The following is a 56,558-nucleotide window of genomic DNA, read 5'->3' as shown; positions in this document are numbered from 1 at the left end:
TGCCCCGGCTGCTGCCCCTGGTCGGGCGAGGCCGGCTGACCGGCAGGCTGCTGCCCGGTGCCCTGCGGCGCGTACTCGCCGTACGCGGGCCGCGGGCGGTCGTCGGGGGTGGGCGTGGTGTCCTGCTCGTTGCTCATGCTCCCGTTCTATCGCGCCCGCGTCGACGCGGAGGGAATGCACAGTCGGCCCACAGCATTCCTTGGCGTGCTCCCAGTCGCGCCGTCCGCACCACGGCCCCTCCGCACGCTCCGGTCGCGGCGACGCCCCGCCGACCCACGTCTCGTGGGGCAGGATCGGGGGATGACCACCTCCCACGTCCTCGTGCTCGACTTCGACGGGACCGTCTGCCTGGGCGACGGTCCCGTGCTGACCTACGCGCGCCTCCTCGACGAGGCCCTCACGGCGACCGACGAACAGCACCCGCTCCGGTTGGTCGAGGCGGTGCTGGCCCGGTTCGTGGGCAGCCCCGTCGACGACGAGCCGGCCGGGGTCGACGAGGCGATCGCGCATGCCGACGGCTCCCCCGACGGGTACGTCGTCGCCGAACGGGTCTCGCGGGCACTGGGCGTCGACGACGCGGCCCGCTCGGCCGCCTACGCCGGGGCCCGTGCGGCCCTGGCCGACGGCCGTCTCGAGACCACGGCACCCGAGGGACTCGCCGAGCTGCTCGACTCGCTGCCCGACACCGTGCACGTGGTGCTCGTCACGAACTCCCCCGAGCACGGCGTCGTGCAACCGCTCGAGCGGCTGGGGCTCGCCGCCCGCGTCGACGAGATCGTCACCGACGCGCGCAAGCCGACCGGGCTGCCCGCCGTGCGCGACCGGCTCCGGGCTGCCGCGGGCCTCGAGGGCCGGCCCGACCGTCCGCTCAGCGTGGGCGACATCTGGCCGACCGACCTCGAGCCGGCCGCGGCCCCGGGACCGCCGCCCGCCCTCGTCGAGCGGTTCCCCGCCCCGGACGCCCGGCCGCCGCACCGCGCGACGACGCTGCCCGAGCTGTACCCGGCGATCCGCGCCTGGGCGACCCGCGCCTCCTGAGCCGAGGACGACCTCAGACCGTCGCCGGCACCACCGCGAAGCGTGCGCCGGGGTGGTCGGCCGAGAGGTGCGGCCCGGGACGGCCGAGCATCTGCTCGCGCAGAGTGCCCGTCGCGGGCTCGGCCGGCATGCGGCCACGGCGGCGCAGCTCGGGCACGACGAGGTCGGCGAAGTCGGCCAGGTCGGCCGTGCCGAAGATCGGCTCGAGCAGGAAGCCGTCGAGGTCGGTCTCGTCGACCAGGCGCTCGAGCTCGTCCGCGACCTCGACGGGGTCGCCGACCAGCTGGAGCCCGCGGGTTCCCTTGCCGCGCAGGTCGTCGAGGATCTCGCGCACGGTCGGCGCCGGCGAGCCGTCCTTCGGCAGGAAGCGGTCGATGTTGCTCTGCCCCATCTGCCCGACGGGCCCGCCGTCGTCCTGCAGTTGGGTCAGGTCGCGTGACGGGTCGAGCGAGAGCAGGTCGATGCCGGTGTTGCCCGCGTAGAGGACGGCGACGACCTCGTCGGTCTGCAGGTCGTCGAACTCCTTCCTCAGGGCGACGGCCTCGTCGTGGGTCGGGGCGACCGTGACGGTCAGCCCGACCATGATCTTGACCGACTCGGGGTCACGGCCGAGGGCGGCGGCCTTGGCCCGGATGTCGGCGACGTTCGCCGCGGTCTTCGGCACCGTCGTCCCCTGGACGAAGACGCACTCGGCGTTGCGCGCGGCGTAGGCGCGGCCCCGGTCGGACGTGCCGGCCTGGAACAGGACGGGCGTCCGCTGCGGCGAGGGGGCGACCGTGAAGTAGCCCGACGAGCGGAAGTGCTCGCCGGCGAACTCGACCCGGTGGATGCGGTCGCGGTCGGCGAGGACGCCGGCCTCGGCGTCACCGCGGAAGGCGCCGTCCTCCCAGCAGCCCTCCCAGAGCGTCATGGCCAGGTCGACGTACTCGTCGGCCTGGTCGTAGCGGGCGTCGTGGCCGCGCATCTCGTCGTGGCCGAACAGTTCGGCGACGGTGTTCTGCGAGGCGCCCGTGACGATGTTCCAGCCGATGCGGCCGCCCGTCAGGTGGTCGAGCGTGGCGAATCGGCGAGCCGACTGCACGGGGTGGTCGAGGCCGGTCGACGAGGTGACGACGAAACCGAGACGCTCGGTCTCGCGGGCCAGGGTCGGGATCAGCAGGGCGGGGTCCATGCCGGGGAAGTTGATGCCCCCGCGGGCCGCGGTCTCGGGGAGGTCGCCGTCGATCGACGGGTAGCCGAACCCGTCGGCGAAGAACAGGAAGTCGAAGCCCGCACGGTCGAGCAGCTTCGCCATGCCGATCCACAGGTCGAGCCCGTGGTAGCCGAGCGAGTCGCTGCGCGGGTGGGACCAGCTGAGGGTGCCGCCGACCTGGGGGCCGGCGACTTCGAACACACCGAGACGGATCTGCTTCATGCCGTCAGTGAACCGGATGGTTCACCGAGAGTCCAGCCCCGAAACAAGCTCTTAACACGGGTGGCCCGTCAGCGGGCGACGGCGGCGGCGCGGACGCGCGCGACGAGCGCCTCGGTGGCGTCGACGGCCGCGCGGTCGACGGCGGCGCTCGACCCGGCGCTGAGCAACGTGGCCTGGAAGCCGCGCCAGAGCGCGACCGTCTCGTGCGCGAGCGACTCGGCCCGCGCCTCCTCGACGCCCTCGACGCGGTACGCCGCCGCGACCTGGCCCACCCACTCGGTGCCGATGTCGCCGAGCAGCGAGGCGTAGCGCTCGCGGTCGAAGCTCGCGAGGCCGAACACCTCGAAGAACAGCCGGTTGAAGGGCTGGTTGACCGGGTCGGACACCGTCCGCCAGACGGCGAGGAGGCGCTGGTCGAGCGGCAGGTCCGGCCCGGCCAGGTGGTCCACGACCCCGACGATGCCCGGGAACCGCCGTTCGGCGCCGTGCAGCGCCGCCACGACCAGTTCTTCGCGGCTGCCGAAGTAGTACAGCAGCATGCGGTTGTTCGAGCCGACCGCCGTCGCGAGGGCGCGCAGGGTGAGCTGGCCGACCCCGTTCTCGAGCACGTGGTCGACGACGCGCTCGAGCAGTTCGGCCCTCTTCTCGGACGACTCCCGGGTGGCCATGCCCCGAAACTAACGTCCCGCGAGGTCGACGACGACGGCAACACGACCGAAACGACGATGAAACAGTCCGGGTCTAGCTTTTCGACACCTCACCCGAACGAACCTCAGGAGTTCCCCCATGAGCCCTCTCTCCGTTCCTCCCGCGTTCCGCGACTCCTCCCTCGACCGCCGCGGGTTCCTGCGCCTGGGCGGTTCGGCCGCCCTCGTCGTGGGCACGACCGCCCTGCTCGCCGCCTGCACCGACTCGTCGGCCGGCACGGGCGCGGCGTCCGGCGGGGCCGCGTCCGGCGGCTCGTTCGGCACCATCGCCGTGCAGCTCTCGTGGATCAAGAACATCGAGTTCGCGGGTGAGTACTTCGCCACCGAGAAGGGCTACTACACCGACGCGGGCTTCAGCGAGGTCACGCTGCTGGCCGGTGGCGGACAGACCGGAGCCGAGGAGGCGCTGCTCGCCGGACAGGCCAAGGTCGGGTTGTCGTCGGCCTCGCTCACCGGCCCCTCGGTCGCGCAGGGCGCGGCGCTCAAGATCATCGGCACGACGTTCCAGAAGAACCCGTTCTGCCTGCTCTCCCTCGAGGAGGGCAAGCCGATCCGCACCCTGGCCGACCTCAAGGGCAAGAAGATCGGCGTGCAGTCGGGCGGCAACCAGACGATCTTCGAGGGCTTCCTCAAGGCCAACGACATGACGCTCGACGACGTCGAGCTCGTCGCCACGCAGTACGACATCGCCCCGCTCGAGACCAACGCGTACGACGCGCACATGTCGTACATCACGAACGAGCCGATCCTCGCCGAGATGGACGGCTTCACCCCCGTCGTGCTGGGCTTCGCCGACAACGGGCTGCCGTTCGTCGCCGAGACCTTCACCGTCACGCAGGAGACCATCGACAACGAGCGCGACATGCTCAAGGCCTTCCTGGTCGCCGAGATCAAGGGCTGGACCGACGCGGTCAAGGACCCGGAGCAGAGCGCGAAGTACGCCGCCGAGAAGTACGGCAAGGACCAGGACCTCGACGTCGAGGAGCAGACCGCCGAGGCCGAGGCGCAGAACACCCTGATCCTCACCGAGGACGTCAACGCCAACGGCCTGTTCACCATGACCGACGAGCTGGTCGCCGAGAACATCGCCTCGCTGAAGGCCATGGGCACCGACGTGTCGGCCGACGACCTCTTCGACCTCAGCATCATCAAGGAGGTCTACGAAGAGAACCCCGACCTCATCACGACCTTCACGATCCCCACCGCATGACCATGACCGACGGCACCACGACCGCACTCACGACGGCGACGGGCGACCCCGCCGGACGACCCGAACTCGCCACCGGCATCAACATCCAGGGGCTGACCAAGTCGTTCCAGCTCGGCCGGAAGAGCGTGCAGGCCCTGACGCAGATCGACCTGGGCACCAAGAAGGACTCGTTCCTCAGCCTGCTCGGACCCTCGGGCTGCGGCAAATCGACCATCCTGCGCATCCTGGCCGGGCTCGAGACGCCCACGTCGGGCAGCGTCGTCATCAACGGCAAGACCGCGGCCGAGGTGCAACGCGGCCACGAGACGGGCATCGCGTTCCAGGACTCGGCCCTGCTGCCCTGGCGCAGCGTCGAGAACAACATCCGGTTGCCGCTCGAGGTCTCCGGGCTCACTCCCCCGGCCGGCCTGATCGACGACCTGATCGACCTCGTCGGCCTGAAGGGCTTCGAGAAGGCCAAGCCTGCGCAGCTCTCGGGCGGCATGCGGCAGCGCGTCTCGATCGCCCGCTGCCTCGCCGTGCAGCCGACCATCATGCTGCTCGACGAGCCGTTCGGCGCGCTCGACGACATGACCCGGCAGCGCATGAACGTCGAGCTGCTGCGCATCTGGGGTGAGAAGCCCGCCACCACGCTGATGGTGACGCACGGCATCGCCGAGGCCGTGTTCCTGTCCGACGTCGTCGCCGTGATGAGCGCCCGGCCCGGCCGCATCGCCGAGGTGGTCGAGATCGACCTGCCCCGACCGCGCCTGCCCGAGCTGACCCGCACCCCGGAGTTCCACGCGTACGTCGACCGCATCTCGGAGATCCTGTTCGGCTCGCACGGGACGGTGGCCGATGACTGACCTGCACACGTCGCCGCGCGAGACCGCCGAGCGCGAGGTCGAGGCGGAGCTGGGCCAGAGCGTGGCGCTCCAGGCCGAGACCGCCCGGGGGCGTGAGCGACGGTCGGTGCTCGGCTCGATGGCGGCGGCCCCGCCGTGGGTCGGCGCCCTCGTCGGCATCGTGCTGATCGTCGCGATCTGGCAGGTCGTGGCCGTCACCCTCTTCTCGGTGACCGGGTCGGTGCCCCCGCCCGGCCAGGTGCTCGTCCAACTCGTCACGGACCTCAGCGACCTCGTCTACTGGCGCGCCATCGGCGCGACCGGCGGCAGCGCGGCCTGGGGCTTCCTCTGGGGCAACCTGATCGCGTTCGCACTGGCCTTCGCCGTGCTGCTCGTGCCGTGGTTCGAGGGGCTCTCGACCCAGCTCGCCGTCGTCTGCTCGTGCATCCCGCTGACCGCGATCGCGCCGATCGTCACGCTCATGTCGCCCGCCGGCGGCCGGACGACGTCGATCTTCCTGGCCGCGCTCAGCGTGATCTTCACCACCGTGATCGGCACGCTGCTCGGCCTGCGGGCCGCGAGCGAGACCCAGCTCGACGTGATCACGGCCTACGGCGGCTCGCGCTGGACGCAGCTGGTCAAGGTCCGTCTGATCGCCGCCCTGCCCAGCATCCTCGCGGCGCTGAAGCTGGCGGCACCCGCCGCGTTCCTCGGCGCGGTGCTCGGCGAGTACTTCCTCATCGGCGTCGACCAGGGCCTCGGCATCCTGCTGCTCGCGGCGCAGGCCACGGCGGCGTCGGTCAAGCTCTGGGCCCTGGCCCTGATCTCGGGCGGCATCGCGGGGATCGCCTACTTCGTCATCGGGCGGATCAGCCGACTGGTCACGCCCTGGTCGGCCGGCGACAGCCGCGCCGGAGAGGGGTTCTGATGGCCACGACCCTGCCCACGGGCACCGGCACCCGCGTCGCCGCCCCCGCGGACTCGACCAGCGCCTCCTCGACGGCCCGGTTCGTCCTGCGGCGCATCGGCCGCACCGTGCTGACGATCGCGATCTCGGCGATCATCCTCGGCATCCTGTGGAACCTCGCCATCGTCGTGCTGCAGGCCAACGCGTTCATCGCGAAGACCCCGGCCGACGTGTTCCGCTGGTTCTTCGTCGACTCCGAGCTCAGCCAGACCACGGCGGCCGAGAACCGGGTGCACATCGCCGGCCTGCTCGGCGTGACCCTCTGGCACGCCGCGATCGGCTTCGTGTTCGGCGTCGGCGGCTCGCTGGTCGTGGCGATCGTCTTCACGCTGATCAGGCCCGTCGAGTTCATGTTCATGCCGATCGCCATGCTGCTGCGCACCGTGCCGCTGCTCGCGATGGCCCCCGTCATCTACCTCGTGCTGGGCAACGGGATCGTCACCGCCGGTTTCATCGGCGGCGTGGTCGTGTTCTTCCCGTTGCTGGTCAACCTGAGCCTCGGCTTCCGCTCGGTCAGCGCGCAGTCGGTCGACCTCATCCGGGTCTACGGCGGCAGCCGGTGGACGATCATGCGCAAGGTCGCGTTCCCCACGGCCCTGCCGTACTTCTTCGCCTCGATGCGCATCGCCGTGCCGGGAGCCATCACCGGCGCGATGCTCTACGAGTGGCTCTTCACCTACGAGGGCCTCGGCGCGGCCATCACGGCCGCCAAGTCGCAGTCGCAGTACGGCGAGATCTGGGCGATCGTCGTACTCATCACGCTCGTCTCGATCGTGCTCTACACGATCACGACGTTCGTCGAGACGGCGGTGCTCGCGAAGTGGGGCCCCAACGCCGGCAAGGCGACCGCGTCGTGACCGGCCCCAGCGTGACCTGCCGCAGCGTGACCCGCCGCGTGCTGGTCGACACCGACACGGGCATCGACGACGCCCTGGCCCTGCTCTGGCTCGCCGCGCAGCCCGACGTCGAGATCGTGGGCATCACGGCCGTCTACGGCAACTGCGTCGTCGACGACGCCCTGCGCAACGTCGGACACGTGCTCGGGCTCGTCGGACTCGACGAGGTGCCGGTCGCCCGCGGTGCCGAGGGCCCCCTGGACGCGGAGGCGCACATCGCCCACTACGTGCACGGTCACGACGGTCTCGGTGACGTCGTCGCCGACCGGCCGCTCCCCCGCGTGCTCCTCGACACCCCGGCGGCGGAGCGACTCGTCGAGGTCGCCCGGGCGTCCCCGGGCGAGATCGACCTGCTCACGCTGGGGCCGCTCACGAACGTGGCCCTGGCGCTGAGGGCCGAACCGCGCCTCCTGACGCTGTTCCGGTCGGTGACGATCATGGGTGGCAGCGGGCCCTTCCCGGCCCTCGGCCGCACCGACATGGTCGACGCGAACGTGCAGAACGACGGCGTGGCCGCCCGCGAGGTCTTCGCCGCCCCGGCGACCTCGCGCCTCATGGTCGGCGTGAACGCGACCTCCCAGGTCATCACCGACGAGTCGCACGTCGCGGCGCTGCGCGACTCGGGCACGCCGACCGGCACCTTCGCCGCCGAGGTCCTGGCGACCTACCTCGACTTCTACCGGAACGCCTGGGGCCGCCGGGTCAGCCCCGTGCACGACGGCCTCGCCGCGGCGCTGATGGTGCACCCCGAGTGGATCGCCGACAGCGTCACCGGCCCCGTCGGCATCACCCACGACGGCTTCGCGACGCGGGGCCGGGTGATGCGCACAGCCGACGGCGACGAGGTCGACTGGCACCCGGACGGCCCCGTACCGACCGGCGAGCCGTCGACGCACGACCCGGCCACCGACACGACGGCGGTCACCGCCGTCCACACCGACCTCTTCCTGCCGTCGTTCGTCGACGCCCTGATCCACGGAGCCCGCTCGTGACCACCCCCCCCCCCGCCGACGCCCCCCGCGCCTCCTCGGCGTCCGCCCCCTCGCCCGCCGACGCCGTCGTGCGCGACCTGCGCGCTCTCCCCAAGGGACACCTGCACCTGCACATGGAGGCGGCGATCCGACCGGACTCGCTGGCCGACATGGCGGCAGCGTCGGGCGTCATCGTGCCGATGCCGACCAGCTTCGGCGACTTCAGCGAGTTCAGCGCGACGTACCAGGGCATGCTCGTGGTCCTCGCCGAGAGCGAGAACCTCTTCCGCCTGATCGACGAGGCGATCGAGGACTGCGCCGACGAGGGCGTCGCCTACGTCGAGTTCGGGGCGAGCCCGCAGTTCTACGTCGCCACCTTCGGGTCGCTCGACGCCTCGCTGCGGGCGATGCTCGCGGCCTGCGCCGAGAGCGGTGAGCGGTGGGGCGTCGAGGTCGGCCTGATGATCACGGTCGACCGCACCGAGAGCGTCGAGGCCGCGAACGAGCTGGCCCACCTGGCCGCCGCGTACGCCGACCGCGGCGTCGTGTCGCTCGGCCTCGCCAACGACGAGCGCGGCAACCCGGCGGCCCGCTACGAGGAGGCGTTCCGCATCGCCAAGCACGCGGGCCTGCTCTCGACGCCGCACGCGGGTGAGCTCGCCGGGCCGGACCAGATCGAGGAGGCACTGGACGTCCTGGGTGCCGACCGCGTCCTGCACGGCGTGACGGCCGTGCAGAGCGAGCCGTTGATGGCACGCCTGGCCGCCGAGGGCGTCTGCCTCGACGTGTGCCTCACCTCGAACGTGCTGCTCTCGGTCATCCCGACGATCGAGGACCACCCGCTGAAGCGCCTCGTCGAGGCCGGCGTGCGGTGCTCGATCAACGCCGACGACCCGATCCTGTTCGGGCCCGGCGTGCTCGCCGAGTACGCGCTGGCCCGCCCGACCCTCGGCCTGTCCGCCGAGCAGCTCGCCGCGCGCGCGCTGAGCCCGGTCGCGTGCCCGGGGGCGTCGGCGGAGCCGAAGGCGCGGCCCGCGGCCGAGACCGCGGCGTGGCTGGCGGGGTGCCGCCCCCCGCCTCCGCCTCCGCCTCGGCGGCGCCGACCCGGCGGCTCGTCGTCGAGAACGCCCACGTCGCGACGGTCGACGACCACGACACCGAGCACGCCGGCGGGCACGTCGTCGTCGACGGGTCACGCATCGTCGCGGTCGGGCCCGGGCCCGCCCCCGCGTGGTGCACGGCCGGGCTCGCCGCACCCGGGTCGGTCCTCGGTTCGGCAGCGCCGGCTGCAGCGCCGATCCCGGTCGAGCGCGTCGACGGCCGGGGTCACCTGCTGACCCCCGGCCTGGTGAACACGCACCACCACCTCTACCAGTGGCTGACCCGCGGCATCGCGCAGGACTCGATCCTGTTCGCCTGGCTCGTCGCGCTCTCCCCGCCCGGGGCGCGCCTCGACGGGCCGCTCGTCGAGGCCGGGGCCGCCGCCGCGATCGCCGTGCTGGCGCGGTCGGGCTGCACGACCGTCGGCGACCACCACTACGTCTTCCCGGCCGGTGCCGGCGACCTCCTGGGCGGCATCGTCCGGGCGGCCGCCACGGTCGGCGTCCGCCTGCACGCCACGCGCGGCTCGATGGACCTCGGTCGGTCGCAGGGCGGCCTGCCCCCGGACTTCGCCGTCGAGACGACGGACGCCGCGCTGCGTGCCAGTCAGGAGGCGGTGGCCCGGTTCCACGATCCGTCCGGTGACGCGCGGGCCCAGATCGCGATCGCGCCCTGCTCGCCGTTCTCGGTCCCCCCCGACCTGCTGCGCGAGGCCGCCGTGCTCGGACGACAGCTCGGCGTCCGGCTGCACACCCACGGCTCGGAGACCGTCGAGGAGGACGCCTTCTGCCTCGAGCGCCTCGGCCGCACGCCCACCCAGTACCTCGAGGACCTCGGCTGGCTCGGCGACGACGTCTGGATGGCCCACTGCGTCCACCTCGACGACCACGCGATCGGACGGTTCGCCGCGACGGGGACGGGTGTGGCGCACTGCCCCTCGTCGAACGGTCGTCTCGCCGCGGGCATCGCCCCGATCGCCTCCCTGCTGCGCGCGGGGGCCCCCGTGGGGCTCGGGGTCGACGGTGCCGCGTCGAACGAGTCCGGGCAGCTCGGCACCGAGTTCCGGCAGGCGGTGCTGTTCGGGCGCCTGCGCTCGGGCGCGGACGCGTTCTCGGTCCGGCAGGGCCTTCGCCTGGCGACGATGGGCGGCGCCCGCGTGCTCGGTCGGGACGCCGACCTCGGCTCGATCGAGGTCGGCAAGCTCGCCGTCCCCGCCCTCGGGCGCGTCGGCGGGGTGGCGTTCGCGGGCATCGCCGATCCGGTGGCCGCCCGCGGGCGGGCCGGGAGGCCGCCGCGGGCCCGCCTCTGGGTCGGGGGCGACCCGGTCGTGAGGGACGGCGAGCTCGTGCACGCGGACCAGGGTCTGCTCGCCGAGGGCGCGGCCCGGGCGTCGGCGGACCTGCGCGCCCGCGTCTGACGCGACCCGCGCCTCCTGGGCCGCTGCGTCTCCTGCGCCCGTCGGCGCGGGGCCAGGCCGGGGCATGCGCCCGTCGGCGTCAGCGCACGGCGGGGCCGACCCGCCCCGCCCGCCACGCCGTAAACACTCCGCCACGACATCTCGTGGCGGAGTGTTTACTTCGTGGCGGCGTCGGCACCGTCGCCCTCGAAGAGACGGCCCGACAACGACGAAAGCCCCTCGCGAGGAGGGGCTTTCGGTGGTTCTGGTGGATCTGAGGGGACTCGAACCCCTGACCCCCTGCATGCCATGCAGGTGCGCTACCAGCTGCGCCACAGACCCAGAACTGTCGCTCTTGTGAGGTTTTCACCCCGTCGGAAGCAACTCGTCTACATTACTACACTTTTCGGGGCCGCAAGTTCACCCCCTCCCGGGTCGACCGGTATGCGTCCTGGCTTGACCGACGTGCATCCCCCCGGCGCTGGTCGCCCCGCCACACGACGTCGTGGTGGCGCGTGGACGGACTCGGACCGGTCACGACGCCAGGATGTGGTCACGGCACCAGGCGAAAACCTGGCGCAGTGTCCGTCTCCTGGCGTGGTGCCCACCACCTGGCGGATGCCCCGGGCGATGCCAGATGCCGCTCACCTCGAGAGGTGAGCGGCATGTCGTGACGTCTCGCCGACGCGGCGAAACGGAGGAGGCGCGGGCCGACTAAGCCTCGGCCGGTGCGTCGACGGCGACCTCAGTCGGCGTCGTGGCTGACTCGGTCAGCACGTCGAGCGGGATCGTCGGGCAGTCGCTCCAGAGGCGCTCGAGCGCGTAGTACTGACGGTCCTCGTCGTGGAAGACGTGCGCGACGACGTCACCGAAGTCGAGCAGGACCCAACGGCCCTCGGCACGACCCTCGCGGCGGAGCGTCTTGACGCCGGCCTCGAGCATCTTGTCCTCGATCTCGCCGGCGATGGCGACCACGTTGCGTTCGCTGCGGCCCGTGGCCAGCAGGAACACGTCGGTCAGGGGCAGGGGGCCGGACACGTCGAGGGCGACGAGGTCGTCGGCCTGCTTGTCGGCGGCCGCGCGTGCGGCGATCTGCAGCAGCTCGATGGCACGAGGGGTGGCTGTCACGTGTTCCTTAGGGGGTGGGTGGTGATGCGGGCCGACCGGGGTCGGTTCGGGTGGGTCGGGCCTCAGCCCAGCACCCCGGTGGCGAAGCCACCGATGATCAAGCCGATGATACCGAGGCCCACGACGCCGCCCGAGATGCCGAGGATCAGCGGCAGGTGGTTGCCCTTGGGCTGCGACGCGGCCAGCACGACGGCCCGGGTGGACGTGTGTGTGCTGATGGCCCGGCTGGCACGCACGGGTTCGGCGTCGCTCGACGCCTGCTCGGCATCGCCCTGCTCGAGGATGCGGTCCATGTCGGAGTTGTCGATCCGGGCCTGCGAACCGGTCGACGCCAGGCTGCGCGGCAGGTCGATCGAGCCGGTGATGATGATCTCGCCGGTCGCGTTGAGGGCCCCGGTCACGTCGGCGACCTGCGCGTCGGTGAGGATCAGGGCGTTCTGCTGACCCGTGCTGGTGCCGAGCTGACGGCCGGGGACGGACTGCGCGTCGGGTTCGTCGGACTGGGTCGACCAGTGACCGAGCGGCACGACCGGCGCCGCGTCGGACGGCTCGTCCCGCTGCTCGGGCGCCGAAGCGGCACCGGACGGGCGCGGCGTCGTCGACGCCCCGGAGCGGGACGGGGCAGGAGGCGCGCTCGGCGAGCCCTGTCCGCTGCGGCCCTGCTCGTCGGACAACGCGAACGGGAAGACCGTGGGCGTCGACGTCGGCGTGGGGGTCGAGGACACCGGAGGGACCGTGGGGGCCGCACCCGTGCGGCGGGGCCCGGGGGCGGCGGCCGACGAGTCGTCGTCATCGTCCGACGCAGCGGACGGCACGGGCGCCGAGGCCGGGCGGACCGCTGCCGGAGCCGGAACGGCCGCGCCGGGCGAGGAGACCGGACGGTCGGCGGCGGGAGCGATCTCGTCGACCGTGTTGAGCGCGTCGGCCAGCGGACGACGGGGTTCGGGGGCCGGGGCCTGCAGAGGCACGGGAGAGGCGTCGCGGGTCTGGCTGGCGTCGCGCAGGGCACGCATCTGTCGGCGGGTCAGACCGGTGCCGGGGTCGACGACCGAACCCGGTGCGGGGGGCGGGACGTCGCGCAGCGCAGCGGACGAGGGCACCGGCGTCGGCAGCGCCACGTCGCCCGTCGAGCCTGCGGCAGCGCGCGGGGCGGGCGTGGAGGTCGAAGCGGGCACCACGGGCACAGCGCCGGTGATGGCTTGACCGCCCTCGCGGGCTCGCTCGAGGTCGCGGATCTGTCGCCGGGTGAGGGGCGGCTGACCGTCGGACGTGCTCATGAAACGCTCCGATACAGATGGTGCTTGGAGATGTACTGGACGACGCCGTCGGGGACCAAGTACCACACCGGAAAGTCTCGACCCACCCGGGCGCGGCAATCGGTCGATGAGATGGCCAGTGCGGGGACTTCGAGCAAGCTTACGTCGCTCTCGGGCAAACCGCTAACGCTGAGGTCGTGCCCCGGACGCGAGACGGCGACGAAGTGGGCGAGGTCCCAGAGCTCTTGGACGTCTTTCCAGTCGAGGATCTGGGCCACGGCGTCGGCACCGGTGATGAAGAAGAGCTCGGCCGTCGGACGCAGGCGACGGATGTCGCGCAGGGTGTCGATCGTGTAGGTCGGCCCCTCGCGGTCGACGTCCACGCGACTGACCGTGAAGGTCGGGTTCGACGCCGTGGCGATGACCGTCATCAGGTAGCGGTGCTCGGCCTCGCTGACCTCGGGTTTCATCCACGGTTGGCCGGTCGGCACGAAGACGACCTCGTCGAGGTGGAACGACTGCGCGACCTCGCTGGCCGCGACCAGGTGTCCGTGGTGGATCGGGTCGAAGGTGCCGCCCATGATGCCGACGCGGGGTCGCCTGACGCCCTCGCCGTCGGGCACGGTGGCGCCCGTCACGACCATCTCGGTGGCCTCGGCGGTCAGTGCTTCTCGGGGTGACCGAACTCGTCGATCGGACCGTCGTGGTGGTCGAGCTTGTTCGCTTTGCGCAGCGAACGGTTGGCGACGTCGCGGTAGCTGAAGACCACGTAGCCGAGGACGAGGAACGCGATGGCGAAGACGCCGGCGATGACCGGGGCCGGAGCGATCAGCGGTGCGAGTTCTTCGTGGGCTTCGGCGAGCAGCAGCGAGGCGTCGAGCATGGGTTCTCCCGTTCAGGCGGTGACGATCGTCGGTCAGTCTACCCGCGCACCTGGCCCTGGCCCCGCACGACCCATTTGGTGCTCGTGAGTTCGGCGAGCCCCATCGGTCCTCGGGCGTGGAGCTTCTGGGTCGAGATGCCGACCTCGGCCCCGAAGCCGAACTCTCCGCCGTCGGTGAAGCGGGTCGAGGCGTTGACCATGACGACCGCGCTGTCGACCTCGGCGAGGAACCGCTCGGCGGTCGCCAGGTCGGCGGTCACGATCGACTCGGTGTGGTGGGTCGACCACCGGGCGATGTGGGCCATGGCCTCGTCGACGTCGTCCACGACCCGGACCGCGAGGTCGAGGCCCATGTACTCGGACGCCCAGTCGTCGTCGGTCGCCGGAACCCCGTCGGGGAAGACCTCGAGCGTCCGCTCGTCGCCGTGGATCGTCACCCCGGAGGCGCGCAGGGCACCCAGCACCGGGGGCAGCAGGCGGTCCGCCGCCTCGCGGTGGACGAGCAGCGTCTCGAGCGCGTTGCACACGCTCGGCCGCTGCACCTTGGCGTTCTGCACGATGTCGACGGCCCAGCCCTCGTCGGCGCTGGCGTCGAGGAAGACGTGGACGACCCCGGCGCCGGTCTCGATGACCGGCACCGTCGACTCGCGGACGACGGTGTCGATCAGCTCAGCACTGCCCCGGGGGATCAGCACGTCGACCAGCCCGCGGGCCCGCATCAGCTCGGCGGCCCCGTCGCGGCCGAACTCGTCGATGGTGACGACGGCGTCGGCGGGCAGTCCCACCTCGGCCAGGGCTTCGCGCATGACCTCGACCAGCACGCGGTTGGACTGCTGCGCCGCACTGCCGCCGCGCAGGACGGCCGCGTTGCCGCTCTTCAGGGCGAGCGCCGCGATGTCGACCGTCACGTTGGGCCGGGCCTCGTAGATCGCGCCCACCACGCCGAACGGCACGCGGACCTGGTCGAGGCGCAGCCCGTTCGGCAGCACCTTGCCCCGCACCGACTCACCGACCGGGTCGACGAGCGAGGCCACCAGCTCGGTGGCCGACGCGAGCCCGGCCAGTCGACCGGAGTCGAGCCGCAGGCGGTCCTGGAGCGGCGCACCGACGCCGTTCTCGCGCGCGTTCGCCAGGTCGAGCTCGTTGGCCGCGACGATGCGGTCGACGTTCGCGACCAGGGCGGCGGCGGCGGCCCGCAGCCCCGCGTCCTTGCGGTCGGCCGTCGCGGTGGCGAGCACGCGCGAGGCGGCCTTGGCGGCGGTCAGCTTGTCGGTGCGCGACGGGGCCGGGGCATCGATGAGCGACATGCACGAAGCCTATGCGCCGCTCCCCCGTCCCGCGCGGCCGCCGACGGTCGCCGCCGGTCGCCCCGCCGCCACCCGGGCGGGGGGGGCCGGGCGGGGGGCTCGCCGTGGGCCCCGGCGCCCCCCGCCGCGGGTCCCGACCCCGCGGCTCCCGCCGCCTCGAAGAAGGTGCCGACCTGCTCGCCCGCGAGGGCCCGGGCGACGTTGCCGGTGCTCGTCACGAGGACGGGTGTGCCGGCCTCGGCCGCGAACCGGGCGGCCGCGACCTTCGTGCCCGCGCCTCCGGTCCCGACGCCGGCCGCGCCGGCCTCGCCGAAGGTGACCCCGGCGAGCTCGTCCCCGAACGGCACGTCGACGATCGCGACGGCGCCGGGTTCGTGCGGCGGCCGGGTGTACAGGGCGTCGACGTCGCTGAGCAGCACGAGCGCGTCTGCACCGATCAGCTGCGACACCAGCGCCGCGAGCCGATCGTTGTCACCGAAGCGGATCTCGTGGGTGGCGACGGTGTCGTTCTCGTTGACGATCGGTAGGATACGCAGCTCCAGCAGGCGCTCCATGGCGCGCTGGGCGTTGCTGCGGTGCGTCGGGTTCTGCATGTCGCCGGCGGTCAACAGCACCTGCCCGGCCACGATGCCGTAGCGGCGCAGACTCTGCTGGTACCGGTAGATGAGGACGTTCTGCCCCACGGCGGCGGCCGCCTGCTGGGTCGCGAGGTCGGTCGGACGGGAGTCGACCCGCAGGTGCGGCAGGCCTGTGGCGATGGCCCCGGACGAGACGAGCACGACCTGGGCACCTCGACCGTACGTCGCGGCGAGGGCGTCGACCAGCGGCTCGATCTGGCCCGCGTTCTCACCGCTGATCGACGACGAGCCGACCTTGACCACGATGCGACGGGCCGTGCCGAGGCCGGCGCGGTCGACGACGCCCCCGGTCACGCCCGCTCGTCGCCGTCGACGTCGTCGCCCTCTTTCACGAGGAACCCCTCGTCGTCGGTCCACAGGCCGGCGGCACGTTCACGCTGCAGCTCGGCGCGGGCCTCGGCCTTGGCGTCCATGCGCTCGAAGTACTCTTCGCGACGCTGGTTGCGGGTCGGGCGGTCGTTCTGGATCAGGCGCGGGTCGGTGCCGCGGGCGCTCGTCATCAGCTCGGCCGTCGAGGTGAGGGTGGGCTCCCAGTCGAAGACGATGCCGCCCTCGGGGCCGATGACGACCGTCGAACCGGCCTGCGCCCCGGCCTTGAACAGGGCGTCCTCGACGCCGATGGCGTTGAGCCGGTCGGCGAGATAGCCCACCGCCTCTTCGTTGTTGAAGTCGGTCTGCACGACCCAGCGCTCGGGCTTCTGGCCCAGGATGCGGTACACGTTGCCGTAGGTGCCGCCCTCGACCCTGATGACGAAGGGCTTCTCGTTGACGGCGCGGGGACGCATGACGATGCGAGGAGGCGCGGGGCGCGCCGCGATCTCGGCCCGGCTGGCCTCGACGACCTCGGCCAGGGCGAAGGACAGGTTGCGCAAGCCCTCGTGGCTCACGGCGGAGATCTCGAAGACGCGGTAGCCGCGGGCCTCGAGCTCGGGCGTGACGAAGTCCGCCAACTCGCGACCGTCGGGCACGTCGACCTTGTTGAGCGCGATCAGCTGCGGGCGGTCGAGCAGCGGTTTCTGGCCGTCGGGGACGGGATAGGCCTCGAGTTCGCGCAGGATGACGTCGAGGTCGGTCAGCGGGTCGCGGCCCGGGTCGAGGGTCGCGCAGTCGAGGACGTGCAGCAGCGCCGAGCAGCGCTCGACGTGGCGCAGGAACTCGAGCCCGAGCCCCTTGCCCTCGCTGGCACCCTCGATCAGCCCGGGGACGTCGGCGACCGTGTAGCGCGTGTCACCCGACTCGACGACGCCGAGGTTGGGGTGCAGCGTCGTGAAGGGGTAGTCGGCGATCTTCGGCTTCGCGGCCGACAGGGCGGCGACGAGGCTCGACTTGCCGGCCGACGGGTAGCCCACCAGGGCGATGTCGGCGACGACCTTCAGTTCGAGCAGCACGTCCCCGGCCCAGCCGGGGGTGCCCAGCAGGGCGAAGCCGGGGGCCTTGCGCTTGGTCGACGAGAGGGCCGCGTTGCCCAGCCCGCCGATGCCGCCCTCGGCGGCGACGTAGCGCATGCCGGGCTCGACCATGTCGATCAGCTCGGTGCCGTCGGCGGACTTGACGACCGTGCCCACGGGGACGACGAGCTCGAGGGTCTCGCCGTTCGTGCCGGCGCGGTGGTCACCCATGCCGAAGCCGCCGTTGTCGCTGGACCGGTGCGGGGCCCGGTGGAACCCGAGCAGCGTCGTGACGCCGCTGTCGCTGACGATGACGACGTCGCCGCCGTGACCGCCGTTGCCCCCGTCGGGGCCTGCCAGCGGTTTGAACTTCTCGCGCTTGACGGACACGCAGCCGTTGCCGCCGTTGCCGGCGCGGAGGTGGAGGGTCACTTGGTCGACGAATGTGGCCATGAGGTGCTTGATCTCTTTGTCTGTGCGTGCCGGTGCGAGCTGCCCGGGTCAAACACGTCTGGGGCGAGCAGGATGCTCGCCCCAGACGGTGCGACCCGCGAAGGGCCGCCGATGCGGGTCGTGTGCCGACGCCGCGTGGTGGTGCTAGACCGTCGCCGTCGTGGAGGCGACGATGTGGACGACCTTTCGGCCGCCCTTGGCGCCGAACTCGACCGAACCGGGAGCGAGGGCGAAGAGGGTGTCGTCGCCGCCGCGGCCGACGTTGACGCCGGGGTGGAAGTGGGTGCCGCGCTGGCGGACGATGATCTCGCCGGCGAGGACGACCTGGCCGCCGAAGCGCTTCACGCCGAGGCGCTGTGCGTTCGAGTCACGACCGTTGCGGGTGGACGATGCGCCCTTTTTGTGTGCCATGTGTTCTCAGCCCCTGGTTCAGTTGATCGAGGTGATCTTGACGCGGGTCAGGTCGGCACGGAAGCCCATGCGACGCTTGTAACCGGTCTTGTTCTTGTAGTTCTGGATGACGATCTTCGGACCGCGCAGGTCGTTCAGCACCTCGGCGGTCACGGTGATGTTAGCCAGGGCGTCGGCGGCCGAGGTGACCGTGTCACCGTCGACGTGCAGCACGGCGGGAAGGGTGATGGCGTCGCCTTCGGCGGCCTTGAGGCGGTCGAGGGTGACGATCGTGCCGACCTCGACCTTCTCCTGCCGACCACCGGCGCGCACGACTGCGTAGACCATGTCTGTTCCTTAAGAGTTGGGGGTGTCCGGCACGACGCGGCCTCGAGCCTGCGCGCACCAACCGCCCATCGTACAGGGGGCCGCTGGGGCCGTCAACGCGTCCTCCGGCCGGACCCGCGCCTCCTCCGCTCGGGGACTCGCGCGCCCGTGCGCGGGTCGACGACTAGCATCCAGGGCGTGATCCTGATCGACGAGGCCGTGTGGCCCGCCCACGACACCCTGTGGGCACACCTGGTGAGCGACGCCTCTTACGACGAGTTGCACGCCTTCGCCGCCCGTCACGGGATTCCCCGCCGCGGGTTCGACCACGACCACTACGACGTGCCCGAGTCCCGCCGGGCCGAGTTGATCGCCGGGGGCGCCGTCGCCGTGACGGGCCTCGACCTCGCCCGCCGTCTCGAGCGCAGCGGGCTGCGGGTGTCCCAGCGGGTCAAGCGCGGTCTCACGGCCTGAGTCCCCGTCCACCCGGGCGACCGCGCCCCTGCGCGGTCACCACGTCGTGTCGAAGCCCTCGTAGCTGGCCACGACCGCGCCCGAGGCGATGTCGACGATGGTGGTCGTGACGCCGTCGGCGACGGGGTCGATCGTGTACGAGTAGTCCGTCGGTGTCGTCGCGTCCCCGACCGACTGGACCGCCAGGTACTGCCCGTTCGGAGAGACGTCGAAGCCCTCGATCACACCGGACGCGCTCGGGGGCTGCCAGAGCGTCCGCGACGTGGTGCCGTCGTCGGCGACGACGAGCGTGCGGTACGTGAGCCCGTCGTCGGACGGCACCGACACCTGCTGCACGACGTGGTCGGAGTCGAGGGCCACCAGGGGTCCTGCGAACGGGAGGACCCCGTCGACCGGCGCGGGCGCGCGCGGGCGCTCGTCCCCCGTGGCGAGGTCGACGACCATGGACGCGATGGCCGACGCGGCGATCAGCGTCGTGCCGTCGAGCGAGACGCCCTGCAACAGCGAGTACGTGCCGACCGGGCGGACCGGGTCGACTCCCGAGAGGTCGATCACGCTCACCGAGTCGTCGACGGCCTGGACGACGACGTCGTCCTCGCCCGGGACGAAGGCCCAGTCGGTCGGTTCGACTGGCTGCCCGGACAGGCCGAGGACCGGGGTCACCGCCCGCTCCCCCTGCAGCGGCAGCGTGTAGAGGGTCTCGACGTCCGAACCCGTCGGACGGAACGAGAACGCCAGCGTCGTCGTGGCGCGATCGGCCGCGAAACGCGTGATCAGGCCCGGCTGGCCGGGCACGGGAAGGGTCTCGACCGCGGCCCCGTCGAGCGACACGAGGCTGAGGCTGCTCTGCGTCCCGTCGTCCGTGACGACGGCCATCGCGGAGTCGAACACCTCGTAGGCCTGGATGCGCGGTGCCGACCAGACGGTCGTGCGATCGGAGCCCCGCAGCCCGGCTCGTTCTATGCGGTCGTCGGCCCCACCCGTGCCTCGCACGAGCCGGTACAGCGTCGCCGGGGGCGTGCTGAACCGCGCCTCCAGGGTCGAGGTCTGTCGCTGGTAGACGCTCGAGACCCCGCCGATGCGGACGTGGTAGTCGGTGGCGTAGGCGAGCCGGTCGGTGAAGGTCACCGCGACCACGTCGCCCGACGTCTGCACCGTGAACGCGGTCGCGGGCGTCACGACCACCTGCGAGGGGTCGACGTGGGCGAGCGCCTGGTTGGCGAACACCCGCAGTTGTTGGCCCGGGCGTTCGACGACAGCCGTCGTGTCGACCTGCGTCTCGCCCGCCTTCGGACCCTGGAAGTAGGTCAGCCCGACGAACGCGGAACAGACGACCGCGAGCACGGCGACGACGGCGATCCAGCGCGTGCGCCAGCGGGAGGCGGCCTCACGGGCGTCCTGCTCGGTGAGGAACACGGGGTCGGAGGCGAACGGGTCGGGCGTGGCCCCTCCCGTCGCGCCCTTGCCCCGCCCGCCCTCAGTAGAGGTACGGGTCACTGGGCTGTCCCACGGTCGTGACCTCGTCGGGCACGAGGGCGACGGGGTCCTGGCTCGAGCTGCTGCGGTTGGTGTCGAAGCCACCCGTGACCTCGACCCAGTCGTCGGCGGCGACCTGGTCCTGCCACCCGGGCAGGTAGCCCGGCACGCCGACGGGCTGGGCGTCGACCGCGCAGCACGTGATGACGAAGCGCGAGACGTAGAACACGTCGTCGGGGGCGGTGTCGGACGGCGTGACGAAGCCGACGACGTCGGCGGTCTTGCCCTCGTAGAAGGCGAGGTCGGTCGTCTGCCTCAGCAGGCCGGCCCAGTCGAGGACGCTGAACGACCGGTAGGCGTCCGAGGAGGCGCCGGTCGCGTCGGCCACGGTCGTGCGGTCGAGCGACGCGGTCGACGAGTTCACGTCGCGCTGGCCGGCCGTGGCGCTGGTGAGGGTGGCCGGGGGCAGGGCGACGACAGCGATCGCGATGGCGGCGGTGACGGCGACGCCCGCCGAGAAGGCGAGGCGGCGGGCACCCGTGGCGACCGGCCGGCATCGGCGCGGGCGGAGGCCGTCCTCGACCGCGGGCGCCTCGGCCGCGTCGAGACGCCCGTCGTGGTCGTGGCCGGGACCGTGGTCGTGGTCGTGGTCGTGGTGCGAGTCGTCGCCACGGACGGGCGAGAACGCCAGCGTGGCCAGTGACAACGCCATGCCGATGAGGATCATCACGACCGTGAAGACGTCGTACCGCGGGTGGATGTACAGCACGAGCTGGCCGGTCGCGGCGAGCCAGAGGGTCGCGACGCCGACGACGAGCGTCAGCAGCACCCCCTGCCACCGGTCGAGCAGTCGGCGCCAGGGGCGGGGAGCAGGGCTAGGCGACATAGTTGACCACCAGTCCGATCGCGGCGCTGGTCAGGGCCACCACGAGGGTGACCTGCCCGAGCACCTTGGGTGTGTAGGTCGTCCGCAGCAGGGCCAGCATCTTGACGTCGATGATGGGGCCGAAGACGAGGAAGGCGGCGATGCCGCCGGGCATGAAGGTCGAGGCGAACGGCAGCACGAAGAACGCGTCGACGTTCGAGCAGATCGAGATGACGAAGGCCAGCACCATCATCGCCAGCACCGACCAGACCGGGTTGCTGCCGAGCGTCACGAGCACCGACCGCGGCACGATCGTCTGGATCGCGCCGGCGATGGCCGCCCCGATGAAGAGCGCCGGCATCATCGTCGACATCTCGCGGCGGAACAGGTCGACGCTCTTCGCCGTGCGACCCCGCCCGTGCGCGTGGCCGTCGTCGACCCGGCACTCGGCCGCGAACGAGGAGGTGAGCAGGCTCTGCTGGTTGGGGTGCTTGCTGAACAGCCAGCCGATCAGGTTCGCGATGACGAACCCGCCGATCAACCGGGCCACGAGGATGCCGTTGTCCCACCCGAACGCCTGGTGCGTGGTGATGATCGTGATCGGGTTGAGGATCGGCGCCGCGAGCAGGAAGGTCATGGACTCCGAGACCGTGAAGCCCTTGAGCACGAGCCCGCGCGCCAACGGCACGTTGCCGCACTCGCAGACCGGCAGGAACATGCCGAGGAACGAGATGACCGCCCGACGGGGCAACCCCCTCTTCGGCAGCCAGGACGAGAAGAACGCCTGCGGCAGCCACTCTTGCACGATGATCGACAGGACGATGCCGAGCAGGACGAACGGCATGGACTCGACGATGACGCTGATGGTCAGCGTGACGAAGTCCTGCAGCGCGTTGGGCAGCAGACCGGGGCCGAGCAGGGGGGAGGCAACGCGGACCGCCACGAGCACGGCGAGCACGAGCCCACCGGCCACGAGCAGGGGGACGCGAGACGGCGCCCGGCGCGCACGACGACCCGTGCCGTGCCCGGCGTGCTCGGTGCGCTCCTGGACGGGTGCGCTCACCGGTCGTCCTCGCCCGGACCGGCGGGGGGCGCGAAGCGCGACCAGTCGTCCGGTGCGGGGGCCGGGTGCGCCGGGACGACGGGACGCTCGGGCGGGACCACGGGGGCCGACGGCCCCGCCGCGACGACGGTCGGGACACGGGTGAGCCGATCGTCCGCCACGGCAGGAGGCGCGGTGTCGTCGTCGGCGTCGGTCGCGTCGTCGTCCGCCTCGGCCTCGACGACCCGGGGCGCGGGCTCGACCGCCCAGACCTCGTCACCGTCGCCGCCGCCCAGCCACAGTCGGGCGAGCACGGCGCCGGCGACGAGCAGGGCCGTGTCGACGATGCCGGCCGACAGCGGGATGGTCGTCAGGTAGAGGGCGAGGTTCACCCAGGTGCCGCCGTCGATCGAGAGCACGATGCCCGGGACGATTCCGAGGACCGCCAGCGCGATCGTCCCGACGCCGCCCGCGACGACCGCGTGGCGGACCACCGTCCGGAGGTCGGACCGCGGCGTCAGCGGCCGGACGGCGACGAGCACGACGAACGAGGCGACGTAGAACGGGAACGGGTAGAGCACGAAGCTGCCGAGGAACTGCCCGACCGGTGTCGCGACGAACCCGCTGGGGAACGCCGTCACCGAGAAGCCGACCGCCGACCCGACGAGTGCGACGAGCCCGAGGGCGAAGCGGGCCACCAGGACGACGACGAGGGCCGTGCCCGCCACGAGCAGACGTTCGCGCCCCTCGGGCCCCGAGGCCGAGACGGACGCAGCCCGGAACCTCGACCTGACGGTCGGGGTTCCGGGCTGGGTCAGAGGCACGAAGTCACCCTAGACGACTCACAGATCGTCGGAGCTGACCCCCACGCCCAGGATGAACGGACCGGACTCGCCGGACGTCGTCGGCTCGGCCGGAGCCGCCGCGGTCGTGCCCTGGCTGGAGGCGCGGCGCGAGCGCGAACGCCCCTGTCCGGGCTGCTTCGGCTCGGGCAACGCACCCAGCACCGAGTCGAGCAGCTGCTCGGCGTCCTGGCTGCTGATGCGACGCGGCTCGCGGCGCGTGGGCGCCACGGGGATGTCGAGGATGGCGACCGTGGCGTCCGGGGGCGAGACCGGGGCCGACGGGCGGCGACGCTCCGTGGCCTTCGCGACCGGCGCCTCCGTGGGTTCGTCGACGGGGGCGGCCTCGGCGGCGACCGGGGCCGACCGCTCGGCCGGGGCCGCCGCGGGTACCTCGATGACGCCGGCGCTCGAGTCGGTGGTCGTCGAGTCGGTGGTCGTCGACTCAGCGGGTGCCGACTCGGCGCGTGCCGACTCGTCGGTGGCCTCGCCCGCCTCGCGGGCGGCTCGGGACGAACCCCGGCGACCCTTGCGTCCCGAACGACCGCGTCGGCCGTCGTCCGCGCTGTCACCGGCGGCCTCGGCTGCCGGCCCGGCCTTCGCGGCACCCGCCGCGGCGGCGTCGGTGGCCGCCTCGACGGCCGCCGCGGCCCGGCTGGCTGCGTCGTCGTCCTTGATCCCGCCTTCTTCGGCGTGGGCGTTGGTGCTGGCGGCGATGCGCGAGAGGGCGTTCTTCCCGTCGTCGGTGATGGCGTGGGCGCCGGTCGGGGGGTTCGAGCCGCCGTTCGGCGACGCGGGGCCGCCGCGACCGGACTGCGGCCCGGTGCCGGCGCCCGCACCCGTGTTGTGGCCGTTGCCGCCCGACTTGCCGGAGCCACCGGCCTGGCCGCCCCGTCGGCGATCGCCCTGCTGGCCGCCCTTGCGGGGCTGTTGCTCCTGGACGCGCGCGGCGCTGCCGGCCTCGGAGAACGACTCCGCCAGGCCGAGGCCCAGCTTCTTGCGCGTCATCTGGACGAGCCCGAGCGACGTGACCTCGGCGACCTGGTGCTTGGTGCGGTCGCGGCTGAGGCACTCGACCAGGCGACGCAGCACGAGGTCGCGGTTGGACTCGAGCACCATGTCGATGAAGTCGACGACGATGATGCCGCCGATGTCGCGCAGGCGCAGCTGACGGACGATCTCTTCGGCGGCTTCGAGGTTGTTCTTGGTGACCGTCTCTTCGAGGTTGCCGCCCGAGCCGACGAACTTGCCGGTGTTGACGTCGACGACGGTCATCGCCTCGGTGCGGTCGATGACGAGCGAACCGCCCGAGGGCAGCCAGACCTTGCGGTCGAGCGCCTTCTCGATCTGCTCGTTGAGGCGGTACTCGTCGAAGGCGTCCTTGTCGCCCTCGTACCGCTTGACGCGGTCCATGAGGTCGGGGGCCACGGCCGACAGGTAGGACTGCAGCGTCTCGAACGCCTCGTCGCCGTCGATGACCATCTCGTGGAAGTCCTCGTTGAAGACGTCGCGCACGATCTTGATCAGCAGGTCGGGCTCGGAGTGCAGCTGGTTCGGGGCGTTGCCCGCCGCGACCTTCTTCTCGATGTCGGCCCACTGGTTCGTGAGGCGCTTGACGTCGAGGGTCAGCTGCTCTTCGGTCGCGCCCTCGGCCGCCGTGCGCACGATGACGCCCGTGTTCTCGGGCAGGGCCTCTTTGAGGATCTTCTTGAGACGCGCACGCTCGGTGTCGGGCAGCTTGCGGCTGATGCCGTTCATCGAGCCGTTGGGCACGTAGACGAGGTAGCGGCCCGGCAGCGAGATCTGGCTCGTGAGACGAGCGCCCTTGTGGCCGACGGGGTCCTTCGTGACCTGGACGAGCACGCGGTCGCCGGGCTTCAGGGCCAGCTCGATGCGACGGGGCTGGTTGCCCGTCGACAGGGAGTCCCAGTCGACCTCGCCCGAGTAGAGGACGGCGTTGCGCCCACGTCCGATGTCGACGAAGGCGGCTTCCATGCTGGGCAGCACGTTCTGCACGCGACCGAGGTAGACGTTCCCGATGAGCGAGACGTTCTGCGCCTTGGCGACGTAGTGCTCGGCCAGGGTGCCGTCTTCCATCACGCCGATCTCGATGCGGTCGCCCGACGAGCGGACGATCATCTTGCGGTCGACGCTCTCGCGACGGGCGAGGAACTCGGCCTCGGTGATGACGGTGCGGCGGCGCCCGGCGTCGCGTCCGTCGCGGCGACGCTGCTTCTTCGCCTCGAGACGCGTCGAGCCCTTGATGCGCTGCGGCTCGGTGATGAGCTCCGCCTGGCGGGGGGCACGGTCGCGGTCGCGACCACGGGTCTCGGAGTCGCGCTCTTCGCGGTCCTGCGAGCGGCCCCGCTGACGGCGGCGCGAGGCGGGCTGCTGCTCGCGGTCGTCGCGCTCGTCACGGTCGTCGTCGCCTTCGCGGTCGTCGTCCCACGAGTCGTCGCGGTCGTACCGGTCGTCGCGGTCGTCGCGCTGTCGTCGCCCGGGGCGTGCCGGCAGGACGGTGATCTCGGGTGCGTGGAAGATCAGCGACGTGGTCGTCAGGTTCGCCGGGATCGGCGAGGCCGATGCCCCGTCGGTCGACGCGTCGTCGGCCTGGGCCGGCTGCGTCGCCGCGGCGACGAACGCCTCGGCGACGGCGTCGGTGGTGATCTGCTCGGAGGTCGGGGCCTGGGCCGCGACCTGCTCGTCGGTGGTCTCGGTCTCGTGGGTCACGGGTGATGCCTCCTGGGCGTCGTCTGTCGTCCGGACGGGTGAAGGGAGTGCTGGCTGCTGCGCGGCCGGGGTCGGCGCCGAGGCGGCGTCGACCGCCGCCTGGCGAGCCCTGAGGCCTGCGAACAATCCCCTTCTCTTCTTCGGACGTCCGTCGTTGTCTGTGTTGTCGTTCACCACTTGCGGTGCGCTCCTCGCCCCGCCGAGGCCATGCCGTCGGCAGGAATTCTCGTGTCGTGGTCGGACGGTGACGTCGCACCTGCCCCTGACCACCGCGCCCTCTCACGGCGCGCCTTGTCGGACACGTCACGTTCGGTCACCCGGGGTGTCGACCGACCTGCGGTCGTCGCCCTCGATGTCGTTCGTCGACGTGCTGTTCTTCGTGTCGCCTTGCTGGTTCGGAACTGGCCATCCGACGATGAGCGCCTGCGCTCTGGCCCGGTTTCGGGTCGGCCTGGTCGAGAACGCGATCTCTCGCGCCACGACGACGGCCGGCAGTGCCCGGTAAGCCTGGATCTCGGGACCTGGGCCCCACGACTGGCTCGATTATCGCACGCCCACGCCGGTGCGGGGTCAAAGCGGGCGCCCCGACGGCCCGTGCGATACTGCTGGGCGTGACCGTCGAGACGCCTCGGGCCGTGACCCTGCCCACCGGCCGCACCCCGTTCGTGGCCGCCGCGCTGCTGATCGTCGCCGGCCTCGGCGGCCTGGTGGGGGCCTTCGCCCTCACCCTCGACAAGTTCCGGCTGCTCGAGAACCCGGGCGCGGCGCTCGGCTGCGACGTCAACCCGTTCGTGGGCTGCTCGCCGGTCATCAACAGCTGGCAAGCCTCGCTCTTCGGGTTCCCCAACCCGATCCTCGGCCTGATCGGCTTCGCCGCCCCCGTGGCGGTGGGCCTCGGCCTCCTCGCCGGCGCCCGCTTCGCCCGCTGGTTCTGGCTCGCGTTCAACCTCGGGCTGCTGCTCGCCTGGGTCTTCGTCACCTGGCTCTTCACGCAGACGGTGTTCGTCATCGGCGCGCTCTGCCCGTGGTGCATGCTCGTCTGGCTCTTCACCATCCCGCTGTTCTGGGTGTTCACGGTGTGGGGCGCGGCTCGGGGCGTCACCGTCCCCGAGGGGCCGCTCCAGCGGGCGGCGGCACGGTTCCTCCCCTACTCGTGGGTGCTGCCGGTGCTCAACTACATCGTCGTCGCCACGACCATCGTCGTCGTGTTCCCGCTGCTGCTGCCGACGCTGTTCGGGTGACCCGCGCCTCCTCTCGTCCCCGGCGCGGTCGCGCCGACACCGTGCGTCGCACTCAGGGTGCTCCCAGCAGAATCCAGGACGGCCTCGCCAGTCTGGTCCGACGACCCCCGAGCCACGACGAGGACTGATGACGCCACCCACCGACTCCCCCGCCAGCAAGAAGGAACGCCGAGAGGCGGCCCGCGAGAAGGCCCGCATCACCCGTGAGGCCGAGGCCCGACGGCGCCGACGCAACAAGTGGCTCCTGCAGGGCGGCCTGGTCGTCGGCGTGGTGGCCGTCCTCGCGATCGTCGCCCTCGTCATCACACAGTCGATCAAGCCCGCCGGTCCCGGCCCCGCGAACATGGCGAGCGACGGCCTCGTGCTCGAAGGCTCGAACGGGGCGGTCACCGCCGTCCCGAGCGGCGCCCTCGCGGCCGACGCGACACCGACCCCGGCCCCGAGCGCCTCCGGTGACGTGCCGTCGATCGTGGTCTACCTCGACTACATGTGCCCGTTCTGCGGCCAGTTCGACACGACGAACGCCCAGCAGCTCGACGAGGCCGTGTCGAGCGGAGCCGCGACGCTGGCGATCCACCCCATCGGGTTCCTCGACAACGCCTCGCAGGGCAGCCGGTACTCGACCCGGGCCGCCAACGCCTTCGCCTGCGTCGCCAACTACGAGCCCGACAAGGCGCTCGACGTCAACACGGCCCTGTTCGCGCAGCAGCCCGAGGAGAACACCCGGGGCCTGACGAACGACGAGCTCGTCACCCTGGTGCAGGGCGCCGGGGCGACCGACGACCAGATCCCCTCGTGCATCAAGGGCGGTGACTTCGAGGACTGGGTCGCCTCGGCCACCCAGCGGGCGCTGAACGACCCGATCCCGAACTCGTCGCTCGACAAGCTCGCGAGCACCCCGCTCGTCCTGGTCAACGGCCAGCAGTACCAGGGCTCGCTGACCGATGCCAGCACCTTCGCCCAGTTCGTCGCCGAGGTGCAGAACGGCGCCTCGACCGACGACACCAGCACGGGTGAGACCGAGGGCTCGACGGCGACGCCGACCCCCTGACGACGCGAGCCGTCGACACGACCGAGCCCGCGCCTCCTGAGTCGATCAGGAGGCGCGGGCTCGGTGGTCTCCGGCGTCACGCCGGCGGGTGGCTCAGAACCAGAGGGCCAGCTCGCGCGCGGCGCTCTCGGGGCTGTCGCTGCCGTGCACCAGGTTCTGCTGTACCTTCAGGCCCCAGTCGCGGCCGAGGTCGCCCCGGATCGTGCCGGGAGCCGCGGTCGTGGGGTCGGTCGTGCCGGCCAGCGAGCGGAAGCCCGTGATGACGGCGTTGCCCGCGATCCGCAGCGCGACCGTCGGGCCGCTCTGCATGAACTCGACGAGGGGCTCGTAGAAGGGTTTGCCCACGTGCTCCTCGTAGTGCTTCGCGAGCAGGTCGCGGTCGGCCTGCACGAGGCGGACGTCGACGAGCGAGTACCCCTTGGCCTCGATGCGGCGCAGGATCTCGCCGGTCAGGCCACGGGCGACGCCGTCGGGCTTGACGAGGACGAGGGTTTCTTCGAGATCGGACATTGCTCCTCTTTCGGTGGGTGGCGGGTGGCTCGCGGGCGGACGCCCGGCGAACGGGTCGGTGGGTGCCGGCTCAGGCCCCGTCGCCGGGGGCGTCGCGCAGCCGGGCGGCGTTCATGCGGTCGAGCTGCGTGCCCTTGACGAGGCAGTAGGTCCAGATCGCGACGAACAGGGCGGCCACGACGAACATGACCGGGTCGAGGAACCCGCAGGCCACCAGGCCGAGCTGGACGAGCCAGCCGAGGCCGACCCCCCAGCGCCAGCGCAGGGTCTGCGAGATGAGCAGCGTCAGCACGATCGCGCCGAGGCCACCGCCCCAGGCGACGCCGGCCGGCAGCAGCTGCCGACCGAACACCACGAGGGTGACGAAGAACAGGGTCATGGCCTCGAGCACGAGGACGATCGAGAGCAGGCTCTCGGCCGCCCCGCGACGTCGGCGCGGGTGACGCGATCGCCCACCCGGGCCGGGGCCGGCTGCGGCGGGGGGCGGCGCGGTCGTCACGAGAGCCCCTCGGGCTGCTGCGAGAGGGCGATGACGTCGCCGACCAGCGTGATCGAGCCCGTCACGACGACGCCGCCGGGCTCGTCGCCCTCGACCTCGTCGGCCAGGTCGCGCGCCGTGCGCAGCGCCGCCACGAGGTCGGTCTCGACGACGACGCGGTCCGCACCCACGACGCCCACCGCGATGGCGGCGAGCTCGTCGGCGTCGATCGCCCGGTCGGACTGCGAACTGGTCACGACGAACTGGGTGACCGTGGGCGCCAAGGCTCGGACGATGCCGGCGGCGTCCTTGTCGGCGAGCACGCGGAGCACCGCGACGACCCCGCCGAACTGGAAGTAGTCGTCGAGCGCCTTGGCCAGGGCGCGGGCGCCGTGCGGGTTGTGCGCGGCGTCGACCAGGATCGTCGGCTCGTTGGCCACGATCTGCAGGCGACCGGGCGAGGTCGCGCTCGCGAGGCCCTCGGCCAGGACCTCGTGGTCGAGCGGCTGCGACCCGCCGCCGAGGAAGGACTCGACGGCCGCGACCGCGACGGCCGCGTTCTGGGCCTGGTGGTCACCGAACTGCGGCAGCAAGAGGTCGTCGTAGCGGCCGGCGAGCCCGCGGATGGTGACGACCTGGCCGCCGACCGCGACGGTGGTCGACTCGACGCCGAAGGCGCCTCCCTCGACCGCGAGCGAGCCTTCGCTCAGCTCGACGGCTCGTTCCAGCTCGGCCAGGGCCTCGGGGGTCTGCGACGCCGAGACGACGGCCGCGGTGGGCTTGACGATGCCGGCCTTGGTGCGGGCGATCTCGGCCACGGTCGAGCCGAGTCGATTCTGGTGGTCGAGCGCGATCGGGGTGAAGACGGCGACCTGGCCGTCGGCCACGTTCGTGCTGTCCCACTCGCCTCCCATGCCGACCTCGAGCACGACCACGTCGGCGGGGGCGTCGGCGAAGCAGGCGAAGGCGAGCACCGTCAGGGCCTCGAAGAAGGTCAGGGCGGGTTCGCCCGAGCCCTCGAGGTCGGTGTCGACCATGGTCAGGTAGGGCTGGATGTCGTCCCAGTTGGCGACCAGGCGCTCGTCGCTGATCGGTTCGCCGTCGACGACGATGCGCTCGTTGAGGCGGACGAGGTGCGGGCTCGTCATCAAGCCGGTGCGCAGGCCGTGCGCCCGCAGGATGCTCTCGATCATGCGGCTGGTCGACGTCTTGCCGTTGGTGCCCGTGAGGTGGATCACCGGGTACGCCCGTTGCGGGTCGCCGAGCAGCTCGACGGCGCGCCGGGTCGGTTCGAGCCGGGGCTGCGGGGCCTGTTCGCCGATGCGCGCCGTCAGCTCGTCGGAGACGCGCTGCGCCCCGACCGCGAACTCGCCCCCGCGGTCGTCCGCGGGTTCGCCGGCACGGCCGTTCTTCTCGGGGGTCATGCGCGTCGTACCTCCACGACGACGGCCGAGCCGGGGCCCGATCCGACGACGGTCTTCTCGGGCCTCTCGGCGACGCCCTCGTGGACGTCGACGATCAGCTCGGTGGTCAGGGTCTCGCGAGAGATCAGTTCGCGGTGTGCCTCGACGGCGGCGGCCGCGACGGCGTCGGTCGTGAGCGTCGTCGTGACGCGGTCGGACACGTCGAGGTCGGCGACCTTGCGGGCCTGCTGGACGGCGCGGACGAGGTCACGAGCCAGGCCCTCGGCCTCGAGCTCGGGCGTGGTCGCGGTGTCGAGCAGCACGAAGCCGCCGTCGCCGACGAAGGCGAGGGCGCTCGACGCGTCCGCGACCGCCAGCTCGAGGGTGAACTCACCCGGCACCAGCTCGACACCGCCGACGACGACGTTCTCGCCCGCGGGCTGCCAGTCGCCCTTCTTCGCCGCGGGGATGACCTGCTGCACCTGCTTGCCGATGCGGGGGCCGGCGACCCGGGCGTTGACGGTGAGCTTCCGGGTGACGCCGTACTCGCCGAGGCTCTCCTCGGTCAGGCGGGTCACGACGACCTGCTTGACGTTGAGTTCGTCGCGGAGGATGTCGGCGAACGCCTCGAGGCCGGCCGGATCGGGCGTGACGACCGTCAGGCGGGCCAGCGGCAGCCGGACGCGCAGCCCCTGGGCCTTGCGCAGGGCCAGACCGCTCGAGGCGACGGCGCGGACGGCGTCCATCGCGGCCACGAGGGCGTCGTCGGCCGGGAACGCCGAGGCGTCGGGCCAGTCGGTCAGGTGCACCGAGCGGTCCCCGGTGAGGCCCTTGTAGACCTCGTCGGCGACGAGCGGGGCCAGCGGGGCCGCGACCCGGGTGAGGGTCACGAGCACCGTGAAGAGGGTGTCGAACGCGTCGACGTCGTCGCCCGACCAGAACCGGTCGCGCGAGCGCCGGACGTACCAGTTGGTCAGCACGTCGGCGAAATCGCGCAGCGTCGCGGTGGCCCGCGGCGTGTCGAGGGCGTCGAGCGCGGCCTCGACGTCGGAGACCAGGAGGCGCGTCTTCGCCAGCAGGTAGCGGTCGAGGACGTCGCTCGAGTCGGTTCGCCACTGCGCGTCGTAACCGGGGGCGGCGTGGCGACCCGCGCCTCCGGACGCGGCGTTGGCGTAGAGCGAGAAGAAGTACCAGGTGCTCCAGAGCGGCAGCAGGAACTGTCGGACACCCTCGCGGATGCCCTCTTCGGTGACGACGAGGTTGCCGCCGCGGATCACCGAGCTCGACATGAGGAACCAGCGCATGGCGTCGGCCCCGTCGCGGTCGAACACCTCGCTGACGTCCGGGTAGTTGCGCAGGCTCTTCGACATCTTCTGGCCGTCGGAGCCGAGCACGATGCCGTGGCTGATGACGTTCGAGAAGGCCGGGCGGTCGAACAGCGCGGTGGACAGCGTGTGCAGCGTGTAGAACCAGCCGCGGGTCTGACCGATGTACTCGACGATGAAGTCGGCGGGGCTGTGCTCGTCGAACCACTGCTGGTTCTCGAACGGGTAGTGCACCTGGGCGAACGGCATCGAGCCGCTGTCGAACCAGACGTCGAGGACGTCCTCGATGCGGCGCATGGTGCTCTGCCCGGTCGGGTCGTCGGGGTTCGGGCGGGTGAGCTCGTCGATGAAGGGGCGGTGCAGGTCGGGCTCGCCGTCGGCGTTCGTCGGGAGTCGACCGAAGTCGGCCTCCATCTCGGCCAGCGAGCCGTAGACGTCGACGCGCGGGTAGGCGGGGTCGTCGCTCTTCCACACCGGGATCGGTGAACCCCAGTAGCGGTTGCGCGAGATCGACCAGTCGCGGGCGTTGCCGACCCACTTGCCGAACTGGCCGTCCTTGACGTTGTCGGGCACCCAGGTGATCTGCTGGTTCAGCTCGCCCATGCGGTCGCGGAACTCGGTGACGCGGACGAACCAGCTCGACACCGCCTTGTAGATCAGGGGGTTGCGGCAGCGCCAGCAGTGCGGGTAGCTGTGCTCGTAGCTGGCGAGGCGCAGCAGGCGGCCGTCGGCGCGGAGGCGCTGCACCAACGGCTTGTTGGCCTCGAAGACCTGCAGGCCGGCGACGCCCAGCTCGTCGAACATCGGCAGGAAGCGCCCCCCGTCGTCGACCGAGACGATGACGGGGATGCCGGCGGCGGCGCAGACCAGCTGGTCGTCCTCGCCGTAGGCCGGGGCCTGGTGCACGATGCCGGTGCCCTCGCCGGTGGCGACGTAGTCCGCGGCCAGGATGCGCCAGGCGTTCTCGGTGCCCCACTCCTCGGTGTCGGCGTAGACGTCCCAGATGCGGTCGTACTCGACGCCCTCGAGCTCGGCGCCGGTGAAGGTCGCGGTGACGGCGGACTGGGCGGCCTCGGCGGACTCGTAGCCCAGGTCACGCGCGTAGGCGCCGAGCGTGTCGGCGGCGAGCAGGAACACGCTGCCGGTCAGCAGCTCTTGGTCGCCGCTGCGCTCGCCCGGCAGCAGGGCGTGGGGCACGGCCACGTAGTCGATGGCCGGCCCCACGGCGAGCGCCATGTTGGTCGGGAGGGTCCACGGGGTGGTCGTCCAGGCCAGCGCCTCGACGCCGGTCAGGCCGAGCGCCTCGGCCTTGGCGCCCACGAGCGGGAAGGCGACGGTGACCGTCTGGTCCTGGCGGTTCTTGTAGACGTCGTCGTCCATGCGCAGCTCGTGGTTCGACAGGGGCGTCTGGTCGTGCCAGCAGTACGGCAGCACACGGAAGCCCTCGTACGCGAGGCCCTTGTCGTGCAGCTGCTTGAAGGCCCAGACGACGCTCTCCATGTAGTCGACGTCGAGGGTCTTGTAGTCGCGGTCGAAGTCGACCCAGCGCGCCTGACGGGTGACGTACTGCTGCCACTCGTCGGTGTACTGCAGCACCGACTTGCGGGCGGCGGCGTTGAACACGTCGATGCCCATGTCGTCGATCTCGTGCTTCTCGGTCAGACCGAGCTGGCGCATCGCCTCGAGCTCGGCGGGCAGCCCGTGGGTGTCCCAACCGAAGCGTCGGTGCACCTGCTTGCCGCGCATGGTCTGGTACCGCGGGAACACGTCTTTGGCGTAGCCCGTCAGGAGGTGTCCGTAGTGCGGCAGGCCGTTGGCGAACGGCGGGCCGTCGTAGAAGACCCACTCGTCGCAGCCCTCGCGCGCCCGGATCGACTCGGCGAAGGTGTCGTCGCGCTTCCAGAAGGCGAGGACGCCGGTCTCGATCTCGGGGAATCGCGGCGAGGCGGGGACGCCGGTGGCGTCGGAACCCTTGGGGTAGGTCATCGGTTCTCCAGGTCGTGCGGTGGGTCGCCCCCGCTGCACTGGCCGAGGGACCTTCTGACCACGAGGACGCCGTCCGGGTGCCTGACCCGGGTGACGCGGTACCACCCCGCTTGCCGCCGTCGTCGCCCTCTCGGACGGCGACCGCGACCGCTCTGCTGCGGCTGTGACGGGCCTGCCCCGCCCGGTTCTACCGACGACCACCGGGCCGTGGCCCGCCGGTCGCTTTCTTCCGGGTGCTCCCCGGTGATGGCCGGATCGATGCGTGGTCGATCCTACCGTCAGAGCCGGGGAGGCGCGAGGCCGTCCCGAGGAGCAGGATCGAGGCCATGTCCTCCACCCCGTCCGGATCGCCGGCCAAGCCCGAGAGCACGGTCACCGTGATCGTGGCGTTCCTCGCCAACCTGCTGATCGCCGTCGCGAAGACGGTCGCCGCGTTCCTGACGGGGTCGGCCTCGATGGTCGCCGAGTCGGCGCACTCGTGGGCGGACACGGGCAACGAGGTCTTCCTCTTCATCGCCGACAAGCGCGGCATCAAGCGCCGGGACGACGCGCACCCTCTCGGTTACGGCAAGGAGACGTACGTCTGGTCGATGTTCGCCGCCTTCGGCCTGTTCACCGTGGGCGCCGTCGTGTCGATCCAGCACGGCATCTCGCAGTTGACCGCCGACGAGGAGGCGGAGAACTACCTGATCAACTACGTCGTCCTCGCGATCGCATTCGCGCTCGAGGGAACGTCGTTCCTGCAGGCCTTCCGCCAGGCCAGGGGTTCGGCCCGCGAGCGGGGCGCGCCGACCCTGCGCTTCGTCCTGCGCAGCTCGAACTCGACCCTGCGGGCCGTCTTCGCCGAGGACGCGGCCGCGCTGGTCGGACTCCTCATCGCGTTCCTCGGGATCTTCCTGCACCAGATCACCGGGTCGGCGGTGTTCGACGCGATCGGGTCGATCGCCGTCGGCGTGCTGCTCGGCGTGGTGGCTCTCGTGCTGGTCGACCGCAACCGGCGGTTCCTCGTCGGCGAGAGCCCGTCGGACGAACTCGAGTCGACCGTCCTCGAGCGCCTCCTGGCCCGCCCCGAGATCGCTCGCGTGACGTATCTGCACACCGAGTTCGTGGGCCCCGGCCGGCTCTACCTGGTCGCAGCGGTCGACATGACCGGCAACGACCGTGAAGAGCACGTCGCGGTGGCACTCCGCAGGGTCGAGCGAGAGCTCGAGGACCACGACGCGGTCGAAGAAGCCGTGCTCACCCTCTCCACGCCGGACGAGCCGAGCCTGACGCCCCGGAGGGCATCCGACCCGGCTCGTCGCTGACGGCCGCGCGGCGGCTCAGCCCCGGGAGGCGCGGCGCCGGGCGACGAAGACGGTCGCCACCCCGAGACCCACGAGCACCATGCCGGTGAGACCCGCCCACGGCGCCGTCTCGGACGGGCCGGTGAAGGCGAGGTCGGAGCGGTGCGCGGCGGCGACGACGCGGGTGCTGCCCACCACCGCCGGTCGCACGGTGACCGGCACGGCAGCGGGTTCGGTCGGAGCAGCCGTGACCACGGGCGCGGCCAGCGTGAACTCGACGGTCACCGGTGCCGACAGGCGACTCAGTGAGGGCTGCGCCTCGCCCCCGAGGGCGGGGTCCCCGACTCCGACGTATTGCTGCACCGTGGCCCGCCACGAGCCGTAGGGCAGGCCGTCGGCGATGGCCCAGGTACCGTCGGATCGAACGACCGGGGCGTCGTAGTCGCTTCCCCATCCGGTCTGCGCCGACAGCGCTTCGTACGAGTAGTGGAGCCACGAGCCCGCCACCGCGGTGCCCTCGAGGACGAACGAGCCGCCACCCGGCCACGTCGTGGACGGCGTCCGGAGGACCTCACCCTGACGAGGGGAGCTGATGGCGACGGCGGGCGAGGTCGGGACCTCCACCCGGAACGACCGGATCTCGGACCCGATCACGACACCGCGCTCGTCCTGCACGACCACGGTCACCGACTGGTCGGCCGGCGCGTCGTCGTCGAGGTGGACGTACCGCGAGACACGCGGACCCTGCGCCTCGAACTCGCCACCGAGCGATTCTCCGGCCGAGTCGAACAGCTCGTACGAGACGGGCGCCTCGGTCGTGTCGATGACGAGCTCGTAGCCGAGGGCCGGGTACACGGCACCTTGCTGCGGACTCGCGACGTAGAAGGCCGCGGCCCGGGCGACGACGCCGGCGGTGGCGGGAGGGACGACCGTGGTCGCGTCGATCGTCTCGGGCAGCTCGTCGTCCGTCGGATCGAGACCGACCACCGGCTCGACCGTGGGCTCCACGGCAGGCTCCACGAGCTGATCGGCGCCGGGGACGGGCTGCTCGGCGGGTCCGACGATGCCCGGGGGCTCCTCCACCGCCTCGACCACCGGCGCGGTGACCGACGGGGTGACCGCCGCCTCCTGCTCGATCGGAAGCGACTCCGCAGAGGCCGCCTGTCCGCTCAGTGCGATGCCCCCCAGGGCGATGACGATGGCCGTCGACAGCGCGGTGGCGGTCGACACGGTCTTCTTCATGAGTGGTGTCCTCTTCCGTGAGTCAGGGTGGACCGGTCGCCCTGGCCCACCCCGGGGCGACCGGTCGTCGTCCCGGTGACCCGGTCCGACGAGCACGACGTTAGCCAGGACTGACGACGATTCCTCACGCCGTGACCAGGCCGTGACCAGATGTCATCCGCGAGTGTGAGACCGCCTCACTCCTCCGGCGTCGCGCGGGCTCACCCTCTCGTTCGGGGGATGATTTGTGACGCATCCCGTGGTCGCTTCCAGCCACTTCATGACGCTCTCGGCTACCGTGATGCAGTGCAAGCAGTCATCAAGCTCATCAGAGAGCACCCCTCCGCGGCGCGGTTCCTCGTCGTCGGGGGCATCGGCTTCGTGATCACCATGGTGATCAACTACGGGCTCAAGCTGTTCGTCATCCCCCAGCACCCCGTCACCGCCCTCGCGCTGGGCATCATCGTCGCGACGGTCTTCTCGTACTGGATGAACAAGAAGTGGTCGTTCGACGACCGGAGCGAGCGTCACACCGCCCACGAGATGCTGCTGTTCGTGATCGTCAGCCTCGTCGGCGTCGCCATCAACTCGGCCCCCGCCTACCTGTCCCGATACGGCCTCGGCCTCGAGGTGCCGAACGTGTCGCTGGCCACACAAGAGATCGCCGACTTCGTCAGCGGCCCGATCATAGGCACCATGCTCGCCATGGTCTTCCGCTACTGGGCCATGAACAAGTGGGTCTTCCCGAAGCGCGCCGAGCTCGTCGACGTTCTCTCGCCCACGTCCCCCTCGACGTCGCCGACACCCACCGTCTAGGCCGAGCGCGCCTCCCGGGCGTCGAGCCCGTCCGCGACGGGCCCGACGGCCGCCGCGACGACCGGCCCGAGGGGGCCCCGCGACACCCCGGCACGAGCCCAGGTGGCGATCGCAGCCGCCGCGGCGGCGATCAGGGCCGATCCGACGACCTGGGACGAGAGATCCGACCGATCGCGGTCCGAGCGCTCGGCGACGTACGACGCGACGACCCCCTGCTGGCGCACGAACCGGACGGCGGCCGACGCGACGAGGTCGTCGCCGAGGGCCATAGCCTCGGACTGGGTCAGTGCCCAGGGCACGCGCTCGGGGTCGTGGCCCTCGGCGAGCGCGACGAGCGCCGCCTCGACGGCCCGGACCGGCGAGAGCCCCGAGGAGGCGCGCAGCAGGTCCCCGAGATCCGCGAGGCTCCGGTCGAGGTCGAGCCAGAAGAGGTCGGACTTGGCCTCGAAGTAGTTGAAGAACGTGCCGCGGCTGACGCCGGTCCGGCGGGCGATGTCGTCGACGGTCGTCCCGGCGTATCCGTTCTCGAGGAACAGCTCGGCGGCCGCGTCGGCCAGCATCTCGGCGGACGAGCGGCGAGGTCGGCCGACCGGCCGCCGGGTGCGGGTCGGGCCTGGTCCATCTGACATGGCCACCATCATGCCGCTAGACTCGACGGCGCACTTGTTGCACCCGGTCCACGAATGTCGTCCTCTCCTCGGCGTCGTCGGATCACACCCGACGTCCCGTCACTCCCCACGCCCGGAGCCCCATGCGCAGCCGCCTGCCCGTCCTGATCGCCGCCACCGCCGTCGCGAGCCTCGTGCTCGCCGGCTGCACGAGCGGGGGCGACCCCGACGCCTCGTCCACCCCGGTCTCCGGGGGCACGCTCACCTACGCCTCGGGCGACGCCGAACCGACCTGCCTCGACCCCCACGTGGGCGGCAACTACCCGCAGGCGCTCGTGTCGACGCAGTACCTCGAGTCGCTCGTCTCGAAGGACGCGAACGGTGACATCGTGCCGTGGCTGGCCGACTCCTGGCAAGAGGCCTCCGACGGCCTCAGCTGGACCTTCACGCTGAAGGACGGCGTGACCTTCACCGACGGCACGCCGTTCGACGCCGCCGCCGTGGCGGCCAACGTCGCCCACCTCCAAGACCCCACGACGCTGTCGTCGACCGGGTACCTCGCCCTCGGCAAGGTCACGGGCGTCGAGGCGGTCGACGCCCGCACGGCACGCTTCGACCTGAGCGAGCCCGACAGCGCCCTCCTCGAGTCCCTCTCGCAGCCCTGGCTCGCGATGGAGTCGCCCGAGGCCCTGACCCGCAGCCAAGAGGTCAACTGCGAGTCGCCGGTCGGCACCGGCCCGTTCGTGGTCGACTCGTGGACCAAACAGCAGCAGGTCGTCCTCACCCGCAACGACGACTACGCCTCGCCCCCGGCCGACGCCGGGCACCAGGGGCCCGCGTACCTCGACGAGATCGTCTGGCGGTTCATCCCCGACTCGGCGTCCCGCTACGCCGCGCTGCAGGCCGGCCAGGTCGACGTGATCGACAACGCGCAGCCCGACACCCTCGTCGCCGCGGCGAAGGACGACTCGCTCGACGAGATCGACGCCCCGCGCCCGGGCGCCTCCAACCGCATCGAGCTCAACGCCGGCAAGGCGCCCTTCGACGACCCGAGCGTCCGCGAGGCGTTCATCCGCGGGGTCGACGTCGACTCGGGCATCGACTCGTTGTTCTTCGGCACGGCGACGCGGTCCTACAGCCCGTTGTCGAGCGTCGAGCCGCTGGCGTTCTCCGACGAGTCGCTCTTCGACGTCGACACCGACGCGGCGAACGACCTGCTCGACCGGGCCGGGTGGACCACCCGCGACGCGGACGGGTACCGGACGAAGGACGGCGTGCGCCTCGCCGCGACGTTCCCGGTGAGCACGAACCAGTCGATCCCGGCCGAGCAGTCGCTGTTCGAGCAGGTCCAGGCCGGCGCGAAGGACCTCGGCTTCGACGTCACCCTCGAGCCCCTCGACCTCTCGAGCTGGTACGGCGCCCTCGCCGCGAACGAGTACGACCTGGTGAGCGCGCCGTACACGAAGGTCGGCCCCGACGTGTTGCGCATCCTCTACGACAGCGACGGCATCACCCCGGCCCCGAGCGGCTACTTCGCCAACCTGTCGCAGACGAGCGAACCGGCCCTCGACGACCTCCTGACCCGCGCCTCCGAGACGAGCGACGCCGACGAGCGCGCCGACCTCTACCAGCAGGCGCAGCAGATGATCCTCGAGGGGTGGCACGTCCTGCCGCTGTACGACCAGCAGAACCACTACCTGGTGCGCTCGGCCGTCCAGGGCGTCCGTGCCCTGCCGACGGTCCAGGCTCCGACGATGTACGACGCCTACAAGGCGAGCTGACCGGGTGCGTCCGGGGCGGTGGCGACGTGCGGGTCGGTGGCTCGTCGGCCGCCTGCTCGGTGCGGTCTTCGTGCTCTGGGCCGTCGCGACGATCATCTTCTTCGCCATCCGGCTCGTCCCCGGCGACCCGGCCGAGGCGATCCTCGGCGGTCCGGGGTCGCAGGCGTCGGCCGAGGCGCTCGACACGGTCCGCCGGCAGTACGGCCTCGACCAACCACTGCTCATGCAGTACCTCGCCCAGCTCGGACGGCTCGCCACGGGCGACCTCGGTACCTCGTACTCGCTGCGCACCGACGTCAGCCGGTTGCTGCTCGACCAGTTGCCGGGCACGATCGGCCTGGCCCTGCTGGCCCTGGTCGTGGCCTGGCTGCTGGCGATCGCGACCGCCTGGTGGGCGAGCCTCAGCGGTCGGATCGCCTCGGCGGTGTCGTCCGGGCTCGAGGTCGTCGCCTCGGCCGTGCCGCACTTCTGGCTGGCCAGCCTGCTCATCCTGGTCTTCAGCAGCGAGCTCGGGCTGCTTCCCCCGGTGAGCACGGGCACCCCCGCGGGGCTCGTCCTGCCGGTCGTCACGCTCGCGGTCCCCGTCGCGGGGTTCCTCGGCCAGGTGACCCGCGACTCGCTCCTCGACGCCGCGGCCACACCGTTCGCCCTCTCGGCCCGAGCCCGGGGTGAGGGCCCGTCGGGCCTGTTCGTCCGACACCTGCTCCGACACGCGGCCCTGCCCGGGCTCGCCCTGTCGGGCTGGGCGTTCGGTTCGTTGCTCAGCGGGGCCGTCGTCGTCGAGTCGGTCTTCGCCCGCCCGGGCCTCGGCCGCACCCTGCTCGGGGCGGTCACGTTGCGCGACATCCCGCTCGGGACCGGCGTCGCCCTCGTCTCGGCCCTCGCCTACGTCGTCGTGGTGGCCCTCGGCGACCTGGCCGAGCGCGCCGTCGACCCGAGAGGACGCGCGGCATGACCGTGCTGCCGGACCGGCCCGGGGGCGCCGCCCCGGCCCGCGCCTCCTCGCCCCGGGTCGCCCGGCGGCGCCTGCCGCTCGGCCCGGCGGAACTCGTCGCGGCCGCTCTGCTGCTGCTCGTGGTCGCGATGGCGGTCGCACCGCACCTGCTGGCCCCCGCCGACCCGCTCGCCGGGTCGCCGACCGACGCGTTCACCGGCCCGTCGCCCGCGCACCCGTTCGGCACGGCCGAGTCCGGGCGAGGCGTGTGGACCCGCGTCGTCCACGGGGCCGGTGCCTCGCTGACGATCGGGCTCGTCGCCACGCTGATCGGCACGGGGCTGGGTGTGGCGCTCGGCGTCCTGGCGGGCCTCGGCGGGCCCCGCCCCGTCGGCCGGGCGCCCGCCGCGGGCGTGCGCCGCGTGCTCGAGGGCCTCTTCGCCCTGCCCGGCCTGCTGCTGGCGCTCGTCGTCATCGCGTTCCCCGGGCCCGGGGCCGTGCCGGCGACGATCGCCGTCGGCCTCGCGCCCGCCCCCGGGTACGCCCGCATCGTCCGCAGCCAGGGGGCGTCCGTCCGCCGGTCGCCGATGGTCGGGGCCGCGACCGTGCTCGGGCGCCGTCCCGGCGTCGTGCTGCTGCGCCACGTGCTGCCGAACGCCCTCGCCCCCGTCGTCGTACTCGCCACGCTGGGCCTCGGCCAGGCCGTGGTCTGGGCCTCGTCGCTGAGCTACCTGGGACTCGGGTCGCCACCCCCGGCGCCCGAGTGGGGTGCGATGCTCTCGGCCGGGCGCACGTACCTCGCGGTCGCCTGGTGGATGACCGTCTTCCCGGGGCTGGCCGTCGTGGTGACGGCCGCGTCGGCCACGGTGCTGGGGCGCGGTCTGGCGCGACGGGGACGAGGAGGACGGCGATGACCACGGAACCGCCGCCGACCGGCGCCGCTCTCGGCGACCCCCACCGCGCCTCCTCGGACGACCTCGTCGTCGACCGTCTGCACGTCGCGTTCGACGGGGTGACCGCCGTCGACGACGTGTCCTTCTCGCTGCGGCCCGGCGAGTGCGTGGCCCTGGTCGGCGAGTCCGGCTCGGGCAAGAGCGTGACCGCCCGGGCCGTGCTCGGGCTGACCGGCGGCACCGTGACGGCCGGCGCCCTGCGACTCGGGGACGACGACCTGCTCACGCTGACCGAGCGCCGCTGGCGCCGGCTGCGTGGCCCGCGCATCGGGCTCGTGTTGCAGGACGCCCTGGTCTCGCTCGACCCCCTGCGACCCGTCGGCCGCGAGATCGACGACGCCCTGCGCCTGCACACGCGACTCTCGCCGACCGCCCGTCGGGCCCGGGTGCTCGAGGTCCTCACCGAGGTCGGCATGCCCGACCCCGAGGTGCGCCGCGGCCTGCGGTCGGGCGAGCTCTCGGGCGGGCTGCGGCAGCGGGCGCTCATCGCCGCGGCCCTCGCCCTGCGGCCCGGTGTGATCGTCGCCGACGAGCCCACCACGGCCCTGGACGCCGAGGTGCAGCGCCTGGTCGTCGACCGGCTCGCCGCCCTGCGCGACGCGGGGACGGCCGTCCTCGCCATCAGCCACGACCTCGGGGTCGTGCGCCGCCTGGCCGACCGCGTCGTCGTGATGCGCGACGGGCGCGTCGTCGAGCAGGGCCCCACGGCGACCGTGCTCGACTCGCCGCAGGCCGACTACACGCGCATGCTCCTCGCCGCCCTGCCGGGTGGGGCCCCGCGGGGCCGGCGCCTGTCCGCCCCGGTGACGCCCGACGGCCCGGACGCAGGAGGCGCGCCCGCGTCGACGACGCCGGTCGCCTCCGACGCACCCCCACCAGGAGGCGCGCGCGGCTCGTCGACACCGGTCGCGTCGACGACTCCCCCCGCCGGCCCCGTCCTCGTGGCGACGGGCCTGCGCCGTGTCTTCGCGGGGCGCCGGGGGCCGGACCGGGTCGCCGTGGACGACGTCTCGCTCTCGCTGCGGGCCGGCGACACGCTCGGCCTCGTCGGAGCGTCGGGCTCGGGCAAGACGACGACGGCTCGTCTGCTGCTCGGCCTCGACGACCCCGACGCCGGCACGGCCGAACTGCCCGGCACGCCCTGGGCCCCGGCCCGCGAGCGGGCCCGCCGTCCCCGCCGCGGCGAGCTCGGGGCGATCTACCAGGACCCGGCGAGTTCGTTCGATCCGCGCTTCACGGTGGGCCGACTGCTGGCCGACGCGCTGACTTCCGGACGCAGCACGCGCCTCCGGCCGGTCGCGACCGAGGTCGTCGCCCTGCTGGCGCGCGTCGGTCTCGCCGCCGACGCGGCCGCGCGACGCCCCGACACGCTGTCGGGAGGCCAGCGTCAGCGCGTCGCCATCGCCCGGGCCCTCGCCCCGCGGCCCCGCGTGATCGTCTGCGACGAGCCGGTCTCGGCGCTCGACGTCTCGGTGCAGGCCCAGGTGCTCGACCTGCTCGACGAGCTGCAGCGGCAGGACGGGCTCGCCTACGTCTTCATCTCGCACGACCTGGACGTCGTCGAGCACATGTCCGCCCGGGTCGCCGTGATGCACGAGGGCCGGATCGTCGAGCAGGGCCGCACGGCGGACGTGTTCGGCGCCCCGCAGCCCGCCCCCCCCCGCGCTCTGCTCGCCGCTCGCCCCGAGCCCCGCCCGACCGGCCCGGCCCGGCCCGGCCAGATGACACGACGTGCCGCTCACCGCCGAGGGTGAACGGCACGTCGTGATGTCTCGAACGCGGCGGGTGAGATCAGGGACGGGCGCGGCGGGCGGCGTCGGCCTCGGCGGCCTTCGGGTCGACCACGTCGATCAGCCCGGACTGCGCCCACTCGAGCGCCCAGTCCGACTTCGCGACCTCGCTCGACTCGTCGGCGTAGGCCTCAACCAACTCACGCGCCTCGTCGTCGGTCGCGACCGACGGGCCCGAGCCGAGCAGCGGCTCGTTGGCCGTCTCCTTCGTGAACCACACGGCGACGAGGCCGATCACGGCCGCGGCCATCAGGTAGAAGGCGGGGATGTCGTGGGCCCAGGAGAAGCCCTCCCCCTCGGCCCAGACGACCAGCGCCTCGGTGGCCAGGGGCGTGGTGCCGCCGAACAGCGAGACCGACACGTTGAACGCGATGGCCAGGGCGCCGTAGCGGATGATCGTCGGGAACAACGCGGGCAGCGTCGACGGCATGGTCGACGTAAAGGTGACGAGGACCAGGCCGAGGACCAGCAGGCCGACGAACACGAGGGGCGTGCTCTCGGACTGCACGAGCTTGAGGGCCGGCCACGACAGCACCAGGAATCCGATGCAGCCGGCGAACAGAACCGGGCGCCGCCCGAACCGGTCGCTCAGTCGCCCGCTGAACGTGATGACGATCATCATCAGGACCATCACGACGATCACGAGCAGCAGCCCCGAGGTCGCGCTGCGGCCGAGCGTGTTGGTGAGGTAGGTCGGCATGTACGACAGCAGCATGTAGTCGGTCACGTTGAACACCAGCACCAGGCCGATGCAGACGATCAGCGCACGCCAGTTCTCGGCGAAGAGCTTCACGAACGGCACCTTGACGTGCTCGCGCCCGGCGGCTTCCTCCTGCTGCTTCTGGAACGCCGGGGTCTCCTCGAGCTTGAGGCGCAGGTAGAGCCCGATCAGGCCGAGCGGCCCGGCGATCAGGAACGGGATGCGCCAGCCCCAGGCGAGCAGCGCCTCCTCGCTCATGCCGAGCTGCAGGCCGGTGACCAGCGAGGCACCCAGCACGTAGCCGGCGAGCGTGCCGAACTCGAGCCACGAGCCCATGAAGCCGCGGCGCTTGTCGGGCGAGTACTCGGCGATGAACGTGGCCGCGCCTCCGTACTCGCCACCGGTGGAGAATCCCTGCAGGAGGCGCGCCAGCAGCAGCAGGACGGGCGCCCAGAGGCCGATGGTCGCGTACGACGGGATCAGGCCGATGGCGAGCGTCCCGGCCGCCATGAGGATCATCGTCAGGGCGAGCACCTTCTGGCGGCCGATGCGGTCACCGAGCGGGCCGAAGAACGCGCCGCCGATCGGGCGCACGATGAAGGCGGCGGTGAAGGTGCCGAAGGTGAAGAGGATGTTCAACGCGTCGTTGCCCGGCGGGAAGAACACCTGGGCGATCGTCGTCGTGATGTAGGCGTAGACGCCGAAGTCGAACCACTCCATGGCGTTGCCGAGGGCGGCGGCACTGACCGCGCGCTTGAGCAGCCCCTCTTCGACGACGGTCACGTCGTCGGTGGTGAGCTTCCGGCGGGCGGGTTTCTTGCTGTCGTTCTTCTTGGCTGACATCGGATGAGGCCTCCAGGTCGTCGGGCGGTGGCAGTCGACCCCAGCGTCGGCAAAACCCCGCGAGCCTAGCAGAACCGCCATGTCAGTACCAGTGCAGCGTGCGCAGGCGTGCAGTGACCGCAGCCCTGCAGGAGGCGCGGTGGCGGCTCCCGAGGAGCCCTCGCGAGGGTGCGTACACTGGTCGGAGTCCCACAACCAGGCACCTCCCCACCGACACGGTGCCGTCCACAGAACCGGAGAAGACCATGACGTCAGCGATGCCCGAGAAGCCCGCCCTCGAAGGACTCGAGGCCCGTTGGGGTCAGGTCTGGGAGGCCGACGGCACCTACCGCTTCGACCGCACCGACGCGACCCGCGCCTCCGTGTTCTCGGTCGACACCCCGCCGCCGACCGCCTCGGGCAGCCTCCACATCGGCCACGTGTTCAGCTACACGCACACCGACGTCAAGGCCCGCTTCGAGCGCATGCGCGGCAAGCGCGTGTTCTACCCGATGGGCTGGGACGACAACGGCCTGCCGACCGAGCGTCGCGTGCAGAACTTCTACGGCGTGCGCTGCGACCCGTCGCTGCCCTACGACGCCGACTTCACCCCGCCCTTCGAGGGTGGCGACAACAAGTCGTCGAAGGCCGCCGACCAGGTGCCGATCTCGCGTCGCAACTTCATCGAGCTGTGCGAGCGCCTCACGGTGGAGGACGAGAAGCAGTTCGAGGACGTCTGGCGGAAGCTCGGCCTCTCGGTCGACTGGACCCAGAGCTACCGCACCATCGACGACGACTCGCAGGCCATCGCGCAGAAGGCCTTCCTCCGCAACCTGGCCCGCGGCGAGGCCTACCAGGCCGACGCGCCCACGCTCTGGGACGTCACGTTCCGCACGGCCGTGGCCCAGGCCGAGCTCGAGGACAAAGAGATGCCCGGGGCGTACCACAAGCTCGCCTTCCACCGCACCGACGGCCAGGGCGACGTGCTGATCGACACCACGCGGCCCGAGCTGCTGCCGGCCTGCGTGGCCCTCGTCGCCCACCCCGACGACGAGCGCTACCAGGCGTTGTTCGGCACGACCGTCCGCTCGCCGCTGTTCGACGTCGAGGTGCCCGTGGTGGCGCACCACCTCGCCCAGCCCGACAAGGGCTCCGGCATCGCCATGGTCTGCACCTTCGGTGACACCAACGACGTGGTCTGGTGGCGCGAGCTGCAGCTGCCGAACCGCGCCGTGATCGGCTTCGACGGTCGTTTCGTCAGCGAGGCCCCCGAGGCGATCACGTCCGAGGCGGGGCGCGCCTCCTATGCCCAGCTGGCCGGCAAGACGGTGTTCAGCGCCAAGCAGTCCGTGGTCGAGCAGTTGACCGCGTCGGGCGAGCTCGTGGGTGAGATCCGCAAGATCTCGCACCCCGTGAAGTTCTTCGAGAAGGGCGACAAGCCGCTCGAGATCGTCTCGACCCGCCAGTGGTACATCGTCAACGGTGCCCGCGACGAGCAGCTCAAGGGTTCGCTGCTCGAGCGCGGCGGCGAGGTGGCCTTCCACCCCGACTTCATGCGCGTCCGCTACGACAACTGGGTCAACGGCCTCAACGGCGACTGGCTGATCTCGCGCCAGCGGTTCTTCGGCGTGCCGATCCCGGTCTGGTACCCGCTCGACGGCGACGGCAACCCGGTCTTCGACCAGGTGATCGTGCCCACCGAGGCACAGCTGCCCATCGACCCGGCGTCCCAGGCGGCACCCGGCTACGACGAGTCGCAGCGCGGCGTGCCCGGCGGCTTCGTCGGCGAGGTCGACGTGATGGACACGTGGGCGACCTCGTCGCTCACCCCGCAGCTGGCCGGCGGGTGGGAGCGCGATCCCGAGCTGTTCGACCTCGTGTTCCCGTACGACGTGCGCCCCCAGGGTCAGGACATCATCCGCACCTGGCTGTTCTCGACGATGCTCCGGTCACAGCTCGAGTCGGGCACCGTGCCGTGGAAGAACGCGTCGATCTCGGGCTTCATCGTCGACCCCGACCGCAAGAAGATGTCGAAGTCGAAGGGCAACGTGGTCACCCCGGCCGCCATGCTCGACGACCACGGTTCGGACTCGGTGCGCTACTGGGCGGCGTCGAGCCGACTGGGCACCGACGCGGCGTTCGACCCGCAGAACCCCAAGCAGATCAAGATCGGCCGCCGTCTGGCGATCAAGGTGCTCAACGCGGCGAAGTTCGTCTACTCGTTCGAGCTGCCCTCGGGCGAGTTCGAGATCACGCAGCCGCTCGACCGCGACCTGCTCGCGTCGTTCGCCGCCGTGATCGAGACCGCGACCGAGGCGCTCGAGGGCTACGACCACGCCCGCGCGCTCGAGACGACCGAGAAGTTCTTCTGGACGTTCTGCGACGACTACCTCGAGCTCGTGAAGGAGCGCGCCTACGGTGCCACCACGCCGGCCGAGCAGGCCTCGGCCGTGCTCGCGCTGCGGACGGTGCTCGAGGGTCTGCTGCGTCTGCTGGCGCCCTACCTGCCATTCGCGACCGAAGAGGTCTGGTCGTGGACGCACGACGACTCGGTGCACCGGGCCGCGTGGCCGACCGTCGACGAGCTCGGCCTCACCGAGGGCGAGACCTCGTCCGGTCTCGTGGGGCTCGTCGGGCAGGCACTGATCTTCGTCCGGCGGGCGAAGTCCGACGCCAAGGCCTCGCAGAAGACCCCGGTGGCCTCGGCCGTCATCACGGGCCCCTCGGCCCAGCTCGAGCTCGTGAAGCTCGCGGCAGGTGACCTCGCGGCGGTCGGCAAGATCGCCGAGCTGTCGTTCGCCCAGGGCGACGAGCTGGCGGTCGGTGACATCGTCTTCGCCGAGGTGCCGGCCGACGCCGGTGTCGGCGCCGCTCCGGCCCCGACGGCGGGTGCCTGATGCAGCTCGGCACGCGGTGGAGCGTGGGAGGCGCGGCCCCGGCCGAGCTGCCCGCTCCCGTCCTCGGGGCGGTCGCCCAGGTCGAGCGTGAGCTCGCCGACCAGCGAGTCGACGCGACCTCGTGGCGCTGGACGCTGACCTGGCTCGAGCGCCGTCCCGTCGTCGAGCTCGACGACGGCACGGTCATCCGGGTCGACGCCGTCACCGGCGAGGCCCGCATCCACGAGCCCGTCGACGCCGAGGGCGACGACGACTAGCGCCACGTCGGCCGAGATGTGACGACGTGCCGCTCACCTCTGGGGGTGAGCGGCATGTCGTGTCTTCTCGATCACTCGCCGACCGCTGGTCGCCGGCTGCTGGTCGCGGTCAGGCGCGGGCGAGCAGCTCGCCGTGCGGCATGATCAACCAGCCGTCGGGGGCGTCGCGCCAGGTTCGCCAGGCGTCGGCGATCGCGTGCAGCTCGTCGTGCGTGGCCGCACCCTTCTCGATCGCGTCGGCGTAGAACGCCGACTCCGTCGCCCGGGCCGCCCAGCTGTCACCCCACCAGGTGCGGTCCTCGTCCGAGGCGAAGCACCACACGGAGGCGCTGCTCGCCACGTCGACGAAGCCCGCCTCGAGCGCCCAGCCCTTGAGGCGCCTCCCGGCGTCGGGTTCGCCGCCGTTGCCGCGGTGCACGGCCTGGTAGACGTCCATCCACCGGTCGAGACCGGGGTTCTCGGGAGCCCAGACACAGCCGTGGTAGTCGACGTCATGGACGGCCACGACTCCCCCGGGGCGGGTCACCCGACGCATCTCGCGCAGGGCGGCCACCGGTTCGCCCACGTGCTGCAGCACCTGGTGTGCGTGGACGACGTCGAACGCGTCGTCGTCGAACGGCAGGGCGAACAGGTCGGCGGTCTCGAACTGCACGTTGTGCAGGCCGGCCTCGACCGCGAGCGACGTCGCCTGCTCGACGATGCCGGCCGCGGCGTCGATGCCGATCACCCGACCGGGCGCGATTCGTCCGGCGATGTCGACGGTGATGGTCCCCGGCCCCGACCCGACGTCGAGGACGCTGACCCCGGGCACGAGGTGCGGCTCGAGGTACGCGGCCGAGTTCTCGACCGTCCGCCACGAGTGGCTGCGCAGCACGCTCTCGTGGTGGCCGTGGGTGTACCGGGCGGGCGTCTCGGGGCGTTCGCTCATGCGGCGACCCTAGCGCGCCTCCTAGTGTGGGCTGATGACGAACCCGTTCCTCTCCCCCAGCACGCTGCCGTACTCGCTGCCGCCGTTCGCGAGCATCACCGACGACGACTACGGCCCCGCGTTCGAGGCCGGCTTCGCCGAGCAGTTGGCCGAGGTCGAGGTCATCGCGGCCGCCCCTGCCGAGCCGACCTTCGAGAACACGGTCGCCGCCCTCGAACGCAGCGGCGCCATGCGCACCCGCGTCGAGCACGTCTTCTTCAACAAGACCTCGTCGGACTCGACCGAGGCCACCGACGCCCTCGAACTCGAACTGGCCCCGCGGCTCGCGGCACACGCCGACGCCATCCGCCTCGACCCACGTCTCTTCGCCCGTCTCCGCAGCGTGCACGAGCGTCGGGACGCCCTCGACCTCACCGCCGAGCAGCGCTACCTCGTCGAGCGGCCCGTCGCCGAGGCCCCCCGCCCGGGGGCCGCCCCCCGCGACGCAGCCAAGGACCGCCTGCGCGACCCCAACGGACGGCTCTCGACCCTGACGACGCGGTTCGAGAAGAACCTGTTGGCCGACACGAACGAGCTCGCCGTCGTGGTCGACGACGTCGCCGAACTCGACGGACTCGACCCGGGGGCGATCGCCGCCACCGCCGAGGCAGCCCGAGAGCGTGGACTCGAGGGTCGCTACGTCATCACCCTCGTGTTGTTCAGCGGCCACCCCTACCTGGCGAGCCTGACCGACGAGGCGCTGCGCGAACGCATCATGCAGGCGTCGCTCTCGCGCGGACGCCGCGGAGGCGACCCCGACACCCGCGAGCTCGTGCTCGAGATCGCCCGCCTGCGGGCCGAGCGGGCCGAGCTGCTCGGGTTCCGGTCGCACGCCGCCTACGTCACGGCGGGCGAGACCGCGGGCACCCCCGAGGCGGTGGCCGACCCGCCCGGGCGGCTCGCGCCCCCCGCCGCCCGCCACGCGCGCGCCGACCCGGCCGGGCGCGGGCGCGTCGCCGGGCGGCCGGTCCGGGCCTCGGACTGGGCCCTGTACGCCGAACGGGTGCGCACCGAGAAGCACGACGTCGACACGGCCGCCATGCGCCCGTACTTCGAGGCCGAGCGCGTTCTGCACGACGGCGTCTTCTTCGCCGCGGGGCTGCTCTACGGCCTGCGGTTCGCCGAGCGCCCCGACCTGGTCGCGTACCACCCCGAGGCGCGGGTCTTCGAGGTGACCGACGCCGACGGCGCCGAGGTCGGCCTCTACGTGCTCGACCTGTACACGCGCGACAGCAAGCGCGGAGGCGCCTGGATGAACCCGCTCGTCTCGCAGTCCTCCCTGACCGGACTGCCGACGGTGGTGGTCAACAACCTCAACGTGCCGAAACCGCCGGCCGGCCAGCCGACCCTGCTGACGCTCGACGAGGTGACGACGTTCTTCCACGAGTTCGGGCACGCCCTGCACGGTCTCGTCGCCCGGGTGACCTACCCGACCTTCTCGGGCACGAACGTCTTCCGCGACTTCGTCGAGTTCCCCAGCCAGGTGAACGAGATGTGGATGCTCTGGCCCGAGGTGCTCGCGAACTACGCCGTGCACCACGAGACCGGCGAACGCCTCCCCCAGCCGCTGGTCGACGCGCTCATCGCCTCGCAGGGGTTCGACCAGGGCTTCGAGACGAGCGAGTACCTCGCCGCGGCGCTGCTCGACCAGGCGTGGCACGCGTTGTCGTCGGCCGAGGCGGCGGCGGTCACCGACGTCGAGGCGTTCGAGCAGGAGGCGCTGGCGGCGGCGGGCCTCGACCCCGCGTCGGTCCCCACCCGCTACTCGAGCACGTACTTCGCCCACACCTTCTCGGGCGGATACGACGCCGGCTACTACTCGTACATCTGGAGCGAGGTGCTCGACGCCGACACGGTCGAGTGGTTCGAGCAGAACGGCGGACTCACCCGCGAGAACGGTGACCGGTTCCGCTCACGGCTGCTGGGCGTCGGCGGCTCGAAGGACCCGCTCGAGGCCTACCGCGACTTCCGCGGTCGGGACGCCCGGGTCGAGCCCCTGCTCGCGCGTCGCGGCCTCGCCTGACACCGCGTCGGCCGACGCGGCCTCGCCTCACGCGAGAACGCCCCCGCCGAACCGGCGGGGGCGTTCTGACGTCGCTGCTAGGCGGACTTCTCGGTGCGCTGTTCGACGAGGCGCGGCACGATCGTGGGCGCGGCGTTCTCGAGCACCGAGGCCCGTGTGATGACGACTCGCCCGACGGTGTCGTCCGACGGGACGTCGAACATGATCGGACCGAGGACCTCTTCGAGGATGGCACGGAGCCCGCGAGCGCCGGTCTGACGCAGGACGGCCAGGTCGGCGATGGCTTCCAGGGCGCCGCGGTCGAACTCGAGCTCGACCCCGTCGATCTCGAACATGCGCTGGTACTGCCGCACGAGCGCGTTCTTCGGCTCGGTGAGGATCTGCATCAAGGCGGGCTGGTCGAGCTGCGTGACCGTGGTGACCACGGGCAGACGACCGATGAACTCGGGGATGAGGCCGAACTTGTGCAGATCTTCGGGAAGGACCTCGCTGAAGAGGGCTGCCTCGTCTTCTTTGCTGTGCAACGGGGCACCGAAACCGATGCCGCGCTTGCCGGCGCGGTTCGAGATGATGTCCTCGAGCCCGGCGAAGGCCCCGGCGACGATGAAGAGCACGTTGGTCGTGTCGACCTGGATGAACTCTTGGTGGGGGTGCTTGCGACCACCCTGCGGCGGCACCGAGGCGACGGTGCCCTCGAGGATCTTGAGCAGCGCCTGTTGCACGCCCTCGCCCGAGACGTCGCGCGTGATCGACGGGTTCTCGGCCTTGCGGGCGATCTTGTCGATCTCGTCGATGTAGATGATGCCGGTCTCGGCCCGCTTGACGTCGTAGTCGGCGGCCTGGATCAGCTTGAGCAGGATGTTCTCGACGTCTTCGCCGACGTAACCGGCCTCGGTGAGGGCCGTGGCGTCGGCGACGGCGAACGGCACGTTGAGCCGTTTGGCGAGGGTCTGGGCCAGATAGGTCTTGCCGCAGCCGGTCGGGCCGATCAGCAGGATGTTCGACTTCGAGATCTCGACCTCGTCGGCGAGCGACTCGGCGGCCGTGAGGGTCGAGGCGGCACGGATGCGCTTGTAGTGGTTGTAGACGGCCACCGAGAGGGCACGCTTCGCCGCGTCCTGCCCGATCACGTACTCTTCGAGGAACGAGTAGATCTCGCGGGGTTTGGGCAGGTCGAACTCGCTCGCGGGTTCGTCACCGGCCTCGGCGAGGCGCTCTTCGATGATCTCGTTGCAGAGCTCGACGCACTCGTCGCAGATGTACACGCCAGGACCGGCGATCAACTGCTGGACCTGCTTCTGGCTCTTGCCGCAGAACGAGCATTTGAGCAGATCGGCACTCTCACCTATGCGTGCCATGCTCGGCCTCCCTGATTGGCTGAGGTCATCGACCGGGACCGGTCGTCGTGTGCAACGAGCCTAACCCGATCCGCCGACACTCACGGACCGACCCGGGTGGTTCGAGCACATCCGACGGGGATGGTCGGAGGAGGACGTGCCGATCGCCACGACGAAGGCCCCGGACAGGTGCCCGGGGCCTTCGTCGTCATGCCGAGATCAGCGCGTCAGCGCCGCCGGCTGGTTCTTGCGCGAACCGAGGACCTGGTCGACGAGACCGTACTCGAGCGCCTCTTGAGCGCCCAGGATGTTGTCGCGCTCGATGTCGCGGTTCACCTGCTCGGGCGTCTTGTTCGAGTGCTTCGACAGGGTCTCTTCGAGCCAGGTGCGCATGCGCAACACCTCGGCGGCCTGGATCTCGATGTCGGAAGCCTGACCGCCGCTGCTGCCACCGGTCGCGGGCTGGTGGATCAGCACGCGGGCGTTGGGCAGTGCGAGACGCTTGCCGGGCTGGCCGGCGGCGAGCAGGACGGCCGCAGCCGACGCCGCCTGACCGAGGCAGACCGTCTGGATCTCGGGACGGATGTACTGCATCGTGTCGTAGATGGCCGTCATGGCCGTGAACGAGCCGCCGGGCGAGTTGATGTAGAGCGTGATGTCGCGGTCGGGGTCCATGCTCTCGAGCACGAGCAGCTGGGCCATGATGTCGTCGGCCGAGGCATCGTCGACCTGGACGCCGAGGAAGACGATGCGGTCTTCGAACAGCTTGGCGTAGGGGTCCTGACGCTTGTAGCCGTAGGCCGTGCGCTCTTCGAAGCTGGGCAGGATGTACCGGGAGCTGGGGGTCTGCACTCGACCCGCGCCACCCATCATCGGGAGTTCCATGAGTTCTTCTCTTTCTCGTTCTGACGAAGGGGCGGAGGGCCTAGGCCTGGTCGGTGCCGGCGCCGCCGACGACGTCGGTGGCCGAGCCGCGGATGTGGTCGACGAAGCCGTACTCGAGGGCCTCTTCAGCGGTGAACCAGCGGTCGCGGTCGCCGTCTTCGTTGATCTGCTCGACGGTCTTGCCCGTCTGCGCGGCCGTGATCTCGGCCAGTCGGCGCTTCATCGAGAGGATGAGCTGCGCCTGCGTCTGGATGTCGGACGAGGTACCGCCGAACCCGCCGTGCGGCTGGTGCAAGAGGACACGCGCGTTCGGCGTGATGTAACGCTTGCCCTTGGTGCCGGCCGTCAAGAGCAGTTGGCCCATCGACGCGGCCATGCCGATGCCGACGGTGACGATGTCGTTCGGCACGAACTCCATGGCGTCGTAGATCGCCATGCCCGCCGTGATCGACCCGCCGGGCGAGTTGATGTAGAGGTAGATGTCCTTCTCGCTGTCTTCCGCAGCGAGCAGCAGCAGTTTCGCGGCGATCTCGTTGGCGTTCTCGTCGCGGACCTCAGAGCCGAGCCAGATGATCCGGTCTTTGAGCAGTCGGTCAAAAACACTGTTGGGCAGTGTCACGTCGGCCATGGTGGAGCTCCCATTCGTTGTCGCTTGTCGTCGAATCTATCGGAGCCAACGCACGGGTTCCGGGCTGTTCGCCCACGGCAGATACCGCGCCTCCACGGCCTCGTGGGGGCGCGTCCGAGAGCCCGGGAGGCGCGGCGCCGGAAACGACGGAGGGCCGGGTGCGATCTCGCACCCGGCCCTCTCGACGTGACGGGTCAGTCGTCCCGCCCCTGCTGCTTACGCGTGGTCGTGACCCGCGTGGTCGTCGTCGCCGCCGACGCCCGCGGTCGCGGTGAAGGCGGACAGGTCGACGGAGTCGCCCTTGCCGTCGACGACCTTGGCCTTGCTGAGCACGACCGCGAGGGCCTTGCTGCGAGCGACCTCGCCGACCATGGCGGGGATCTGGCCGTTCTGGGCGAGGACCTTGATGAACTCGCCGGGCTCCATGCCGTACTGGGCCGCACCCTGGATGAGGTACTGCGTCAGTTCGTCCTGCTCGACCTTGACGGCCTCTTTCTCGGCGATGGCGTCGAGGAGGATCTGGTTGCGGAAGGCCTTCTCGCTGCTCTCTTTCACCTCGGCGCGGTGCTCGTCGTCCTCGAGGCGGTTCTCCTGCTCGAGGTGACGGTGCACCTCGTCCTCGACGAGCTTCTCGGGAACGGGGATCTCGACGGCCTCGAGCAGCTTCTCGACGACCTGGTCGCGTGCCTGGGCACCCTGACCGAAGGTCTTCGACTTGGCCAGCTGCTCTTTCAGGTCGCCCTTGAGCTCGTCGATCGTGTCGAACTGGCTGGCGATCTGGGCGAAGTCGTCGTCGGCCTCGGGCAGCTCGCGCTCTTTGACGGCCGTGACGTCGACGGCGATGAGGGCGGTCTCGCCCTCGCGGTCGCCGCCGAGCAGCTTCGACTCGAAGGTGGTGCTCTCGCCGGCGGTGAGCGACTCGAGGGCCTCGTCGATGCCCTCGATCAGTTCACCCGAGCCGAGCTCGTAGGAGATGCCCTTGGCGGTGTCGACGACGTCGTCGCCGATGGTCGCCGTGAGGTCGATCTGCGCGAAGTCCCCCGTGGTGGCGGGGCGGTCGACGGTGACCAGCGTGCCGAAACGGGTACGCAGGTTCGTGAGCTCTTCGGCGATCTCGTCGTCGGTGATGTCGACCGTGTCGACCGTCAGCTCGAGGCCGTCGTACTCGGGCAGGTCGAAGTCGGGGCGCACGTCGACCTCGACGGCGATCTTCAGGTCGCCCGAGAAGTCCTTGACGTTCGGCCACTCGACGACGTCGGCCTCGGGACGACCGAGGACGCGGATCTCGGTCTCGGTCACGGCCTCGCGGTAGAACTTGTCGAGGCTCTCGCTGACAGCGTGGTTGAGGACCTCTTCACGACCGACACGCTGGTCGATGATGGGCGGCGGCACCTTGCCCTTGCGGAACCCGGGGATGTTGACCGACTCGGCGATGTGACCGTAGGCGTGCGTGACGCTGGGCTTGAGTTCGTCGGGGGTGACGACGATGTTGAGCTTGACGCGCGTGGGGCTGAGCTTCTCAACCGTGGTCTGGACCAATGTGGGGCTTCTCCTGTGTTGGTGGCGCTGAACTCACATCCGAGACAGCAGGTAGACGATCGTCGGGGCGACAGGACTCGAACCTGCGATCTTCCGCCCCCAAAACGGACGCGCTAGCCACTACGCTACGCCCCGTGTATCAGCCTGGAACCGGCCGGCACGCGTGAGCCCCGTTGAGGTCGGGTACGTGAAGGCCGCGTCGAGTCTAGCCGACGCCGAGGGCCCGTGACTGAGCGACCTCGTCGGATGCCTTATGCTGGTCTCACCCGTGCGGCTCGGCCGCTCACGGGGATGTAGCTCAATGGTAGAGCCTCAGTCTTCCAAACTGATCACGCGGGTTCGATTCCCGTCATCCCCTCTCGAATCATTCGACGCCTCCGGCGTCGGCGCCTGTAGGCGCCCTCAATGAAATCTTCTCCGCGCCCTGCACGCAGGTGTCGGCGCCGGTAGGCGCCTTCGATGCAATTTTCTCCGCACCTTGCACGCAGGCGTCGGCGCCTTTCAGGGGTCTCTGGGGTGGCTCGGGGGGGGAAGTCGTGCTGGCGGATGATTTTTCCTGGCGCGACGTGACCCAAGATGGCCACATGAGACGCGCGACGTTCGCACGGGTCGCGTTGGTCGGCGCGGTCGTGGCCACCCTCGCGGCCGGGTGCGCCGCTCCTCCGACCCACGCGACCGGCGCCTCCGGGTCCGGCACGATGGCTCAGGCCGCCGCCGCACCCGGCGTGGCCGTCGCACCGAGCTCGGGCGGCGTGCGGGTCGCCGTCGTCGGCGACTCGTTGACCGCCGGAGGTGGCCGCCTGCTCAGCGAGGGGCTCACCGCCGACACCTGGATGACCTACGCCCAGGGTGACGGCATCGACTACGTGGGCGGCTACGCCAAGGGCGGCTCGACAGTGCAGGAGCAGGCCGCGGCGGTGCGCCCGATCGACGACGTCGACGTCCTCGTGTTGATGTCCGGCACGAACGACGTGCGCCTCGGACTGACCTTCGCCGAGTCCGCGGCGTCCTACGACGCGATCGTCGACACGATCCGGCCGAGGCACGTCGTCGTGGCCGCAATCCCGCCCTACGACCGTGCACCCCGGGCCGCGGCGCGGTACGAGGCGCAACTCGAGAGCTACGTCGCCGACGCGGGCTGGACCTTCACCGACCCCTGGGGGTTCGCGCGGGCGGGCGACGTCTTCGCCGCCGGCACGACCCTCGACGGCATCCCCCCCACGACGGCCGGTGACGAGGCCCGGGGCCCCGCGTTGCGCGACACCGCCCTCGACGTGGCGGGCCCGCGGGCCGTCGCCCCGCAGGCGGACTCCCCCGCCGACCCGGCCGACGCCGCTCCGGGCACGACCAGCTGACGACACCCGTCCGACGCTCCGGCAGCCGGTCGCCCGCGCACC

The 56,558-nt window shown here is 71.6% G+C and carries 49 protein-coding genes, 3 tRNA genes and 2 pseudogenes (1 of these 54 running past the window's edge); 23 read left to right on the top strand and 31 right to left on the bottom strand.

Annotation, left to right across the window (positions count from 1 at the left end):
- Positions 1–137 carry the 5' end (the start) of a general stress protein gene (locus AEQ27_RS06960; RefSeq protein ID WP_235451007.1) on the bottom strand. 580 nt of this gene lie to the left of the window's left edge, so the window shows 137 of its 717 coding nt (coding positions 1–137); it begins with the start codon at positions 135–137; the stop codon falls past the left edge of the window.
- 163 nt (positions 138–300) lie between these two features.
- Here AEQ27_RS06960 and AEQ27_RS06955 point away from each other — a divergent pair, with 163 nt between their 5' ends.
- Positions 301–1,038: a hypothetical protein gene (locus tag AEQ27_RS06955; protein ID WP_054145991.1), complete on the top strand. Its 738-nt coding sequence runs from the start codon at positions 301–303 to the stop codon at positions 1,036–1,038.
- A gap of 13 nt (positions 1,039–1,051) precedes the next feature.
- Here the strand turns inward: AEQ27_RS06955 and AEQ27_RS06950 are convergent, their stop codons facing one another.
- Positions 1,052–2,452: an NtaA/DmoA family FMN-dependent monooxygenase gene (locus tag AEQ27_RS06950; protein WP_052505346.1), complete on the bottom strand. Its 1,401-nt coding sequence runs from the start codon at positions 2,450–2,452 to the stop codon at positions 1,052–1,054.
- A 68-nt stretch (positions 2,453–2,520) separates the two neighbouring features.
- Positions 2,521–3,120: a TetR/AcrR family transcriptional regulator gene (locus tag AEQ27_RS06945; protein ID WP_054145990.1), complete on the bottom strand. Its 600-nt coding sequence runs from the start codon at positions 3,118–3,120 to the stop codon at positions 2,521–2,523.
- Positions 3,121–3,238: 118 nt separating this feature from the next.
- Between AEQ27_RS06945 and AEQ27_RS06940 the strand changes: the two genes are divergently transcribed.
- The 7 genes and pseudogenes from AEQ27_RS06940 to AEQ27_RS06910 all read left to right on the top strand — a co-directional run bounded on the left by AEQ27_RS06940 (position 3,239) and on the right by AEQ27_RS06910 (position 10,545).
- Complete coding sequence (locus tag AEQ27_RS06940) at positions 3,239–4,369, top strand: ABC transporter substrate-binding protein (RefSeq protein ID WP_054145989.1); 1,131 nt, start codon at positions 3,239–3,241, stop codon at positions 4,367–4,369.
- A complete protein-coding gene (locus tag AEQ27_RS06935; protein WP_054145988.1) occupies positions 4,366–5,214 on the top strand; it encodes an ABC transporter ATP-binding protein in 849 nt (282 codons plus the stop codon). Before AEQ27_RS06940 ends, AEQ27_RS06935 begins: the two co-directional genes overlap by 4 nt.
- Positions 5,207–6,121 carry an ABC transporter permease gene (locus AEQ27_RS06930; RefSeq protein WP_054145987.1) on the top strand — a complete coding sequence of 305 codons (915 nt, stop codon included), beginning with the start codon at positions 5,207–5,209 and terminating at the stop codon, positions 6,119–6,121. Before AEQ27_RS06935 ends, AEQ27_RS06930 begins: the two co-directional genes overlap by 8 nt.
- Positions 6,121–7,017 (top strand): ABC transporter permease, encoded by an 897-nt coding sequence (locus AEQ27_RS06925; protein ID WP_054145986.1) that lies wholly within the window; start codon positions 6,121–6,123, stop codon positions 7,015–7,017. The genes AEQ27_RS06930 and AEQ27_RS06925 overlap by 1 nt, the downstream gene beginning before the upstream one ends.
- Positions 7,014–8,048, top strand: a complete 1,035-nt coding sequence (locus tag AEQ27_RS06920; protein ID WP_161805504.1) for a nucleoside hydrolase — start codon at positions 7,014–7,016, stop codon at positions 8,046–8,048. Before AEQ27_RS06925 ends, AEQ27_RS06920 begins: the two co-directional genes overlap by 4 nt.
- Positions 8,045–9,001, top strand: a pseudogene (gene add / locus AEQ27_RS18280) (adenosine deaminase); the annotation flags it as partial. The gene AEQ27_RS06920 and the pseudogene add, both read left to right, overlap by 4 nt.
- 77 nt (positions 9,002–9,078) lie before the next feature.
- A complete protein-coding gene (locus AEQ27_RS06910) occupies positions 9,079–10,545 on the top strand; it encodes an 8-oxoguanine deaminase (RefSeq protein ID WP_369813604.1) in 1,467 nt (488 codons plus the stop codon).
- A 245-nt stretch (positions 10,546–10,790) separates the two neighbouring features.
- Here AEQ27_RS06910 and AEQ27_RS06905 read toward each other — a convergent pair.
- The 10 genes and pseudogenes from AEQ27_RS06905 to rplU all read right to left on the bottom strand — a co-directional run bounded on the left by AEQ27_RS06905 (position 10,791) and on the right by rplU (position 18,315).
- Positions 10,791–10,866, bottom strand: a tRNA-Ala gene (locus tag AEQ27_RS06905).
- A gap of 372 nt (positions 10,867–11,238) precedes the next feature.
- Positions 11,239–11,652 carry a ribosome silencing factor gene (rsfS, locus tag AEQ27_RS06900; RefSeq protein ID WP_054145983.1) on the bottom strand — a complete coding sequence of 138 codons (414 nt, stop codon included), beginning with the start codon at positions 11,650–11,652 and terminating at the stop codon, positions 11,239–11,241.
- A gap of 62 nt (positions 11,653–11,714) precedes the next feature.
- A complete protein-coding gene (locus tag AEQ27_RS06895) occupies positions 11,715–12,929 on the bottom strand; it encodes a hypothetical protein (protein WP_054145982.1) in 1,215 nt (404 codons plus the stop codon).
- Positions 12,926–13,552 carry a nicotinate-nucleotide adenylyltransferase gene (nadD, locus tag AEQ27_RS06890; RefSeq protein WP_082383319.1) on the bottom strand — a complete coding sequence of 209 codons (627 nt, stop codon included), beginning with the start codon at positions 13,550–13,552 and terminating at the stop codon, positions 12,926–12,928. The genes AEQ27_RS06895 and nadD overlap by 4 nt, the downstream gene beginning before the upstream one ends.
- A gap of 17 nt (positions 13,553–13,569) precedes the next feature.
- Complete coding sequence (locus tag AEQ27_RS06885; protein WP_043597092.1) at positions 13,570–13,791, bottom strand: hypothetical protein; 222 nt, start codon at positions 13,789–13,791, stop codon at positions 13,570–13,572.
- Positions 13,792–13,829: 38 nt separating this feature from the next.
- A complete protein-coding gene (locus tag AEQ27_RS06880; protein WP_054145981.1) occupies positions 13,830–15,098 on the bottom strand; it encodes a glutamate-5-semialdehyde dehydrogenase in 1,269 nt (422 codons plus the stop codon).
- 146 nt (positions 15,099–15,244) lie between these two features.
- Positions 15,245–16,030, bottom strand: a pseudogene (gene proB, locus AEQ27_RS06875) (glutamate 5-kinase); the annotation flags it as partial.
- On the bottom strand, positions 16,027–17,577 hold the full coding sequence (gene obgE / locus AEQ27_RS06870; RefSeq protein ID WP_054145980.1) for a GTPase ObgE: 1,551 nt from the start codon (positions 17,575–17,577) through the stop codon (positions 16,027–16,029). The pseudogene proB and the gene obgE, both read right to left, overlap by 4 nt.
- Positions 17,578–17,721: 144 nt before the next feature.
- Positions 17,722–17,988: a 50S ribosomal protein L27 gene (gene rpmA / locus AEQ27_RS06865; RefSeq protein WP_054145979.1), complete on the bottom strand. Its 267-nt coding sequence runs from the start codon at positions 17,986–17,988 to the stop codon at positions 17,722–17,724.
- 18 nt (positions 17,989–18,006) lie between these two features.
- Positions 18,007–18,315, bottom strand: a complete 309-nt coding sequence (gene rplU, locus AEQ27_RS06860; protein WP_054145978.1) for a 50S ribosomal protein L21 — start codon at positions 18,313–18,315, stop codon at positions 18,007–18,009.
- 177 nt (positions 18,316–18,492) lie between these two features.
- On the opposite strand from rplU, the gene AEQ27_RS06855 reads away from it, so the two are divergent.
- Positions 18,493–18,768 carry a DUF4031 domain-containing protein gene (locus AEQ27_RS06855; protein ID WP_369813603.1) on the top strand — a complete coding sequence of 92 codons (276 nt, stop codon included), beginning with the start codon at positions 18,493–18,495 and terminating at the stop codon, positions 18,766–18,768.
- Between the two features lie 36 nt (positions 18,769–18,804).
- Here the strand turns inward: AEQ27_RS06855 and AEQ27_RS06850 are convergent, their stop codons facing one another.
- From AEQ27_RS06850 to AEQ27_RS06830, 5 genes are read right to left on the bottom strand one after another with little or no spacing between them, the layout of a single operon-like run.
- Positions 18,805–20,265, bottom strand: coding sequence for a hypothetical protein (locus AEQ27_RS06850; RefSeq protein ID WP_152970222.1), 1,461 nt, complete (start codon positions 20,263–20,265; stop codon positions 18,805–18,807).
- Positions 20,246–21,130, bottom strand: a complete 885-nt coding sequence (locus tag AEQ27_RS06845) for a TIGR03943 family protein (RefSeq protein WP_082383317.1) — start codon at positions 21,128–21,130, stop codon at positions 20,246–20,248. Before AEQ27_RS06845 ends, AEQ27_RS06850 begins: the two co-directional genes overlap by 20 nt.
- Positions 21,120–22,172 carry a permease gene (locus tag AEQ27_RS06840; RefSeq protein WP_054145975.1) on the bottom strand — a complete coding sequence of 351 codons (1,053 nt, stop codon included), beginning with the start codon at positions 22,170–22,172 and terminating at the stop codon, positions 21,120–21,122. The genes AEQ27_RS06845 and AEQ27_RS06840 overlap by 11 nt, the downstream gene beginning before the upstream one ends.
- A complete protein-coding gene (locus AEQ27_RS06835) occupies positions 22,169–22,975 on the bottom strand; it encodes a hypothetical protein (RefSeq protein ID WP_054145974.1) in 807 nt (268 codons plus the stop codon). The genes AEQ27_RS06840 and AEQ27_RS06835 overlap by 4 nt, the downstream gene beginning before the upstream one ends.
- An 18-nt stretch (positions 22,976–22,993) precedes the next feature.
- Complete coding sequence (locus AEQ27_RS06830; RefSeq protein WP_369813602.1) at positions 22,994–25,849, bottom strand: Rne/Rng family ribonuclease; 2,856 nt, start codon at positions 25,847–25,849, stop codon at positions 22,994–22,996.
- A gap of 196 nt (positions 25,850–26,045) precedes the next feature.
- On the opposite strand from AEQ27_RS06830, the gene AEQ27_RS06825 reads away from it, so the two are divergent.
- From AEQ27_RS06825 to AEQ27_RS06815, 3 genes are all read left to right on the top strand, one after another.
- Positions 26,046–26,228: a hypothetical protein gene (locus tag AEQ27_RS06825; protein ID WP_054145972.1), complete on the top strand. Its 183-nt coding sequence runs from the start codon at positions 26,046–26,048 to the stop codon at positions 26,226–26,228.
- Between the two features lie 106 nt (positions 26,229–26,334).
- Positions 26,335–26,964, top strand: coding sequence for a vitamin K epoxide reductase family protein (locus AEQ27_RS06820; RefSeq protein ID WP_235451006.1), 630 nt, complete (start codon positions 26,335–26,337; stop codon positions 26,962–26,964).
- Between the two features lie 127 nt (positions 26,965–27,091).
- Entirely contained in the window at positions 27,092–28,015 is a 924-nt protein-coding gene (locus AEQ27_RS06815; RefSeq protein ID WP_054145971.1) for a thioredoxin domain-containing protein, read from the top strand.
- Positions 28,016–28,108: 93 nt separating this feature from the next.
- Here AEQ27_RS06815 and ndk read toward each other — a convergent pair whose 3' ends face one another.
- From ndk to ileS, 4 genes are all read right to left on the bottom strand, one after another.
- Positions 28,109–28,525, bottom strand: coding sequence for a nucleoside-diphosphate kinase (ndk, locus tag AEQ27_RS06810; protein WP_054145970.1), 417 nt, complete (start codon positions 28,523–28,525; stop codon positions 28,109–28,111).
- 70 nt (positions 28,526–28,595) lie between these two features.
- Complete coding sequence (locus tag AEQ27_RS06805; protein WP_054145969.1) at positions 28,596–29,024, bottom strand: DUF4233 domain-containing protein; 429 nt, start codon at positions 29,022–29,024, stop codon at positions 28,596–28,598.
- The gene (locus AEQ27_RS06800; protein ID WP_082383316.1) at positions 29,021–30,427 is read right to left on the bottom strand and encodes a folylpolyglutamate synthase/dihydrofolate synthase family protein; all 1,407 of its coding nucleotides are present in this window, start codon (positions 30,425–30,427) and stop codon (positions 29,021–29,023) included. The genes AEQ27_RS06805 and AEQ27_RS06800 overlap by 4 nt, the downstream gene beginning before the upstream one ends.
- The gene (gene ileS / locus AEQ27_RS06795) at positions 30,424–33,717 is read right to left on the bottom strand and encodes an isoleucine--tRNA ligase (protein ID WP_054145968.1); all 3,294 of its coding nucleotides are present in this window, start codon (positions 33,715–33,717) and stop codon (positions 30,424–30,426) included. The genes AEQ27_RS06800 and ileS overlap by 4 nt, the downstream gene beginning before the upstream one ends.
- 326 nt (positions 33,718–34,043) lie before the next feature.
- On the opposite strand from ileS, the gene AEQ27_RS06790 reads away from it, so the two are divergent.
- Positions 34,044–35,024, top strand: coding sequence for a cation diffusion facilitator family transporter (locus tag AEQ27_RS06790; protein ID WP_054145967.1), 981 nt, complete (start codon positions 34,044–34,046; stop codon positions 35,022–35,024).
- 15 nt (positions 35,025–35,039) lie between these two features.
- Here the strand turns inward: AEQ27_RS06790 and AEQ27_RS06785 are convergent, their stop codons facing one another.
- A complete protein-coding gene (locus AEQ27_RS06785; RefSeq protein WP_054145966.1) occupies positions 35,040–36,245 on the bottom strand; it encodes a hypothetical protein in 1,206 nt (401 codons plus the stop codon).
- A gap of 285 nt (positions 36,246–36,530) precedes the next feature.
- On the opposite strand from AEQ27_RS06785, the gene AEQ27_RS06780 reads away from it, so the two are divergent.
- Positions 36,531–37,040 carry a GtrA family protein gene (locus tag AEQ27_RS06780; protein WP_054145965.1) on the top strand — a complete coding sequence of 170 codons (510 nt, stop codon included), beginning with the start codon at positions 36,531–36,533 and terminating at the stop codon, positions 37,038–37,040.
- Here the strand turns inward: AEQ27_RS06780 and AEQ27_RS06775 are convergent.
- Complete coding sequence (locus tag AEQ27_RS06775) at positions 37,037–37,669, bottom strand: TetR/AcrR family transcriptional regulator (RefSeq protein ID WP_161805503.1); 633 nt, start codon at positions 37,667–37,669, stop codon at positions 37,037–37,039. The genes AEQ27_RS06780 and AEQ27_RS06775 overlap by 4 nt on opposite strands.
- 122 nt (positions 37,670–37,791) lie before the next feature.
- Between AEQ27_RS06775 and AEQ27_RS06770 the strand changes: the two genes are divergently transcribed.
- Genes AEQ27_RS06770 through nikE form a run of 4 tightly spaced genes read left to right on the top strand, consistent with a single transcriptional unit; the run spans position 37,792 to position 43,070 of the window.
- Positions 37,792–39,429, top strand: a complete 1,638-nt coding sequence (locus AEQ27_RS06770) for an ABC transporter substrate-binding protein (RefSeq protein WP_054145963.1) — start codon at positions 37,792–37,794, stop codon at positions 39,427–39,429.
- Between the two features lie 4 nt (positions 39,430–39,433).
- The gene (locus AEQ27_RS06765) at positions 39,434–40,384 is read left to right on the top strand and encodes an ABC transporter permease (RefSeq protein ID WP_054145962.1); all 951 of its coding nucleotides are present in this window, start codon (positions 39,434–39,436) and stop codon (positions 40,382–40,384) included.
- A complete protein-coding gene (locus AEQ27_RS06760; RefSeq protein WP_082383312.1) occupies positions 40,381–41,277 on the top strand; it encodes an ABC transporter permease in 897 nt (298 codons plus the stop codon). Before AEQ27_RS06765 ends, AEQ27_RS06760 begins: the two co-directional genes overlap by 4 nt.
- Positions 41,274–43,070, top strand: a complete 1,797-nt coding sequence (nikE, locus tag AEQ27_RS06755; protein WP_082383311.1) for an ABC transporter ATP-binding protein — start codon at positions 41,274–41,276, stop codon at positions 43,068–43,070. Before AEQ27_RS06760 ends, nikE begins: the two co-directional genes overlap by 4 nt.
- A 37-nt stretch (positions 43,071–43,107) precedes the next feature.
- Here the strand turns inward: nikE and proP are convergent, their stop codons facing one another.
- Positions 43,108–44,649, bottom strand: a complete 1,542-nt coding sequence (gene proP / locus AEQ27_RS06750) for a glycine betaine/L-proline transporter ProP (RefSeq protein ID WP_054145961.1) — start codon at positions 44,647–44,649, stop codon at positions 43,108–43,110.
- 245 nt (positions 44,650–44,894) lie between these two features.
- Between proP and valS the strand changes: the two genes are divergently transcribed.
- On the top strand, positions 44,895–47,525 hold the full coding sequence (valS, locus tag AEQ27_RS06745; RefSeq protein ID WP_054145960.1) for a valine--tRNA ligase: 2,631 nt from the start codon (positions 44,895–44,897) through the stop codon (positions 47,523–47,525).
- The gene (locus AEQ27_RS06740) at positions 47,525–47,782 is read left to right on the top strand and encodes a hypothetical protein (protein WP_054145959.1); all 258 of its coding nucleotides are present in this window, start codon (positions 47,525–47,527) and stop codon (positions 47,780–47,782) included. Before valS ends, AEQ27_RS06740 begins: the two co-directional genes overlap by 1 nt.
- 109 nt (positions 47,783–47,891) lie before the next feature.
- Here AEQ27_RS06740 and AEQ27_RS06735 read toward each other — a convergent pair whose 3' ends face one another.
- Positions 47,892–48,710 (bottom strand): methyltransferase domain-containing protein, encoded by an 819-nt coding sequence (locus AEQ27_RS06735; RefSeq protein WP_054145958.1) that lies wholly within the window; start codon positions 48,708–48,710, stop codon positions 47,892–47,894.
- A gap of 34 nt (positions 48,711–48,744) precedes the next feature.
- Here AEQ27_RS06735 and AEQ27_RS06730 point away from each other — a divergent pair, with 34 nt between their 5' ends.
- Positions 48,745–50,772 (top strand): M3 family metallopeptidase, encoded by a 2,028-nt coding sequence (locus AEQ27_RS06730; RefSeq protein WP_054145957.1) that lies wholly within the window; start codon positions 48,745–48,747, stop codon positions 50,770–50,772.
- A gap of 77 nt (positions 50,773–50,849) precedes the next feature.
- Here the strand turns inward: AEQ27_RS06730 and clpX are convergent, their stop codons facing one another.
- The 5 genes from clpX to AEQ27_RS06705 all read right to left on the bottom strand — a co-directional run bounded on the left by clpX (position 50,850) and on the right by AEQ27_RS06705 (position 55,296).
- Complete coding sequence (gene clpX, locus AEQ27_RS06725; protein ID WP_043597039.1) at positions 50,850–52,130, bottom strand: ATP-dependent Clp protease ATP-binding subunit ClpX; 1,281 nt, start codon at positions 52,128–52,130, stop codon at positions 50,850–50,852.
- A 198-nt stretch (positions 52,131–52,328) separates the two neighbouring features.
- Complete coding sequence (locus AEQ27_RS06720) at positions 52,329–52,994, bottom strand: ATP-dependent Clp protease proteolytic subunit (RefSeq protein ID WP_043597037.1); 666 nt, start codon at positions 52,992–52,994, stop codon at positions 52,329–52,331.
- A gap of 40 nt (positions 52,995–53,034) precedes the next feature.
- On the bottom strand, positions 53,035–53,622 hold the full coding sequence (locus AEQ27_RS06715) for an ATP-dependent Clp protease proteolytic subunit (protein ID WP_043597035.1): 588 nt from the start codon (positions 53,620–53,622) through the stop codon (positions 53,035–53,037).
- 216 nt (positions 53,623–53,838) lie between these two features.
- A complete protein-coding gene (gene tig / locus AEQ27_RS06710) occupies positions 53,839–55,161 on the bottom strand; it encodes a trigger factor (RefSeq protein WP_054145956.1) in 1,323 nt (440 codons plus the stop codon).
- Between the two features lie 62 nt (positions 55,162–55,223).
- A tRNA-Pro gene (locus AEQ27_RS06705) sits at positions 55,224–55,296 on the bottom strand.
- 152 nt (positions 55,297–55,448) lie between these two features.
- Here AEQ27_RS06705 and AEQ27_RS06700 point away from each other — a divergent pair.
- Positions 55,449–55,519: transfer RNA gene (locus tag AEQ27_RS06700), tRNA-Gly, on the top strand.
- A 226-nt stretch (positions 55,520–55,745) separates the two neighbouring features.
- Positions 55,746–56,516, top strand: coding sequence for an SGNH/GDSL hydrolase family protein (locus AEQ27_RS06695; protein ID WP_054145955.1), 771 nt, complete (start codon positions 55,746–55,748; stop codon positions 56,514–56,516).
- Positions 56,517–56,558: the final 42 nt, after the last annotated feature.

The organism is Frigoribacterium sp. RIT-PI-h, assembly GCF_001297205.1.
In the GTDB taxonomy this organism is placed as follows: Bacteria; Actinomycetota; Actinomycetes; order Actinomycetales; family Microbacteriaceae; genus Frigoribacterium.
The sequence above is the reverse complement of the archived record's forward strand: the minus strand, read 5'-3'. Positions and strand labels throughout refer to the sequence as shown.

Coding starts and splice junctions, on each gene's coding strand:
- AEQ27_RS06775 (WP_161805503.1), bottom strand. CDS start 37,669: ATGTCAGATGGACCAGGCCCGACCCGCACCCGGCGGCCGGTCGGCCGA.
- AEQ27_RS06790 (WP_054145967.1), top strand. CDS start 34,044: ATGTCCTCCACCCCGTCCGGATCGCCGGCCAAGCCCGAGAGCACGGTC.
- AEQ27_RS06785 (WP_054145966.1), bottom strand. CDS start 36,245: ATGAAGAAGACCGTGTCGACCGCCACCGCGCTGTCGACGGCCATCGTC.
- AEQ27_RS06815 (WP_054145971.1), top strand. CDS start 27,092: ATGACGCCACCCACCGACTCCCCCGCCAGCAAGAAGGAACGCCGAGAG.
- AEQ27_RS06885 (WP_043597092.1), bottom strand. CDS start 13,791: ATGCTCGACGCCTCGCTGCTGCTCGCCGAAGCCCACGAAGAACTCGCA.
- AEQ27_RS06800 (WP_082383316.1), bottom strand. CDS start 30,427: ATGACCCCCGAGAAGAACGGCCGTGCCGGCGAACCCGCGGACGACCGC.
- nadD (WP_082383319.1), bottom strand. CDS start 13,552: ATGGTCGTGACGGGCGCCACCGTGCCCGACGGCGAGGGCGTCAGGCGA.
- AEQ27_RS06740 (WP_054145959.1), top strand. CDS start 47,525: ATGCAGCTCGGCACGCGGTGGAGCGTGGGAGGCGCGGCCCCGGCCGAG.
- AEQ27_RS06845 (WP_082383317.1), bottom strand. CDS start 21,130: ATGTCGCCTAGCCCTGCTCCCCGCCCCTGGCGCCGACTGCTCGACCGG.
- rpmA (WP_054145979.1), bottom strand. CDS start 17,988: ATGGCACACAAAAAGGGCGCATCGTCCACCCGCAACGGTCGTGACTCG.
- proP (WP_054145961.1), bottom strand. CDS start 44,649: ATGTCAGCCAAGAAGAACGACAGCAAGAAACCCGCCCGCCGGAAGCTC.
- AEQ27_RS06880 (WP_054145981.1), bottom strand. CDS start 15,098: ATGTCGCTCATCGATGCCCCGGCCCCGTCGCGCACCGACAAGCTGACC.
- AEQ27_RS06950 (WP_052505346.1), bottom strand. CDS start 2,452: ATGAAGCAGATCCGTCTCGGTGTGTTCGAAGTCGCCGGCCCCCAGGTC.
- ndk (WP_054145970.1), bottom strand. CDS start 28,525: ATGTCCGATCTCGAAGAAACCCTCGTCCTCGTCAAGCCCGACGGCGTC.
- AEQ27_RS06715 (WP_043597035.1), bottom strand. CDS start 53,622: ATGGCCGACGTGACACTGCCCAACAGTGTTTTTGACCGACTGCTCAAA.
- AEQ27_RS06945 (WP_054145990.1), bottom strand. CDS start 3,120: ATGGCCACCCGGGAGTCGTCCGAGAAGAGGGCCGAACTGCTCGAGCGC.
- AEQ27_RS06955 (WP_054145991.1), top strand. CDS start 301: ATGACCACCTCCCACGTCCTCGTGCTCGACTTCGACGGGACCGTCTGC.
- AEQ27_RS06925 (WP_054145986.1), top strand. CDS start 6,121: ATGGCCACGACCCTGCCCACGGGCACCGGCACCCGCGTCGCCGCCCCC.
- AEQ27_RS06735 (WP_054145958.1), bottom strand. CDS start 48,710: ATGAGCGAACGCCCCGAGACGCCCGCCCGGTACACCCACGGCCACCAC.
- valS (WP_054145960.1), top strand. CDS start 44,895: ATGACGTCAGCGATGCCCGAGAAGCCCGCCCTCGAAGGACTCGAGGCC.
- clpX (WP_043597039.1), bottom strand. CDS start 52,130: ATGGCACGCATAGGTGAGAGTGCCGATCTGCTCAAATGCTCGTTCTGC.
- AEQ27_RS06895 (WP_054145982.1), bottom strand. CDS start 12,929: ATGAGCACGTCCGACGGTCAGCCGCCCCTCACCCGGCGACAGATCCGC.
- AEQ27_RS06730 (WP_054145957.1), top strand. CDS start 48,745: ATGACGAACCCGTTCCTCTCCCCCAGCACGCTGCCGTACTCGCTGCCG.
- rplU (WP_054145978.1), bottom strand. CDS start 18,315: ATGGTCTACGCAGTCGTGCGCGCCGGTGGTCGGCAGGAGAAGGTCGAG.
- AEQ27_RS06695 (WP_054145955.1), top strand. CDS start 55,746: ATGAGACGCGCGACGTTCGCACGGGTCGCGTTGGTCGGCGCGGTCGTG.
- AEQ27_RS06760 (WP_082383312.1), top strand. CDS start 40,381: ATGACCGTGCTGCCGGACCGGCCCGGGGGCGCCGCCCCGGCCCGCGCC.
- ileS (WP_054145968.1), bottom strand. CDS start 33,717: ATGACCTACCCCAAGGGTTCCGACGCCACCGGCGTCCCCGCCTCGCCG.
- AEQ27_RS06935 (WP_054145988.1), top strand. CDS start 4,366: ATGACCATGACCGACGGCACCACGACCGCACTCACGACGGCGACGGGC.
- AEQ27_RS06940 (WP_054145989.1), top strand. CDS start 3,239: ATGAGCCCTCTCTCCGTTCCTCCCGCGTTCCGCGACTCCTCCCTCGAC.
- obgE (WP_054145980.1), bottom strand. CDS start 17,577: ATGGCCACATTCGTCGACCAAGTGACCCTCCACCTCCGCGCCGGCAAC.
- AEQ27_RS06770 (WP_054145963.1), top strand. CDS start 37,792: ATGCGCAGCCGCCTGCCCGTCCTGATCGCCGCCACCGCCGTCGCGAGC.
- AEQ27_RS06930 (WP_054145987.1), top strand. CDS start 5,207: ATGACTGACCTGCACACGTCGCCGCGCGAGACCGCCGAGCGCGAGGTC.
- AEQ27_RS06720 (WP_043597037.1), bottom strand. CDS start 52,994: ATGGAACTCCCGATGATGGGTGGCGCGGGTCGAGTGCAGACCCCCAGC.
- nikE (WP_082383311.1), top strand. CDS start 41,274: ATGACCACGGAACCGCCGCCGACCGGCGCCGCTCTCGGCGACCCCCAC.